This is a genomic window from Brasilonema sp. UFV-L1, from assembly GCF_012912105.1.
Classification (GTDB): Bacteria; Cyanobacteriota; Cyanobacteriia; order Cyanobacteriales; family Nostocaceae; genus Brasilonema.
This window is the reverse complement of the sequence record NZ_QMEA01000005.1, coordinates 57,672-115,342: the sequence shown is the minus strand read 5'-3', so window position 1 is coordinate 115,342 and position 57,671 is coordinate 57,672. Positions and strand designations below refer to the sequence as shown.

General features: G+C 41.0%; 36 protein-coding genes (1 of these 36 only partly in view). 13 read left to right on the top strand and 23 right to left on the bottom strand.

Annotated elements, in window-relative coordinates:
• Window positions 1-100: 100 nt before the first annotated feature.
• Window positions 101-853, top strand: a complete 753-nt coding sequence (locus DP117_RS03005; protein ID WP_169216853.1) for a phycobilisome rod-core linker polypeptide — start codon at window positions 101-103, stop codon at window positions 851-853.
• A 782-nt stretch (window positions 854-1,635) separates the two neighbouring features.
• Window positions 1,636-2,355, top strand: coding sequence for a 4'-phosphopantetheinyl transferase HetI (gene hetI, locus DP117_RS03000; RefSeq protein WP_169216852.1), 720 nt, complete (start codon window positions 1,636-1,638; stop codon window positions 2,353-2,355).
• Window positions 2,356-2,869: 514 nt separating this feature from the next.
• On the opposite strand, the gene DP117_RS02995 is transcribed toward hetI, so the two are convergent.
• The 8 genes from DP117_RS02995 to DP117_RS02960 form a co-directional block, all read right to left on the bottom strand.
• Window positions 2,870-4,387: a thioester reductase domain-containing protein gene (locus DP117_RS02995; RefSeq protein ID WP_169216851.1), complete on the bottom strand. Its 1,518-nt coding sequence runs from the start codon at window positions 4,385-4,387 to the stop codon at window positions 2,870-2,872.
• Between the two features lie 94 nt (window positions 4,388-4,481).
• Complete coding sequence (locus DP117_RS02990) at window positions 4,482-6,149, bottom strand: PfaD family polyunsaturated fatty acid/polyketide biosynthesis protein (protein ID WP_169216850.1); 1,668 nt, start codon at window positions 6,147-6,149, stop codon at window positions 4,482-4,484.
• Window positions 6,150-6,497: 348 nt separating this feature from the next.
• Complete coding sequence (locus DP117_RS02985) at window positions 6,498-11,342, bottom strand: PfaB family protein (RefSeq protein WP_169216849.1); 4,845 nt, start codon at window positions 11,340-11,342, stop codon at window positions 6,498-6,500.
• Window positions 11,343-11,769: 427 nt separating this feature from the next.
• The gene (locus DP117_RS02980) at window positions 11,770-13,521 is read right to left on the bottom strand and encodes an SDR family NAD(P)-dependent oxidoreductase (RefSeq protein WP_169216848.1); all 1,752 of its coding nucleotides are present in this window, start codon (window positions 13,519-13,521) and stop codon (window positions 11,770-11,772) included.
• 54 nt (window positions 13,522-13,575) lie between these two features.
• Window positions 13,576-14,106, bottom strand: coding sequence for a carboxypeptidase-like regulatory domain-containing protein (locus tag DP117_RS02975; protein ID WP_169216847.1), 531 nt, complete (start codon window positions 14,104-14,106; stop codon window positions 13,576-13,578).
• Window positions 14,107-14,221: 115 nt separating this feature from the next.
• On the bottom strand, window positions 14,222-19,756 hold the full coding sequence (locus tag DP117_RS02970; RefSeq protein WP_169216846.1) for a type I polyketide synthase: 5,535 nt from the start codon (window positions 19,754-19,756) through the stop codon (window positions 14,222-14,224).
• Between the two features lie 405 nt (window positions 19,757-20,161).
• Window positions 20,162-20,449, bottom strand: coding sequence for a hypothetical protein (locus DP117_RS02965; protein WP_169216845.1), 288 nt, complete (start codon window positions 20,447-20,449; stop codon window positions 20,162-20,164).
• A gap of 884 nt (window positions 20,450-21,333) precedes the next feature.
• Window positions 21,334-22,695 (bottom strand): ParB N-terminal domain-containing protein, encoded by a 1,362-nt coding sequence (locus DP117_RS02960; RefSeq protein ID WP_169216844.1) that lies wholly within the window; start codon window positions 22,693-22,695, stop codon window positions 21,334-21,336.
• Between the two features lie 1,182 nt (window positions 22,696-23,877).
• Between DP117_RS02960 and DP117_RS02955 the strand changes: the two genes are divergently transcribed.
• From DP117_RS02955 to DP117_RS02925, 7 genes are all read left to right on the top strand, one after another.
• Window positions 23,878-25,083 carry an ABC exporter membrane fusion protein gene (locus DP117_RS02955; RefSeq protein WP_169216843.1) on the top strand — a complete coding sequence of 402 codons (1,206 nt, stop codon included), beginning with the start codon at window positions 23,878-23,880 and terminating at the stop codon, window positions 25,081-25,083.
• Between the two features lie 170 nt (window positions 25,084-25,253).
• Window positions 25,254-26,432 carry an ABC transporter permease DevC gene (devC, locus tag DP117_RS02950; protein WP_169216842.1) on the top strand — a complete coding sequence of 393 codons (1,179 nt, stop codon included), beginning with the start codon at window positions 25,254-25,256 and terminating at the stop codon, window positions 26,430-26,432.
• A gap of 62 nt (window positions 26,433-26,494) precedes the next feature.
• On the top strand, window positions 26,495-27,499 hold the full coding sequence (locus DP117_RS02945) for an NAD(P)-dependent oxidoreductase (RefSeq protein ID WP_169216841.1): 1,005 nt from the start codon (window positions 26,495-26,497) through the stop codon (window positions 27,497-27,499).
• A 364-nt stretch (window positions 27,500-27,863) separates the two neighbouring features.
• Complete coding sequence (locus DP117_RS02940; protein WP_169216840.1) at window positions 27,864-28,847, top strand: glycosyltransferase family 2 protein; 984 nt, start codon at window positions 27,864-27,866, stop codon at window positions 28,845-28,847.
• A 229-nt stretch (window positions 28,848-29,076) separates the two neighbouring features.
• Window positions 29,077-29,484, top strand: a complete 408-nt coding sequence (locus DP117_RS02935) for a DUF2141 domain-containing protein (protein ID WP_248277499.1) — start codon at window positions 29,077-29,079, stop codon at window positions 29,482-29,484.
• Window positions 29,485-29,592: 108 nt separating this feature from the next.
• Entirely contained in the window at window positions 29,593-30,852 is a 1,260-nt protein-coding gene (locus tag DP117_RS02930) for a glycosyltransferase family 2 protein (RefSeq protein ID WP_169216838.1), read from the top strand.
• Window positions 30,853-31,185: 333 nt separating this feature from the next.
• Window positions 31,186-32,451, top strand: coding sequence for a glycosyltransferase (locus DP117_RS02925; RefSeq protein ID WP_169216837.1), 1,266 nt, complete (start codon window positions 31,186-31,188; stop codon window positions 32,449-32,451).
• A gap of 78 nt (window positions 32,452-32,529) precedes the next feature.
• On the opposite strand, the gene DP117_RS02920 is transcribed toward DP117_RS02925, so the two are convergent.
• Complete coding sequence (locus tag DP117_RS02920; protein ID WP_169216894.1) at window positions 32,530-33,765, bottom strand: tetratricopeptide repeat protein; 1,236 nt, start codon at window positions 33,763-33,765, stop codon at window positions 32,530-32,532.
• Between the two features lie 275 nt (window positions 33,766-34,040).
• Here DP117_RS02920 and DP117_RS02915 point away from each other — a divergent pair, with 275 nt between their 5' ends.
• Window positions 34,041-34,634, top strand: a complete 594-nt coding sequence (locus DP117_RS02915; RefSeq protein WP_169216836.1) for a chromophore lyase CpcT/CpeT — start codon at window positions 34,041-34,043, stop codon at window positions 34,632-34,634.
• A gap of 59 nt (window positions 34,635-34,693) precedes the next feature.
• Here DP117_RS02915 and mgtE read toward each other — a convergent pair whose 3' ends face one another.
• The 8 genes from mgtE to DP117_RS36860 form a co-directional block, all read right to left on the bottom strand.
• Window positions 34,694-36,037, bottom strand: a complete 1,344-nt coding sequence (gene mgtE, locus DP117_RS02910) for a magnesium transporter (protein ID WP_169216893.1) — start codon at window positions 36,035-36,037, stop codon at window positions 34,694-34,696.
• Between the two features lie 583 nt (window positions 36,038-36,620).
• The gene (locus DP117_RS02905) at window positions 36,621-37,343 is read right to left on the bottom strand and encodes a SprT family zinc-dependent metalloprotease (protein WP_169216835.1); all 723 of its coding nucleotides are present in this window, start codon (window positions 37,341-37,343) and stop codon (window positions 36,621-36,623) included.
• A gap of 282 nt (window positions 37,344-37,625) precedes the next feature.
• Complete coding sequence (locus DP117_RS02900; RefSeq protein WP_169216834.1) at window positions 37,626-40,349, bottom strand: HsdR family type I site-specific deoxyribonuclease; 2,724 nt, start codon at window positions 40,347-40,349, stop codon at window positions 37,626-37,628.
• Between the two features lie 102 nt (window positions 40,350-40,451).
• Window positions 40,452-41,033 (bottom strand): hypothetical protein, encoded by a 582-nt coding sequence (locus DP117_RS02895; RefSeq protein ID WP_169216833.1) that lies wholly within the window; start codon window positions 41,031-41,033, stop codon window positions 40,452-40,454.
• 259 nt (window positions 41,034-41,292) lie between these two features.
• Window positions 41,293-42,489: a restriction endonuclease subunit S gene (locus DP117_RS02890; RefSeq protein ID WP_169216832.1), complete on the bottom strand. Its 1,197-nt coding sequence runs from the start codon at window positions 42,487-42,489 to the stop codon at window positions 41,293-41,295.
• An 82-nt stretch (window positions 42,490-42,571) separates the two neighbouring features.
• Complete coding sequence (locus tag DP117_RS02885; protein ID WP_169216831.1) at window positions 42,572-43,492, bottom strand: DUF4351 domain-containing protein; 921 nt, start codon at window positions 43,490-43,492, stop codon at window positions 42,572-42,574.
• Window positions 43,485-45,026 carry a type I restriction-modification system subunit M gene (locus tag DP117_RS02880; RefSeq protein ID WP_211175880.1) on the bottom strand — a complete coding sequence of 514 codons (1,542 nt, stop codon included), beginning with the start codon at window positions 45,024-45,026 and terminating at the stop codon, window positions 43,485-43,487. Before DP117_RS02880 ends, DP117_RS02885 begins: the two co-directional genes overlap by 8 nt.
• Window positions 45,027-45,429: 403 nt before the next feature.
• On the bottom strand, window positions 45,430-45,564 hold the full coding sequence (locus DP117_RS36860) for a hypothetical protein (protein WP_282440245.1): 135 nt from the start codon (window positions 45,562-45,564) through the stop codon (window positions 45,430-45,432).
• A gap of 361 nt (window positions 45,565-45,925) precedes the next feature.
• On the opposite strand from DP117_RS36860, the gene DP117_RS02875 reads away from it, so the two are divergent.
• A complete protein-coding gene (locus DP117_RS02875; protein WP_169216830.1) occupies window positions 45,926-49,165 on the top strand; it encodes a glycoside hydrolase family 15 protein in 3,240 nt (1,079 codons plus the stop codon).
• 508 nt (window positions 49,166-49,673) lie between these two features.
• Window positions 49,674-50,219: a phosphate-starvation-inducible PsiE family protein gene (locus DP117_RS02870; protein ID WP_169216829.1), complete on the top strand. Its 546-nt coding sequence runs from the start codon at window positions 49,674-49,676 to the stop codon at window positions 50,217-50,219.
• 187 nt (window positions 50,220-50,406) lie between these two features.
• Here the strand turns inward: DP117_RS02870 and DP117_RS02865 are convergent, their stop codons facing one another.
• Both DP117_RS02865 and DP117_RS02860 read right to left on the bottom strand, forming a co-directional pair.
• The gene (locus DP117_RS02865; RefSeq protein WP_169216828.1) at window positions 50,407-50,775 is read right to left on the bottom strand and encodes a phospholipid-binding protein; all 369 of its coding nucleotides are present in this window, start codon (window positions 50,773-50,775) and stop codon (window positions 50,407-50,409) included.
• 281 nt (window positions 50,776-51,056) lie between these two features.
• Window positions 51,057-51,713 carry a nuclease-related domain-containing protein gene (locus DP117_RS02860; RefSeq protein WP_169216827.1) on the bottom strand — a complete coding sequence of 219 codons (657 nt, stop codon included), beginning with the start codon at window positions 51,711-51,713 and terminating at the stop codon, window positions 51,057-51,059.
• A gap of 306 nt (window positions 51,714-52,019) precedes the next feature.
• Here DP117_RS02860 and DP117_RS02855 point away from each other — a divergent pair, with 306 nt between their 5' ends.
• Complete coding sequence (locus DP117_RS02855; protein ID WP_169216826.1) at window positions 52,020-52,418, top strand: gamma-glutamylcyclotransferase; 399 nt, start codon at window positions 52,020-52,022, stop codon at window positions 52,416-52,418.
• Between the two features lie 70 nt (window positions 52,419-52,488).
• Here DP117_RS02855 and DP117_RS02850 read toward each other — a convergent pair whose 3' ends face one another.
• The 4 genes from DP117_RS02850 to DP117_RS02835 all read right to left on the bottom strand — a co-directional run.
• Window positions 52,489-53,121: a zf-HC2 domain-containing protein gene (locus tag DP117_RS02850; RefSeq protein ID WP_169216891.1), complete on the bottom strand. Its 633-nt coding sequence runs from the start codon at window positions 53,119-53,121 to the stop codon at window positions 52,489-52,491.
• A gap of 160 nt (window positions 53,122-53,281) precedes the next feature.
• On the bottom strand, window positions 53,282-53,938 hold the full coding sequence (locus DP117_RS02845; protein ID WP_169216825.1) for a sigma-70 family RNA polymerase sigma factor: 657 nt from the start codon (window positions 53,936-53,938) through the stop codon (window positions 53,282-53,284).
• A 1,016-nt stretch (window positions 53,939-54,954) separates the two neighbouring features.
• Window positions 54,955-56,862, bottom strand: a complete 1,908-nt coding sequence (locus DP117_RS02840; RefSeq protein WP_211175879.1) for a cyclase family protein — start codon at window positions 56,860-56,862, stop codon at window positions 54,955-54,957.
• Between the two features lie 198 nt (window positions 56,863-57,060).
• On the bottom strand, window positions 57,061-57,671 hold the 3' portion of the coding sequence (locus DP117_RS02835; RefSeq protein ID WP_169216824.1) for a retroviral-like aspartic protease family protein. Its footprint extends 496 nt past the window's final position; 611 of the gene's 1,107 nt are visible here — the last part of the coding sequence; the start codon falls outside the window, past its right edge — the gene reads right to left on this strand; its stop codon occupies window positions 57,061-57,063.

Below are 57,671 nucleotides of genomic sequence, written 5' to 3'. Positions count from 1 at the left end.
GGACTGTAATATTTTATCAGAAAGCTGAGAACTGTAGTCCGTTTTACCCTTATGATCAGGGATATTTGTAAAGTTTCCGTAAGAAGGGAGTTTTTTAAACGTGGCTATTCCGCTGCTAGAGTATGCACCTTTATCTCAAAATAATCGTGTTGCTGGCTACGAAGTTCCGGGTGATGAACAGCCCAGAATTTTCTCAACCGACAACCTGCTTTCTAGTACTGACTTAGATAATTTGATCGAGGCAGCTTACCGTCAAATCTTTTTTCATGCTTTTAAGTCTGATCGCGAACCCTTCTTAGAATCGCAGCTACGTAGTGGACAGATCACCGTCCGTGAATTTATTCGTGGATTGACCCTGTCCAATACCTTCACCAATAGCTTCTATAACCTCAACAGCAACTACCGCTTTGTTGAGCATTGCGTTCAAAAGATTTTGGGACGTGATGTTTACAGCGAACGAGAAAAAATTGCTTGGTCAATTGTGGTAGCAACCAAGGGTCGTGCTGGCTTCGTCAATGACTTGCTTAACAGTGACGAGTACCTAGAGAACTTTGGTGACAGCATCGTTCCTTACCAGCGTCGTCGGGTTCTGCCTTCCGGAAGCAGCGAATTGCCCTTCAATATCAAGTCTCCACGCTACAACGAATACTATCGTGCGAAACTTGGCTTCCCACAAATTATCTGGCAAACGATTGTGCGTCGCTACACTCCACCCGACAAGCAAGCTAAGGCAGGTGATCCAGCGCTGTTTGCGTCGATGGCTCAGAGCGTGAATGCAGCAGGCAATCCTCCGCAACGGATCTCACCTCAAAACATTGATTACATGAACGCAGTGCCTTATCGCCGGCGGTAATTATAGCTGGTCGTTTACTCAGCACGCGACAATTTGACTGCAATACTCGAAAATACTCAAAAATAAAGGAGCCGGAATTTAAGCGCTTGGGTTCAAAAAATGCCTTAATTGAATCTTAAGTTCTTCTGGCTCCTTAATTTTAAAGAAAAATCATATTTTTATTACAAAAAGTAAAGAAGACTTGACGTCAGAATGATAATAGTGTTTTTTCAGGTTCCTTATCAGGAAGGCGTGTTTTCATAGTTCGGGCATATTTCACCACACTTGATCACAAAACAGAAAAACTCTAAAAATAGTTCAGAATCGGTTACCAGAAAACTATTAGGATAAGCTCATAAAGTTGTATAATAACGGGAAAGTCAAAAAACAAAACTGATTTTTGACAATGTACTTTTTCTTCTTATCTCTTGGAAAAAGCGACAAAACCCTTTGAATTTGATTTGAGTGTGAGATTAGGGTTTTCTTTCATCAAAAAACCCAGACGAGGGGAAAACAGGATAAATCCACACATCGTGGCAGCTGCGATCTCCTAAGTCATGCAGGTAGGTGCTTGCGTGAGTCTGTTTGGGACACCCTGCGCGACTGGAGACGTGCTCGTCGCTTTGCGATTAAGCTGTGCGCAATACGCTGTGCTCCTCTACATCTTGTCGCGGGAGTGATAAATTACCGGACAATAGGTGGAGGACGATAGTTTACAGCGGCAAGATACGCTGTGAGCACCAGTCCTCTCGAAATGTAAGTATCTAAATTCAGGCATTAGCTGACTATTACTGCGTGATTCAATGACTGTTAATCATCATTTGTGGCTACCTGCATCGGCAGATTTAACTTTGTTGCAGGATGAAGTTCATGTCTGGCGAATTGACCTTGACAGACCAGAAACACAGTTGCAACATTTGAGTGCAACCCTCTCGGGCGACGAAGTTTGTCGGGCAAAGCGGTTCTATAAAGAACTCCATCGGCAGCGTTTTATTGCAGGTCGGGGTATACTGCGAACGATATTAGGTCGCTATTTGAATGTAGAACCGCAACAGTTGCAGTTCTGTTATGAAGCTTCTGGCAAACCAGTGTTAGCAGATACACTTGCTAATAGTAAACTCTGGTTTAACTTGACTCATTCTCAAGGGTTAGCTCTGTGTGCAGTGAGTTGCGATCGCCTTGTGGGAGTAGACTTAGAGTACATCCGCCCGATTTCGGACGTTCTCGCCCTTGCGAAACGATACTTTTCACCAGGGGAATATGCAGTCATATCTGGGCTTCCTCCCCATCAAATGCAACAGGTGTTTTTTCGCTACTGGACTTGCAAAGAAGCATATTTAAAAGCAACTGGAGTTGGACTTGCTCAGCTAGAGCAAATAGAGGTTTCTCTGACTCTAGGACAACCAGCAAAGCTAAAAACAGAGCAACATTGGAGCCTGTTAGAGCTTGTACCTGATAACAATTCTGTTGCAGCTATTGCGGTAGAAGGTTATGGTTTGAATTTGAAGTGCTGGCAGTATTGATACGCAGCTAATAGACATTGCCATTTCATGAAGATGGCAGTGTTACTAACATTGTTAATAGCAAGATTTGGCAATTTTCAAATAGTTTTTGTGAAACCAGTTATCAGTTATCAATGAACAACAATTTGATAACTGATAACTGTGTACTGTCCACTGTTGACATGCAAAGATGCTCAGAAGAACTTTACGTCTTTGCCTCTTTGTGTAAACAAAAAAAATGTTGGGTTTGGCATCTACCTCAACCCAACTTATTAATTAAATCAGCAATCAGTGATTCAGGTATCAGTTATCAGTTTGAAGAAGAATGGGCTAGCCCCCTTAGGGGGCGCTGCGCAAACGCCCCGCTACGCTAACAGCAATTCTGAATTCAGTATTCACCAAGGAAGAAATAAAGAATTGAGTTTTTCGACTTCCGACTTCTGACCGGAGGCGGAGCTTTCCTTGCTCCGCTCCTGACTCCTGACTCCTGACTCCTGACTCCTTCACTGTGTACTGTTAAATAACTTCTTGACTTTTATGCAACCTTCAAGAAACCGCTCGTAATCAAGTAAGAAGAGTATGTCATAAGCAATTTAGAGTCAATTGGTGGACAGACAATAGAGCTTCCAGCAAGTGCTTTAAGAGTCTCTTGACAGCTGATAGTTGGTCTTTTAGCTTGCAAGTACAAATCTGGAATTGTTAGTCCTTCTTGAGACCACCTTTCAAGCAAGAATGGTCGCAGTGTATATAAAGGATTTTCCTGTGAAGTGACATTTTTGATTAACATTGTTTGCCACTCATCATAAGGAATTAATTGAATTGGAAAACCAAAAGAGCGCATCCAGTCAACTAACATCTTCAAGGAAATAGGTTCAGGATGTTGCAAGTGAAAAGCTTTGCCTATGGATCCTTGCTGTCTTGATAAATAGGCGATCGCCTGACTCACATAGTCCACAGGAGACATATCTAGCATATAATCCACGTCTGGAAAACATCCCATCTCAAGACAACCCTTGATCATTAAGTTGGTAAAATCATGGGTGTTAGATATACCTGTTTGACTGTGCCCTGATATTAATGGTGGCCTGTGGATGGTAATGGGAAGTCCGCGATCGCCAGCAATTTTCACTAACTTTTCAGCAACCCACTTCGTCTGAGAATAACCAAGATAAATCCCTTCCCAATGGTCAAAGCTATCCTGTTCTTTGACGACTTTGCCAGCATAAGCAGGTGATTCAAAAACAGCAACACTGGAGACGTAATGTAGAGGTTTGGCTTTAATTGCACTTGCCAAACGTATCACTTCCTGCGTTCCTAGAACATTAGCAGTTTTGAGTGCTGAGTAAGGATAGACATAATTCAACATAGCAGCACTGTGATACACAGCGTCAAGATTCGCTGCCAACATTTCAAAGCCTTCAGTGCTAATACCTAAGTAAGGCTGAGATAAATCTCCAGGAATAGCGATAATTCTGGGGCTGAACTCTTCTTTCCAAAGTAAATATTGTTGCAAATTTTTCTTCAGCTTCTGCTTACCTTCTTCAGAAGTTGCAGCACGTACTAAACAGTAGATATCTGCAGGAGTCGTCCGTAGTAATTCATCAATTAGGAAAGCCCCTAAAAAGCCTGTTCCTCCAGTTAAGAAGACATTATTTAGTGTACTAGTAAATTTATAACTCGATGAAGGACGGATATTCGAGTCTAAAACAGCTTCTGCACTCAAATCGAGCGTCGTCGTTTTAAAAACAGAAGAATTTTTTCGAGGTGTCACTCTGTCTTCAACTTGTGGCTCTAAATCTTGTGATTCTTCAGCTAAACGCTCTGAAAGTGCTTCAATATTTGGGTAATGCCACAGCAGCATTGGAGAAACTTCAAATCCCAGCATTTTCTCTGCTTTAGTAACCAAAAGCATAGCTTGAGCTGAGTTCAAACCGTAGCTCTCTAATGAATCTTGTACATTAATTTCATCAGGTGCAATATGAAGTGCGTCAGCAAGAATAGATACCAGGCATGCTTGAATTTCTTCTGCTGTATAAGACTGTTTTGAAGCCATGAATTTACACACCTCTAAAATAATAGACTGCGATTTTTTAACAACCCAGTTTCTGATAAAAACTAGGTTGTTTCAACCTCTCAAATTGAGGCTTTTAGAAGATAGTTGAAGAACCTGGATGATACTGACAGTAGTCATCCGAAATTTGCAAACCTTGAAGTTTTAAACTTTGAATGCGGTATAAAAATGCTGCTCCTGTCATGATATGATGAGCAACATCAACCACTCGACGATTTTTTGGCTCAGCTAAATAAGAATTGCGAACCCAGTCATTAAAACTACCCATCACTGGACCACACCAAATTTGATAATCGACTTCTCGACCCTTTTCTCCAGAACTAGACCAGCGAGAAGATAATCCTAAATACCAACGAAAAATGGCTGCCATTTTCATTTTGGGATTGTTGATTGCTTTCCCTAATTTCTCAGGATTTTTCTTGGATAAATAGGTTGCAGTTTCTTCCCATATCTGAGCAAGACTCTTACGAAAAATCTGTTTTTCTAATTTTTCCCTTTCTTCAATAGGAATATCTTCAATCGAGTTATAATTTCTGTATATTTCATACAGTTTCTGTGCTCGCAGAGGGAACATAGTTCCTCTTTTTAAAACTTGAAGTTTAACTCCCATTTCAAACATATCAGCGGCTGGGGCCATCATCATGTCAGCCATTTCTGCTTGTGCTAACAATTGCTTGGTGTATTCACAAGTTCCAGCTTCAACACAAGACTGATTAACAGAACCAGTGACGATATAAGCAGCACCCATCATAAAACCGGCTATTGCTGATTGTGGTGTCCCAATTCCTCCAGCGACTCCAACTCTAATAGGTGTTGAGTAACGATATTTTTCCTGAATTTCATTTTTTAATGCCAAGATAGAAGGCAGAAGACAAACTAAAGGACGATTGTCTGTATGTCCACCAGAATCAGCTTCTACTGTGATATCATCAGCAATGGGAAGTTGAGCCGCAAGATTTGCTTGTAACTCACTAATAAGTCCTTTTTCAACAAGTTCTTTCAGAATTTTTAGAGGCGCTGGTTGGAGAAATTTGCTAGCGACTTCTCGACGAGAAATTTTAGCAATGACTTTGTTTTTGATTTCAATTTGATTGGCTGCGTTTACGCCTAGTCCAGCCGCACGATAATAGACAATATTGGGAGTCAAATCTAAAAATGCTGAGGCTTCTACGGTTCTGACGCCATATTTTAGGTATAAGTCCACAGCACGGCGTTCAATAGCAGGTTCATTAGGACTATGAATGAGATTAAAAGCGTAAGGACCTTGAGGTAAAGCTTGTTGAATACAGTTAATAGCTGCTTCAAGACGGTCTGAACTTAAACCACCAGCACCAAAAGAGCTCAAAATTTTCTCTTTTCCAAGTGCAATGACCATCTTTTCAGATGCTATACCACCAGCCATTGCACCAGTTGCATAAGCGTATTTTACACCATGAGAAGTAAGAAAACTAGGGTCCCCTAAATGATGTGTTGGCATGGGTGGAGTTGCCATTAACAATTCTACTTGTCCTGTTTTCCCATTATCAATAGGACAAGAATAACCCTCGTTGGTGACACCAATTTTTCCTGCTACTCTTATGATGTAACAAGGTTTATTTAAACTTTGCAATTTATCTTTGATGGCTGATTGTTCAAAAGCGACACAATCTAAAGAACCTTTCCAAACTTGATTGTGATTAAAGGAGTTACCAAAAAAGTTAAGACCGTTATTGTATTGACCAAGTGCTGCATCTTCAATTTTCACAGTGGCGATTCCCTTTAATTTTTGATGGAGGATAGAGGAAGGTGAAGGGTAGGAAAAACAGGAAAACAGACTTCTTGATCACGCAAATTCCTGTCCTGTCTGTTCGCCGCGCTTGCGTTTTTGTAGGGTAGATTACTTAATTAAAAAACCGCAGGAGGCAAGAGAGAAAACAGAGGAAAGATAGCAGGAAAACATCACTAATCTTTTAGTGGGAAGAGAGAAAACGCAAAGGTACAAAGAAGAACACCAAGAAAACGAATGAGTGCAAGAAGTCTATTATTTTGTTTTGCAAAAGGGGGCGCATTAGACTCAAATAAGAGTGCAAAATGAACAAGTTTTGCAAGAAATCTACTGATTGAGTAAGTTTTCAGCGCAAGCTATTTGTAATTGAATCATTTCACTGATTTGATGGCTAAATTCTTGGCGGGATTGTAAGAAGCTAGCGTGAGCTTTATGAATTTTAGAATTGTTGGTGCTGAATTTTTCGTACTGAGATTGATTTAAGTTCAGTCTCAGTGTTGAGGTGTTAAGTTTTTGGGTGGTGATGATTGGATGAATAACAGATTGAGAAATGATTTCTTGAGTTTGAGTTAACTCACCAGATTGTAACGGTTCTTTCGGCTCAAAACTGTTATTCACGGTATTTTTCACGTTTTCTTCTTCTTGCATTGGTGTTGTTCGGGTAATATTACGGGAGTGATTGCTACCATCGTGGATACTCGTTGAGTCATTGTAAGAATTTGCGAGTTCAACATTTGTAGAGTGAGGAATGTTCTGAGGTTGATGACTAACAAGATGAACAAGTTTTTTGGTAACTAAATCTTGGAACAGTTTACGATTTTCGTCAGTCAATATGTTGTTCGTAATTCTGTTTTTACCCAATTTGAAAGTTTTGACAGTTGGTTTTCGTTGATTCAATGTTTCTGTTGTCTGAGTGTAAAGTGGTGACAAATCTAAAGAAACTTGATGACTGAAGAGTTTTGCTAATGCTCTGATAATAGAAGTATGGTCATCTATACCTCTTCTATTAAGAGATACAGTCATATGGTCTTTTTTCTCTAGGATTTTATCAATCCATCGAGAGCAGATATTACCAGAACCTGCTTCAATAAAAATTCTTGCCCCATCTTCATAAACTCGGTTTACTAAGCGAGGAAAATCAAGCTGTTGACACAAGTTTTTTGCAAGACTATGAGCGATGACATGACTATCTAGTGTGATGGGTTTATAATCAGCCGCAGAGTAAAATGCAATGTCAGAAATATTGTGAGAAGGTAAGGTATTAATTCTCAGTATTTCCTCATACTCTGAACGCATCGGTTCACAATGGATTGTATGGTTGAAGGGAGCGCGAAAAGCATTGCAACCCAAAGTTTTTATGACTCGCTGACAGGCGGCTGTGTCACCAGCAATTAAAACTTCTTCTGGTGTATTGATTTGAGTTAAATAAACTCGATTTTCATTTTTGAGGCATTCTTGAACTTGGGATGGACTCGCCATCAAAAGATAGGTACTCCAGAAATCATCGTCTGGTGATTGTTGTGCTGATGGTAATTCCCAATATTCGCGTACGGCGTTTTTCGATCCAGATATTCTGTCTCCAAATAAACCAGATGCGTGAAAAGCATTAACTCCTTGGCTAAAGTTACTCCATACTCCCATCGAAGACATCATGCTTGTCTCGCCTAAGCTATAGCCAAACACATATTTTGGCTTGACTTGAAAATCATCTCGAATAATTGTCGTCAGGAGTCTGGCAAGCCCCATGTCAGTTTCAAAAATTGCCAAGGAATTATTCAGAAATTCCTGTTCCAGAGTTTCTATTTGTCTAGTTGATAGTTTATTCAAGCTTCTCGGAAAGACAAGCTTTGCAATGTCAGCGACAACACTAAAAAGACTTTTGATTGCTAAGTCATCGTGAACTCTAGGAAATAAGCGAAAGAGATTGCGACTAATGCCAAGATAAGAATTGACAGCAGCTGGATAAACGTATGCGACACCACCCTTTTTTCCTAAGGGTTTAGCTGTGAAATAACTACCAGTTGGTGTTTGCCAATCTTCCCCCCCTTCAAAGGCATTATTCACACCTTTCAAAGCAGCTTCAATTTCTCTTGCTAATTCGTTTTTGTTGCGTCCCAAAATTGCAAGCGCATAATTTGACTCAACATGTTTTTTAAAAACAGCAAAAGTTTGGCTGGCTGCAACATTTAAAGAAGTACAATTTTCAATGGTTGTTTTGAGAGCGTTAATCTTGTCTAGTAAATCGGAGCGATTCTGACCTGTAATCGGGAACAGATATAATGGTGTTTGTTCCAAATACTTGCTGTGGCGCTGTACTTGCTCTGGTTCTTCTGACAAAATGACGTGAGCATATGTCCCATCTATTGCCATACTATTAATTGCGGCAACTCGCTTTTTAGCTTCTTTGCTTAAAAACCAAGGTCTTGATTCTGGGGCGACATAGAAAGAACTACCCTGCCAAATCTCTTGGTTTTTAACACCAGACCATTTGGGAGTTGCGGGAATATATCTATGATACAGACAAAGAGCCGTTTTAATTAGGCTGGCAATTCCTGATGCGACATATGTGTGACCGATGTTTGCTTTGACACTGCCGATCGCACAGTTGAGACCATTTTTATCTGAAGGATAAGCCTGAACTAAACCTTTGATTTCTGCTTCATCTTCTTGGGGAATACCGCTACCACAAACTTCTAAGTATTCTATGTCTGTGGGTTTGATACCTGCAACTTGAAAAGCTTGTTGACAGACAGAGTTGACGACTGCTGCATCAGGTTTTGTTAGCCGATTGTGCAAGTCATTGGATGTAGAATGCTGTTGTGCGAAACTAATGGCATCGACGACTGCATAAATGCGATCGCCTTCTTTTTTTGCCGTATCTTGGCGCTTCAGAACAACTGCTCCCGCACCCTCACCAACCGTCCAGCCATTCGCCTTTTGGTCGTAACTCAGGGTATTGACTCCTGTATTGATTTGTGCTAAAGAACTTCGCAGCAAGATGTTTTCTATCCCGCCAGCTAAATCAACAGCACCCACAAGCACAGCATCGACTTCCCCAGCAGTTAGTAGCATTTGTGCGATTTCCAACACCTTGAATGTGGAATTCTCTCCAGCTGTAATAGTAAATGTTGGACCTGTGAAATCCCACAACGAAGAAACTCGACTCGCCATGATGTTGGAGATGTAACTCACATATTCGCCGGTTTCCACTGGATGGTGAATTGCATCTTTGACAATGGTTTCTAGTTCAGCAATCTTTTGTTCTGGTAAAGAAATTTCCCCAGCACTCAAGCCTTCTTTAATCTGCCAAGACAGATTCCATCTCTGCTGTAACTGATGAACAGAAAACTCTGTCTCTGCAGCGATGATAACTGCAACATTTGCACCTTCTTTAATCTTCGCATCTTTTAAGGCGCGATCTGCGACTTTCAGAAGTAAGAGTTGTTGCGGATTCAGTTTAGACAGTTCATTCGGAGGTATTTTATAGGATAAGGTATCGATTTCTAAATCCTGAATATATGCTCCTACTGGTGCTTTACCGTTTGGTAAACTGTATTTCTGGAGTAAATCTTGTTGCTCTTCTAAGCCGTGCCATCTATCTGGTGGAAGAGGTATAAAATGCTGCGTTCCATCGTAAATGCTGCGGTCAAAAGCATCTAATTCATGACAAGAACCAAAAAAAGCATCCATACCTACAATGGCAATTTTGGCTGGTTGCAAAGGTTGGGATGAGGGAGTGGAGAAAGTGGAGGAAAATATATAAGTATTTTCTTCCCCTACTCCCCTTACTTCCCCTACTCCCCTATCTTCTCCTACGGTTCCTTGTTCCAAAATCATGTGGGCGTTAGTTCCACCAAAACCAAATGCACTGATAGCAGCCCGTTTGACTGGTGCTTTTTCTGGCCACTGGGTGGTACTTCTAACAATTCTTTGAGGTGAAATAACGTTGTTTTCGCATCCTATGGGGTCAGTTACATGAATTGTCGGTGGAATGACACCTTTGGACATACTTAAAAGTACTTTAATCAAGCTTACTGAACCAGCTGCAACTAGCAAATGACCAACGTTAGCTTTGGCTGAACCGACGAGAGGAGTTGCTTGATACTGACCAAAAAAGGTTTCTATTGAATTAAATTCAGTTGTATCTCCCAGTAATGTGCCAGTTGCATGACACTCCATGTAATCAATATCTTTTGGACTGATTTGTGCTTCTTGATAAGCGCGTTCAAAGGCGAGAATTTGTCCTTTAGAATTGGGACTAAGTAAGTGTTTCCCTCGACCATCGTTGGAGAGTCCAGTACCAGAGATAGTGGCATAAATGCGATCGCCATCTCTAAGTGCATCGCTATATCGTTTCAGCACAACCATCCCAGCACCGTCTGCAGTCATGAGTCCTTTAGAAGACTTATCTAAAGGACGACTAATGTCACCGTCTTCTGGATATCCTTGAATACCAGAAAACAACATTCGTGAAAACAGAGGATCAGAAGAACTAATTCCTCCTGCTAACATCAAATCTGCTTTGTGCGTCCATAAATAATGAGATGCAAGCTTAGTCGCATACAATGGTGAAGAACAGGCTGCATCAATGCATAAATGAATATTAGATAGAGAAAAGGCTTGCGCGATCACAGCAGCTGGCAAACCGGAAACCATTGCGTTGTAAATTGAGGCTTCCACAGATGATTTCAAGGAAGCTAAATCGAATTCCTCACACTGCAAAAGTTCTCTAACCGCAGGTGTTAGTACCTGCTGATAGATGGAGGCGAATAATTGATTGGAGAATTGAGTAGGCCATGAGAGAGTGCCTAATATGACTCCGCATTTTGAGAGAACAGCTTCATTCTCCAAATAACCACTATGTTGCAAAGCTTTTTTGGCAACATCAAGCGACCATTTAAAAGTATTATCTAAACTGTGTAAAAAGTCTGCTGGTAGCTTATATCCATTTGCATCAAACTGAAAGTTGCGAATAAACGCTCCCTTCAAAGAATAGATTTTTTCTGATTTACCTTTTACTTTGTCGTAAAAAAGTTGTGGGTCTACTCCTATTTCTTCAGCAGTGACTGATGAAGTTGAGTCTTTCTGCTGGATAAGATTATGCCAAAAATCATCAGGATTTTTGGCATCAGGAAAGAGGCATGAGAATCCAATGATTGCAATCTTTTCCACGGCTTATTTCCTTATTCTGAATGATGAAAAAATATCTGTTGTCAGCTGTTCCACATTTAATTTGCATATTTTGGATTGTCTCTTAAAAAGCTCAATTCCTCTCCCCACTCGCTGCGCTCAAATTCAAAATCGCGCAGGATCTATCGCGTTAGCTCCGGCCCCCAAAGGGGCTAGCGAAGGATCTAATTCAAAATTCAAAATTAAAGAATCTTTTTTTTGAATTTTGAATTTTGAATTTTGAATTCCCCCGGAGGGGGTCTCCTCATCAGCCAAAACACATGCAAACTAGATGTTTTACAGCTTATATTTTGCACTCTTGTCAAAAACCGGGTTTCTTGAGAATGACGACACTAGTTAAACCTTAATTTTCCGTTTATAAACCCGGTTTTTTAAATCTTGTTGAGAAGAGTACAAGATATCAGACAGTTTACAACTTGGTTCCTAAGACAGATTGACTTGGTATAATAGTCCCCTTAGCTCCCAACATACGTGAATGGACTCGCCCTTGCCTATCGTGTATGATGAGATCGGAAATAATGCTACTTGCTGTCTTCGTTTTCACTTCGCAAGAGACATAAAAAGGTGTATTGCATGGAATTTGCGTGAACTGCTCATATGTTTGAATACTTGCGGGCAAGCAAACTTCTTGATGAAAATGCTGTAGCCAAATCCAGAGGGTATGGGTACTCAAGTCAATTGCATAAGGGTTGACAAACCTGACAGGGAACTGTCCTTGTTGTTTATCTGTGATTTCATTCAAAACGCATTCAGTGGTAATTTTTTCGGGGCTAATGTTTAAAACCCTTCTAAGTTCTTGAAAAGAAGTTCCATGAAATAAGGGAACTATTGATGATTTTTCTGTTTGATAGAAATCATTACCAGTCATAGTAATGATGTTATCTTCTGCGATATTCAAGAATTCATGAGTGGGAGGAACGGCGAGTTCTCGCACGAGTTTCACCTGAGCAATGCTGAAATGATAATTAATTTTCTTGTCAGGATTTATCTTCCAGATTTTTGCTTGGAAGATGATTTCTTGAGCATCATTTTTCGCAATTTCTTGTAGGTCTAGGACATATTCACTTGCTTGATTTTCATTGAAAGTAATTCCCTTGAGAACTTTGAAATCTGTACAACTGAAAAATTTATAACCAGGATAAAGTTCTGCACAAGAATCAACAATCCATGATACTGCACAAGTCGCTGGTAAAACTGGTTTACCAGCAATCACATGGTCGAGTAAAAAGGGATTGGCCTCAAGTGAGAGTTGGCGACGAATACGGTAGGTTTGCAGTTTGGGGTTTAGTGGTGCAGGAGGAGGAAAAAGAGGACTACCAATGACAACTTGTGCTGTTTGCTGATTAGCAGGATGCAGTTCGTTGATGAGCATTTGTGTCCCAACTTCAACAGGGAGAATATCAATACCCCGTCGGGCAAACTCTTTTTTCAATTGTGGTGTCATCATACCGCTATCCCAGCCGCCCCAATTAATAGCTACGACATGACATTCGGGGTAGCGTTGTTTGACCAGATGCGCTGATTTGTTGAGAATTTCGTTGGCGATCGCATAGTCTGTCTGACCAATATTACCGTAAAAGCCTGTGACAGAAGAAAACAAAACCAAATATTCTAGTTGACTGGGTTTAATACAAGATAAAAGATTTTCCAAACCTTTCACTTTGGCAGTATAAACCTTCTCAAAATCCTGTTCTGTTTTCTTTTCAATCAATTTATCTGCTAAATTCCCCGCGCCGTGTATGATGCCATTAATCGGTCCAGTACGCTCAATGACAGCAGCAATTTTCTGTTTTAATTCATCTGTATTAGTGACATCAACGCTCAAATATTCTGCATAACCTCCGACTTGTTGAATTGCTTCTAAAGTCTGTTTGATTTCTCGATGAGAGATGACTTTGTTATACAGTTTTTGTACGTTCATAGGAATGGGCTTCTCTCCCAAGGAGACAAGATATTCCATAATGCGTTTTTTTAAAACTGGTTCGTCAAAACAATCTTTAGCCCAATCTGGTTCTGTGTCTATGAGTTCTGAACGACCTATGAGAATAAATTTGCAAGGATAGTGCTGTGCCAATTTGATAGTACACTTAGCGGTAATTCCTTTTGCACCACCACTAACGAGAAAAACTGATGTGGGACGAATTTTAGTTGTGATTGTCATAAATTCCCCGTCTACTTTGTCTTTTTGTTCATAAATATTGAAGTTCAACCTCTTTTACTCTTCAAACAAAGAGGCTATTTCATGTGCATGCTTTTTAGAAAAAACTGATGAATGTAAAAATTTCAAAACTAACTTGCTGGAGAGATGAAATGGTTTTTGAAGGTTAATGCGATTGTCTGGTGTTTCTAGAGGCGGCGTTTCTTGAGGCGTAGGCAAATTTAGTGCAGCTACAATCAAAGCTAATACTATCACGATAGTTGCTATAATTGTTATTAAATTCTCACTACTTTCCGCCTCTTGATCATGAGAATCTACAAGTCTAATATCACCTATATCTGTGTCATCAGGCAGTAATCTAATGAAAGAACGATATGTTTTATAACCCTTGGCTTCTATCGTTATTTCTCCTTCACGAACACTGTGATCACCAAACGGGACTTCAAAATTATAAATTCCTTCCAAGTCACTATAGACAACACGTGAAGAACCTAACAAATGAATTGAAATTTTAGCTCCACTTATAGGAGCTTGTTTTTCTCTATCAATAACGCGACCAAGATAATGAATTTCTTGATAATTGGGCATAGTTTCAGGTGAAGAGAGAAGGAGAGAGGGAGAGAGGGAGAGAGGGAAGGAGGGAAAAGTTAATGCTTAATAACTCTTTTCCTTCACTCTCACACTCTTTCTTTTTCTTATCTAGTTAAATTTCGGGAGTACTAATCAGAGTGACTCGTCCGTGTGAACCGTAAGCAACTTCAGTAATATAACGATTGGGATCATGTAGCTCAGCAATAATGTGTCGTGCTGACTCTTCTGCATCAATGTGAGGACTTAAATCAATTGCTCGGCAAAAAACTTGTTCCCATTCCCAGTTGAGAGTCTTCGTTAATCCAAATAAACCAGCACTGATAGGACCAAAGTTAACATTTTGTCCTAACCCAAAAGCTCCATCAAGACGAGTAACAGTGGAAAAACAACTACGTCCATAATGTGTGGCTTCATTAAGAAGTTTTTTCAGATGTTTCGCCATCAAAAAGACGTGCTTGACAATTGCTTTTTCCTCTTCAAGATAAGGAATTTTGCCGTTACAAGTAACTTCAAATAACGGATTGAGATGAATGAAAGCACCAATCGGACCATATTGAGTGGAGATGGTGGCTAATTGTTGTTGCAGATGTTCCTCACTTAAGTCAACGAGATTAACACGATTGACTCCTGGGGGTAAAGGTGAGTGTTGTGGAACAAGTGATAGAGGGAAACTGAGAATAACGATTTTCCAACCTTGTTCAGTGAGAAGTTGAGCCAGTTTGGAAGTAGTGAGGGAGCCATCATCAGTGAGTAAACCAATGTGTCCCTCTGGTAAGGTGAAATCTAAGAAATCTGGTTGAGGCAGAGTTTTCAGTTTGACTTGACGACGCAAGATACTGTTGTTTAAGTTACCCGATGGGTTGGAGGACTTGTTCAGAGACTTTTTTTTTTCCGTACCAACTAACTTTTGCAGATACTCTACAATTTGACCGATAGTACGCAGTTCTCCCAGTTCTTCTACATTCGGTTTGGGTAAGTTGGGGTACATTTCTTGCATTGTCCCCAAGATTTCCACACGCTTAATAGAGTCAATCCCTAAATCCGCCTCCATATCCATGCTCAAATCCAACATTTCTACTGGGTAACCTGTCTTTTCACTCGTAATTGCTAACAAGGTTTGACCCAAGTCTGTCAAATCTATATCTGCTGCTTCTGCTTCTTCACTTGCTGGGACATTTTCAGTAACTAGTTCGTTAACTAGGATAGCGGAGGAGATGGGGAGTTGAGGTGTTTGCGTCGTGTCTTCGGTGAAGGTGACAGAAGAATTTTCGATCTTCACTTCCTCCTGTATTCTTGCGTCTTCTTGTATGGAAATCGCAGTTTCTACAGCAATAGATTTCGCAGCAATTGGAGAAGCGCTAGATTGCAGATATTCGACAATTTGACCGATGGTACGTAGTTCTCCCAGTTCTTCCACATTTGGTTTAGGCAAGTCTGGGTACATTTCCTGCATTGTTCCCAAGATTTCCACACGCTTGATGGAGTCAATGCCTAAGTCTGCCTCCATATCCATGTTTACATCTAACATTTCTACTGGGTAACCTGTTTTGTCACTGATGATTGCTAACAGGTTTTTATCCAAATCAGTTAAATCAATGCTTACACCAGAAGACGTTGTAGGAGAATGTGTGGGAGCAGTTTCTTTGCTGACTGTTACAGTTTCAGTGACTACAGGTGAAGAAATGGGGAGGGGGACAACGGATGGGGTAACAGATGTGACGGATAAGTTATTTGTGGAACTGACTGAGAACTCATTCGCACTCACAAAATCTGTTGCTTTAGGTATTTGCGTTTGAGTGCTAACTTCTACAACTGGATGCACAATTGCATCCATGTTGTTGACTATAGGCTGTTCTTCAGTTGTTTGTATTTGGGGACTGGGAGGAACTGGGCTGTCTTGTTTGGTTGTTGTATCTAAAGCAATCAGACGTTCACGTTTTTTATTTGCAGCTGTTGTTTCGTCAAGGGAAACTATCGGTTGAGTTATTGCTAATTTACTACCAACAATCTGTGAGTATTCTTGCTGTATGAGTTGGAAAAAGTTTTTGGTGTATTCTACCTGAGTGTTAAGATACTGCTCGTGAACGCGTAGAGTTTCACCTTGTTGAGCGTGAAACTGGATCATACTACGCTCTAAACTTTCCATGAGAACTGGCTTCAGCTTTGCAGCTTCGTCTGAAGATTTGCTGTTAGCAAACAAAGAATTTTGTTGCTGCATCAGTTGGAAAAAGGTTTTGGCATATTCCATCTGATGGTTAAGATAATGTCCGTGAACTTGTAAACTCTCGCTTTGGTTTTGCTGAAATTGTGTCAGAACGTATTCTAAGCTTGCTAAAACTTGTTGGTGATTTACGGGTGTATCTGGATTTGTTTGCATTGTCGGCTGTGGAATGAGTTGGGGAGATGGGGAGATGGGGAGAACTTCGCTGTGTCCCTGCGTCTTTGTGTCTGTGTTTCCTTTTCCGTTCGTTTGTTTGTCTTCTATCTTCTCGTTAACAACAGGAAGTACAGATTTATTTGTGTGTCCGTTAGTCTCTGCAACTGTTACTGTGGGAGTGGCGGTGATGGTGGTGAGTGTCGCTGAGAGTGACTTGGAATCAATATGAGCGTTATTGTTAGATGTGCTTTCAGGTAATTTCACTTTGTGTCCATCCTGCAAAGCTTGCTCAAATGCCATTTTTGTTTTTTCTGACACGTAGTTGATACCATTTAAACGCACGTTCAATCCCTTGCTTTTCTCTGTTGCGGGTATGGGCTGCGGTAGTTGGTAGGGGTCGAGGTTTTTCAAAGACAAGCCAGCGACACGTAACTGGACAACAGCTTCTCTTAGAGAGCGATCGCTATCTTTTTGGCTGCTAGGGTTTAAGGCGACAGTTAAGTGAGGGCGATCGCCTAAAATTTCTTTCACCAAACCTGTGAGAATTTTCTTCGGACCAAACTCAACAAAGCAAGAACCACCCTCCGCATAAATATTTTCAATTTCCTGCTTAAACAGCACTGCATTAGAGAGGTGAGTTTCCAGAATTCTTTGAATATCTGTAGCTTCTTTGGGGTACTGTTTTCCTGTCACATTGGTGTAGACAGGTATTTTCGGATTTTGAAAACTAATACTCTTAATAGCTTGAGCAAAAGCTTTCTGAGCAAAAGCAATCAATTGTGTATGGAAAGCGGCTGACACAGGTAACAAAACGGCTGTATATCCTTGTTCTTGTAGAGCCTGGCGCACTTTCGCTATTTCCACTGCAGGTCCAGCCAACACCACTTGACGGGGAGAATTGAGGTTCGCAATTGTCACCCGAGGGAAATGCTTGAGAACTGCTTCTACTTTACCGACTTCTTCTTTCACAGCCAGCATAGCTCCTGCATCATAATCAGGATCTTGGGGAGCCGCCATTGCTTGTCCTCTAGCTTTCACCAAGAAGCAGTAATCTTCTTCACTCAAAACACCCGCAGCCCACAAAGCTGTGAGTTCACCAAAACTATGCCCTGCAACAAAATCTGCCTTAAACCCAGCTTGTTGCAATATTTTATATAACCCTGCGCTCAACATCCCAATTGCTGGTTGAGCATATTCTGTGCGCTGTAGTGCAACAATTTGGGCATTTTTTTCCACTTCCTCAAACACAGGATGGGGAAAAACGATTTCTGACAGCGGCTGCAAATTATCTTTGAGCAAAAGGCTATCCATGTAGCCCAAAAGACGCCGTAGGGTGGGGAAATTCATCACCAATTCCCGACCCATATTTAAGTATTGAGAACCTTGTCCAGAAAACAAAGCGACGACTTTCCCACTCAACTCAAGACCAGAACAGCGGTAGTAAATTCCTTGGGGATGTTCCCACGAGGAGTCTGACGCTCTAGTTTTGAGTAACTCAATACTGATTTGCAGCAATTTGCAAGCCGACTCACAAGAAGTTGCAACAAACCCGACTCTAGCAGCGTTCAAAGGAATGTCTTTTGATTTACACTCCTCCACAAGCTCCACATAATTTTTGTTACCTTCCTCAGATTGCAACTTCCCTAAAATCTCTTCACACTTTACCAATAATTGTGCAGGAGTTTGAGCAAACAGCAGCACTTCACTAGGAGTGTTGTGTATACGGTAAGCACGTTCTTGTTCTGCTTCGTATTCTTCCAAGACAACGTGATAGTTAGTACCGCCAAAACCAAAAGAACTGATACCCGCACGTCTTGGCGCTTCCCCTTCAGCACGAATCCAGGGTCTTGTTTCGGTATTTAAGTAAAATGGCGAGTTTTGAATATTGAGTTTGGGGTTGGGTTGAGTAACGTTAATTGTGGGCGGTAGTATTTTGTGGTGTAGCGCTAAAGCAGTTTTGATTAAGCTTGCAGCACCCGCAGCAGCTTTCGTGTGTCCAATTTGAGATTTCACACTACCAAGTGCAATGTACTGCTTGTGTGATTTTTCCCCGAAAAATTCTCTTAAAGATGCAAATTCTGTGGGGTCACCAGCCATTGTACCTGTACCGTGTGCCTCAATTAAGCTAACAGTTTCAGGTGAAAAGCCTGCATCCTCATAAGCACGCTGTAAGGCTTTAACTTGTCCTTCTTGTCGCGGTGCGTAAATGCTTTTATATCGTCCATCGCTGGAGGTTCCAATTCCTTTGATGACTGCGTAAATTTTATCGTTGTCTCGTACAGCGTCTTCTAGGCGCTTAAGGACAACCATACCAACACCTTCACCCAGCATCATCCCGTCTGACTTGGCGTCGAAAGGTTTGACATTATCGCTAGGAGAAACAGCAGGTGTTTTGCTGAAACACATATACGCCATGATGGTGTTGTCAGTATCAACTCCACCAGTTATCATCATGTCGCAGCGATGTTCTACGAGTTCACTAATTGCCATTTTTAGAGCAGCTAATGAACTGGCACAAGCAGCATCAACAACACAGTTTATTCCGCCTAAATTTAAACGGTTAGCAATTCTGCCAGCGACAACGTTACCTAACATTCCAGGGAAAGCATTCTCATCCCAGTTGACGTAAGCGCTTTTGATTTTCTTGATAATTTTTTGTGTATCCTCATCCGATAAACCGCTACTTTTAAGCACCTTTTCCCAAACGGGATATTGTAATCTAGAGGCAAGTGGCAATCCCAATTGGCTTCCTGCTACGCCTAAAATCACCCCAATAGTCTCGCGATTAAACTCGCGGCTTGTGTCATAACCTGCATCTTCCATTGCTTCTTTTGCAATGACTAAACTTAAGAGTTGGGCGACATCTGTCACTTCCAAGATGCTGGGCGGAATTCCAAATTCCATTGGGTTAAAATCAACATATGGAATAAACCCACCTCTTTTGCAGTAAGTTTTTTCCTCTGGTGTTCTAGGATTAGGGTCATAATATTCTTCTATGTTCCAGTGTGTCGAGGGAACATCAGTAATACCGTCAATTTTATGAATAATGTTTTGCCAATACTCTCGTAAATTTCTAGATTTTGCAAAAAGAGAAGCCATACCAATGATGGCTATAGGATTATTTTGTAAAGTTCTATTAATTTGGTTCACTGATAAGGATTTACCAGACATCATTTTCTTCTCCTCAATAAACCTATACACAGACTTTTCAATGTTGTTGATCTGGGCTGACAATTCTGCCAAGGAAGTATCAATTGAATAAGCAGACATAGAATATAGACTCCGCTGTGAGTAGCGTTGAGTGTGGCTGCAGTAATTTATGTGGCGAGTTAAAAAAGGACTATTTCCTATTTGAAGCAGCTATCCTATCTGCAAACAGTAAAAGATTCTGTTCAAACCAACACTGCATAAGAAATTTGCTGCCTGCCTTCGCTGCTAACACATTCGCTTGTTCAAAGTATGCCCTATGCCTGTAGCACGAGTACGCTGCATGTACCTGACGGGGCGCTTTGCGCTGACAAAATGAATCAAGAAAATCAGTGTTAGCAATTGGTTTAGCCCCTAGCTGTATGCATTCTTATATGCGTGATAGCTTAAGAGATACAACCTGATGAGTTAATGCCCTCAGCGTTTTAGGAGATTCTGGCAATGTCACAGCAATTTTTGCTAAACAGACTATACAATGCCTGATTCCTCATGTTGTGGTAGTAGATCGATGACATTATTGAAACTTGTAAAATAATCCTGCAGCGCGTTAGCTGCTGGACCAGTAAATTCCATCCATTCAGAAGACAAGTGATTCTGAGGATTTTGAGAAATTGTTTCCCATTGAGACAATGAGAACTGGGGAGTCGCTATGAGCACAGAAACGCTTTTTTCTCCAGAGCTAGTTTGATGATTGAGTTTAACTGCGGCAACGTAGCTGGTGTTAATGACAACGTTCTGTATCTTGATAAATGCCATGATCTATTTCAACATTCAAGATAATATATTCTATGAACTTTGACAAACCAAGTTTGACAAATCCGTTACCGAAAAAACACCCCTCTCAACCTGAAATAATGAAAAAAATAAACCAATAATTGGTAAGAATTCAAAAGTCAACATTCAGGAATCAGAATAGTTAAAGAATCAGGAGAACATTTGATGATTGAATATACAAATCATGCTCAAATCCTTACAAATTAAGGCTTCTGACTACTGAGTGCAGCAATTCTTACAAGAATTAATTATCATCAAGTGATAGCAAGCAAATTAATTTTAGTTTTTTTACTTTCAATTCACTCAATAATATGCTTAGCTACCTGGAAAGTATGATAATTAATAAAAACATTAGCATAAACGATGGAAATTAAATGGTTCGTTTTTAGCACTTTTAGAAAAAAATAGATTCTTGGCAGATATAAACTTTTTAAAAAAATAAAAAAGTATAAGTGTTTACTATTGTTTAGTGACTTGTTAAGTTATTGATTAAGGTTATCAGATAAAATTTGTGAGCATCAAAAAATAAGTATATTTCTTTGTCAATTCACACTTATTTGACAAATATAGCAATCCTAAATCATTTGTAAAATTCTCTCTTCTCTCTTTTCTTGGCGTTCTTGGCACGCCAGGTGCTTCAAGTCGGCGGAGCCGCCCAACGCACTGGCTTGTCTTGGCGGTTCGATATTTTTACAACTCAAATAGGATTGCTATACATACATTAACTGAATAAATATCAGTGTTTTTTCTAAAAACATGGTAATTACAGTAGTTTTCACTTGGATAGAACACAGGTGGGTTGTTGTAGAGTGCCCACCCTAGGTTTGTTGAGAAGAGTGCAAAATCTGAGCAAATTAATTTTATAGTTAAGATGATCCTATTTTTTCTGCTTGCTTTCCACTCCACTCTTGCCACCGTATGATTCCGCGACTGACCAATTCTAGATTTTCACCTCCAATAAAACAAGTACGTCCCATCTTTTCACAAGCAATCAGGATTTCACCGTGTCCCATAAATGGAGCAATGACAAAATTATTTGGATTTGTATACATGTTTAGTAAGTAAACGACTATTCCCTCAACTCCTTCTATATGAATTGGTATTTGTGGCTTGGATATGGATTGGCGGGAAAAAATACCTACATACAAATTACCAAGTACTAATTCGTATTGAAATGGCATGCGAGTGCGACTACAAAAGTTATAAATGTTGCCTTCGGAGCGTACTACGGCGACAACTCGAGCTTCATCTACTAAGTAATCATGATTCCAAGTTGGGGAAAGAGTGGCGATCGCCAGAGCCGCATTACCAGGAAGCAAGTTCATGAATTGTTGACTATCAGTATCTCCACAATAGACAAGATGTTGTTGATTGAGCATCCATTCGTCACCAACGTTAACCCAAGGCTTCTTGCCTTGCACAACTGTTGATTTCCTTGCTTGATGCTGCTCAACCAGAGGCTGAGCTTTCTTTGCAGCCAACTTAGCTTCTCTTTTTGCCATAGCAATTTTAAAGGCTTGCAACTGAGCTTCTTGTTGTCTCAGCCGCCATTGCTCGGCAATTTTAGCTTGCTGTTGGGCAAGTTGTTTGTCTGTTTGAGCTTGAGCTAACTCCAGAGCCTGTTCCGCCTGTTCTGCTAAGGCGCGTTCTTTACTCCCTGCTCTAGCTATCCTGAGCAATTCCGTTTTGACATCGGCGATGGGCGTACCTTTAATTTTTTGTTTGACTTCTGGGTGAATATCTTTGGCTATCTGCTTATCGTGCTGCAAGCTACGCTCACTGTATCCAACTTCTTTGGCAAACTCTAAATTCGTCTTGGGAGGTGGTGAAATCGTTTCACGACCTGTTTTCAGGGTATGCTGGTTATCTCCTGCTTTCGCCATGAGTCCGAGTCTGTCCAAAATTTTCTGGCGTTCCAATAGCATTTCTGCTCGCTCTAGAGGTTTTAACTCATTGCGGATAAAATTCTCGTCAATCTCCGCCAGACGAGCTTGATCAGCATCCTCGTAATCAACAACATGACACTGGATTTTTTCTAAACCAAGTAGCCGACAAGCTGTCAGACGGTGTAGTCCAGCAATCAAGTTCAGTTTTCGGTCTACTGTGATCGGGTTCAATAGACCGTTAGCCTGAATTGATTCTTTCAACTCTTCAACCTTGTCGCCGTTGATTGAACGGCGGTTAGGACCAATTTTAATTTGGTCTATGGATACTGACTTTATAGGCATAATTGCTGCTCTTTAGTGTTGTCAGCGAGAACACTAACAATAAGATATCGCTAGTTTATTTCATAAGTACTATCAAAAACAGAAATTTCATAATAATTCTGATGAAAATATTTTATGTCTCCTGACTCTGCTACGAGCCATCTAAAGAATGAAGTATAAATTATTCGGTGAGTCATGAACTTCACTGATTCCTCCAAAACGTGAAATAAGGCGCTTTGATTTATTTTTTTGGATCTGCCTATAACTGTAAGTCCCAACGCTGATAGCCGCGTGTCCATTAAATGAGTGATTTAATCGTAATGGTGCAAGTTCTGAGTTATGAAATCTTTATCCTTTTGATGATTCTACTGACTGACTTAAAATTACGGAAGTAAATCACCGTCAGAAAGTTCCCTGTTTAGTCTTTGAATTATTTGTCTGAGGGCGAACCAGATCAGAAAGTTCCCTGTTTAGTCTTTGAATTATCTGTCTGAGGGCGAATCAGAGAAGTTAAAAAACAAAAAGTCAACGCCGTCGCAAAAAGACAAATTAAGTTTTTATTTATTTGTAGTTTCTGCAACAACATTTTTTCTAACTTTTGTTCTTTCAAATTGAAAATAAGTCACGCATTTGTCCCCTAAAAAATTGGCAGTACGCCACATGCGGGACTGCCGGGGAACTAAGCGTCGAGCAGTGGCTCCTTTGTTTGATTGATCGGTGGGACAAGACGGGTACTCGTAGTAGTAAGGCTGCCAATTTTCGGCGAGTAAGACCTCGTCAAAAAATCATATGAAATATATGCTTTTCTGGTTGACAAAAATAAAGTTATTTGACACTATGGAAGACAAGTTTTCGCAAATTATATCTGACGTAGCTTCGTGAAACTTGAGACTGAAGTTTCTTAGAAGCGTTTCTAGGTTTTGAAACTAATTGCTCCAAGGTTATTTATGTTGGAATAGAAATGAGTAGATTTTTGTGTTACGAGACAACTTGTCTTTTCTCAGTGACATAGTTATCCTTGGTAGTTTTTTTTCTAAAGCAATTGCGTACAAAAGTTTCTAAAACTCACAAAACTTTTCCAGTCAGAAATATCAGATTCACACAGGAAAAGTTCTCTGGATGAATTTCCAGATGTGTCCACAACAATCAACTGGTATACCCAATTCAAGCTACCCTTCGGTATAACACAATTGAGATGAAAATATGGCATCAGAAAAAGAAAGCCAGTTATACACAAAACCCTCGAATCGGTGGCAAATTATATTAGCAGCTCTTATTGCTTCAGCAACCGGACTGCTCTTTTTTCATAATTTTTCACGAAGATCCAACGTTCATACTCAAGCAGTAAAAGCTCCAGAAGTCCCTCCAACAAAAGTTACGAAAGTTGCTGTGACTGCCTTGGGACGTTTGCAGCCTCAAGGTGAAGTGACGAGGTTGGTTGCTCCTAGTTCACTCTCTGGCGTCCGAGTTGAAAAAATGTTTCCTAAAGAAGGAGATAAAGTTCGTGCTGGACAGGTTGTGGCTTTGTTGGAAGGTTATGCTCGTAGTCGGGCAGCTTTACAACAAGCTTTAGACAAAGTTCAAGTTGCTCAAGCTCAACTCGCGCAAGTCAAAGCTGGAGCTAAATCAGGAGATATAGAAGCTCAACTCGCGGCGATCGCCCGCTTAAAATCACAATCAACAACAGAAGTAGCAGCTAAGCAAGCGACAGTCAGACGCTTGGAGGCTGAGTTAGAAAATGCTCAAACCGAAAACAATCGATACCAGCAACTTTATAAAGAAGGTGCTATTTCTGCTTCTGTTGCAGATAGCAAGCGTTTGCAACAACAGACAGTGCAACAGCAACTAACAGAAGCCAAAGCAAACCTTGACACTACTGTCAACAGTATAAACGAACAGCTCAAAGAGGCAAAAGCTAAACTAGGGAGTATCAAAGAAGTACGTGTTGTTGATGTTAAGTTAGCAGAAACTGAAGTTCAGAGTGCTATAAGTGCTGTTCAACAAGCAAAAGCAGACTATGATTTAACGTACCTCAAATCTCCCATAGATGGAAGAATTTTAAAAATTCACGCCAAAACAGGAGAAGTGAACAGTAATGAAGGGATTGTTGAGATAGGTAAAACATCTCAAATGAATGTGATAGCAGAAGTTTATCAAACTGATATTGGCAAAGTCCGTATCGGTCAAAAAGCAACAATCACCAGCACTGCATTTCCCCAAAAAATAAAAGGAACCGTCAGTGAAATTGGTTTGCAAGTTGACAGACAAAATATTCTCAGTGTTAATCCAGCCGCAGACACAGATCGTAGAGTTATTCAGGTAAAAATCCGTATTGATGATCCAGCAGATAGTCAAAAGGTGGCAAATTTAACCAACTTACAAGTTGATGCCGCCATTCACATTCAGTGAACAGTGAACAGTGAAGGAGTCAGGAGTCAGAAGTCAGAAGTCGGAATTCTTTATTTCTTCCTTCTGAATACTGAATTCTGTATTCTGAATTCTTCTTCAAACTGATAACTGGTAACTGATAACTGATAACTGATAACTGATAACTGATAACTGTATTAAAGGCTGGAATCATGGTTTTTAAAATTCCTTTGGCATGGCTGCAACTCATCCGAAACAAAGTTCGTTCTCTTGTCGCTGTCGCTGGTATTGCTTTTATTGTGATTTTGATGTTTATACAACTTGGTTTTCAAGATGCTCTTTATTCCAGCGCAACCCAAGTGCATCGACATCTCCAAGGTGATTTATTTTTAGTGAGCTCTCAATATAAAGCATTAACAGCAAATCAAAGTTTTTTCCGGACTCGATTGTATCAAGCCTTGGGGTTTAATGGTGTTGAGTCTGTCAGTCCGATGTATATAGGATTTGCTAAATTTAAAAATCCTGTTAATGGTCAGAAATACTCAATATATGTGATTGGGTTTGAACCAGGTAAGCCTGTTATAAATATACCAGAAATTGAAGAAAATGTAGATAAAATTAAAATTCCGGATGTTGTGCTTTTTGACCGTAATTCTCGACCAGAGTTTGGAGATATTGCATATAAATTTGAAAAGGAACAGACTGAACAGATTATTGAAATTTTTCCCTTTAATTCATTAGCTGGTTATCGAGTGAGAGTTGGTGGGTTATTCAGTTTAGGTCCTTCATTTGGAGTAGATGGAAACTTAATTGTCAGTGACTCTACTTTCCTTAGAATATTTCCAAACAGTCGCCCAGCAGAAATGATAGATGTGGGAGCAATAACTCTTAAGCCTAATGTTAATCCGCTAAATGTTCAGCGAGAGTTACAAGCTAATTTACCTAACGATATCATAGTCTTTACCCGTCAAGGATTTATTGATTTTGAAAAAGAATATTGGGCTAACAGAACACCAATTGGTTTTATACTAAATCTCATGTTATCTATGGCTTCTGTAGTTGGTATAGTCATTGTTTATCAAATTCTTTACAGTAATATTTCTAATCAATTAATAGCTTATGCGACTTTAAAAGCTATAGGTTATGCAAATAATTATCTCTTTCATGTTGTGTTTCAGCAAGCTTTTATATTAGCAGTTTTCGGTTACATACCTGGATTTGCTGTTTCTTTAGGTTTATATGATTTTGCGATGCAAGTCACTAAATTACCGATCATGATGTCTGTAAACAATGCAGTCATCGTCTTCATCTCAACAATATTGATGTGTATGATTTCTGGAGCATTAGCTATTAATAAACTCCGGTCTACAGACCCAGCAGATATTTTCTAGCATTCTGAATTCTGGATTCTTTTCAATCAATCTCAATTTTTCATTACAATCTTCTATCCTCTATGAACTTGAACAACAAAACTCTCCTGATCACTGGAACTAGCGGATTTATTGGCTTGCGTGCGACAGAACGAGCTCTGTCACAAGGGATGAAGGTTTGTGGATTACAAGATTCTTCAGATAAGAACAAGAAAGCACAAAATTTAGGTGCTAAAGTCATTTATGGCAGTATCACGGATCCAACTGTTGCTCAAAAAGCGTGTCTTGGAGTAGACATAGTTTTACACACAGATGAACTGGCAAAAGAAGGTGGTTCACTAGACCAATTTCGCAAAATAAATGTTGAGGGAACAATTAACATAGTGAAAGCTGCCAAGAATGCTGGTGTCAAAACTTTTGTTCATCTCTCAAGTGTTCTTGTTTACGGTTTTAACTATCCTGAGCACATCACAGAAGATGGACCATTATGTGGTGAAAATAATCCCTACTGTCAGACAAAAATAGAAGCTGAAAAAGCACTTTTAGAACTGAATGAGCCTGACAATTTTGGCATCATTATCATTAGACCAGGAGATGTTTACGGACCTGGAAGTATTCCCTGGACGATTCGACCGCTTATGATGATGAGGCAAAGATTATTTGCCTATGCTAATGATGGGCGAGGAGTGATTAATCATGTGTACATTGATAACCTCATTGATGCCATTTTTCTTGCTATTGAAAAAGAAGCATATGGAGAAATTTTTAATGTGACTGATGGACAAGAAACAACTTGGAAAGAATATTTTACAAAGTTAGCAGAGGTAGCAGGTTTTGCCGCACCTTTTTCTTTACCAAAAGATGAACTGAAATTATTTCTCCAGTTGCGTTATCAAGGGCAAAAACTCTTTCGCAAACAAGCCGATATTCTACCAGAAGCTGTAGATTTTATGTCTCGCCCTTACGCTTATTCAATTGCTAAAGCACAAAAGTTGTTAAGTTATCAACCAACAGTTGATTTAAAAGAGGGAATGCGTCTGACACAGGAATGGCTGAAAAAAGTAGACATTCAAAAATTGATGCAATAGAGTTCTCACTGAGACCCCATCCTTAAGTCGTAGAAGTCGTAGTGCTTAAGCACTTAAGCACTACTTACTTTGCTTTTCATCCCAGACTCCAAACAACAAAAAGTTCCTGCTTCAAATTTTTACCGAAGAAGAATAGAGGCGTCAGTCGCCAGAATACAGAATGTATTCTGTGCGACTGGCGGATGAATCATGGTTTAAAGCCCCCGGATTTATCCGTGGAAAAAAGAAAAGCGAATTGCATCATTGCTAAAGCCCCCGGATTTATCCGTGGGGATCTTCTGACTTCTGACGACTGACGTCACGACTCCTTTTTACAACGTCACAAATCTCATATTTCACGGAATCTCTGCACAATGTTTTTCTTATGAGCAATAACCAGCCAAGATTGAGCATTGGACTACCTGTATACAATGGCGAAAAATTTATCAAAGAAGCCATAGATTCACTTTTGGCTCAGACCTTTGAAGATTTCGAGTTAATTATCTCAGATAATGCATCTACAGACAAAACTGAGGAAATTTGTAGAGCATACGCTGTTAAAGATAAACGCATTCGTTACTACCGCAATGAAAAGAATATCGGTTGTGCTCGTAACTTCAATCGCGTCTTTGAATTGTCTTCAGGTGAGTACTTTAAATGGGCAGCTCATGATGATCTGCATGCTCCAGATTTTCTCATGAAGTGCATTGAGGTACTTGACAAAGACAATACCATTATCTTGTGTCACTCCAAGACCTATTTCATTGACGAACACAATAAATTTCTACAAAACTACGATATTCAACTCCAAACTGATTCACCAAAATCACATAAGCGTTTTCATGAGCTTCTTGCTAAACACCTGTGCTACCAAATTTATGGAGTGATACGCGCCAGCGCCCTCAGAATGATACCACCTATGGGCAGTTACGGTCATGCAGACGGAATTTTCTTATTAAGACTTGGTTTAGTCGGTCGGTTTTATGAAATTTCCGAATATCTGTTTTTTGCTAGAAGCCATCCGCAACAATCAATGAGTATGTTCTTTCCAAATTACTTGTTGCTTGCTAACAAGAATCCACAATACTCGTTGAGTATGCTGCCTGATTACTATTCATATACAGTGTGGTTTGATTCGTCAAAGAAGGGTAAAATTTTGGTTCCACATTGGAGAATATTTTGGGAGTATTTGTTCTCCATATGGTATTCACCACTGAATTACTACGAGCGAATTTGTTGCCATGTCAGTTTGCTAAAACAGCTAAAAGGAACAGAATATCTTTTGATAAAAGACCTGCTTCTAGCTGCTCAAATGTTCTCTAAACGTTTGCAAAGAAAACCAATACAACAACAGGCAAGCGTTTTTTAAATTAACTCAGTTACATTCTAACATCAAGCCTGTAGGCGATCGCCTACAGGATTAATAGAACAGACTGAAGCTATTTATAGTTCCTTGCCACTCAAGTAGAAAAAGCTCAAAAACACTTTTCTACTTCTTAAAACCAAAGTAAAAGAACTTGTTGATAACTGCATAGATTATGTTTAGAATATTTCAAGCCAACACTTTTTTTCTCGCTATCATAGCAATCATCAGTTTAATGAGAACAGTGAATGCAGAGTCACCTGCAACACTCACCGTTGTCGTCAATGGGCTACATCATAAAAAAGGTCAAGTTTGCCTAAGAGTATACTCCAGTGAAAAAGGATTTCCTGATAGTAATACTAGTGAAATACAAAGTGGTTGCACTCAGATAACAGGAAGTTCTGTGAAGAAGCAGTTCTCAGGCTTGAAGCCAGGAACTTATGCTGTCGCCGTAGTTGATGACCAAAATGGAGACCACAAACTAAACAAAGACTTTTTCGGTATTCCAAAAGAAGGTTTTGGTATTTCCAAAAATCCAACTGTATCAATATCAACGGGCACACCAAAGTTTCGCGATGCGAGTTTTCTGCTCAAAAAAAATACAACTATCAATATAGACATGAAATATTCACTCGACCCATAAAACATCAAACAGTAAAGAGTGAAAAGTGAACAGTTATCTGTAGCTAACACTGTTAACTGTTCACTGTTTAGTGATAATTGCTCACTTCATAAAAGACGACACTGAATTATGAAAGAGTTGGCGATATTCCTGTCTAAGTCTTTGCTGGGCTGGTTGGCTATTCAAATGTGTATAACGGTTGTTTTTTTGTTGTACCTGCGCTCATCCCAGAAAAACTCATTACCAGACGACGAGTTGCCTAAAACTGCAGTTATTCTCTGTTTACGCGGGGCTGATCCGTTTTTGACTAACTGCTTGCGATCGCTGTTGAATCAGAACTACCCACGGTATGATTTAAAGCTGATTGTTGATAGTCAGGAAGATCCCGCTTGGAAAATTGCCACTGATACGATCCGGGAGCAAACAGCGACTAACGTCCAAATTAGCCCTTTGAAGATAGCGCGCCAAAATTGTAGTCTTAAATGCAGTTCCCTAGTGCAAGCTGTCTCGGATTTAGACGATTCCTACAAAGTCGTTGCCCTAGTAGATGCTGATACAGTCGTCCATCCCAATTGGTTACGTGAATTAGTCAGCCCTCTAGCCCATCCCAAAGTCGGAGCGACCACAGGTAACCGTTGGTACCTGCCGACAGGTAGATATTGGGGGTCTTTGGTGCGGTACGTAGGTAACGTATCTACAGTGGTGCAAATGTATGTGTTCCGAATTCCTTGGGGTGGGACTTTGGCTGTGAAAACAGAACTACTTCGCCAAACAGAACTGCTAGATAAGTGGGGACAAGCCTTCAACGAAGATACCATGATCCGCAAGGTCTTGGAAAAATATGGGATGCGGGTCAAGTTTGTGCCTTCTCTAATCATGCTCAATCGGGAAGAGTGCGAATTACCTACCTTAAGATACTGGATAATGCGCCAACTACTCTGTACTCGGCTTTATCACCCATTATGGCCGGCTGTAGTGAGTGATGCGATTTCCAGCATACTGATGCCTACTCTTGTCATGATGTTGTCTCTAGTAGCGTTATTGAGCGGAGAATGGAATGTTGCGGCTTTGTCGTTTAGCTGCTTTAGCATTTATACACTGGGATTACTTTTTCTGATGCTGGCATTGGAGCAAGCAGTACAGCAAGTCATTCGCAAACATGGTGAGCCGATGACAAAATTGTCAGCTCTAACAATAGTGAAAATGCTAATAGCAATTCCCTTAACACAGTGGGTTTACGGATTAGCGATGATATTATCCCTGAGGATGCGAAGAGTTAACTGGCGCGGAGTCACCTATCAAATCAAAGGTCCTTGGGGCATCCGTTTAGTTGAATACCGTCCTTATCGGTTATTAGATCAACCTAATAATAATAAGGTTTCTATATAGTTGGTAATTCGTAATTATTAACTACATTTCTTGTTCCCACCCAGAGTGTGGGAACGAGTAGACGACCTGATACTTCAAAAATCCGTAATCTAGAGTAGCGAATTGGTAGACGTAGTTTCTTAAAATAATTGGCAAAATAGATTCATATTCACTAATTATATCTCGACTTAAAAATACCATAAATATGGTAACTAAAGACAGAGAAATTATCCAGTTTATTAAGAATATTTAGCAATGCGTAAATCCTAAATTCATCTGAGCTATTGCTGACAATTTTACTTTTATTGGACAGCAGTTTTTAGCTCTATTAAAATACAAAAATACACAGAAATTATGAACAAGCAACCTCTTCGTATTGCGATTTTTACAAGTTTGTATGCTCCTTTCTTAGCGGGAGTTTCTGTAGCAGTACACCAGCGAGTTTGCTGGCTGTTAGAACAAGGGCATGAAGTCTTTCTTGTTCACCCTCAACTCAACGACAAATTTCCCAAATCTGTTAGCAACCGTCCCATGCCAGGGATAGAAGAGTTAAACCCTTTTCCTAATTTTTCTGCCTACGCATTTCCAACACAACCGCTGATATTTTACAAGTCTCTTCCACAACCATTACACTATCGGCATTGGAGTGATACTAAGTTATTAGAGAAGTTCCAACCTGATATTATAGTCGTTGAAGAAGCGGCGCAAATCAGAGGATTTTACTCACTTTATTTACAAGGTTACGGTCGTCCGATTGGGGCTGAATACGCAAAGCAAACAGGTACCCCGATAATATCTCTCTTTCATACAGATATTGTTGCCTATATCGAATATTACTTAGGAAATCAGTTTTTCAGCCTGATTCGTCCCATCATCCCCTTTTTGATTAAGCAGTTCAGCGAAGTTTATGATGTCAATCTCTTTCCTTCTCGAAAACAGCTTGCTAAGTACGAACAGATGAAATGCCAACGCAGTGAATATCTCCCCTTTCAAGGAGTTAATTGTCAAAAATTCAATCCAGAAAACATCTGTTATAACCCTATCCCTAACGATAACCGACCAACTCTGCTTTTTGTCGGACGCATTACCGCAGAAAAGAATGTTACTCAACTTATAGACGCATATCCACTCATCGCTGCCAAAATTCCTGATGTCCATTTGGTCATCATTGGAAGTGGTCCTTATGATACGGAAATCCGTAAGCGTGCTGAAGAGTTTAAATCCGGTGTGACTGTATGGGGCGAGTCCCACGGAACAGAACTTTTAGGTTGGTATGCTCGTGCAGATGTTTTTGTCAATCCCTCACTGACTGAAAACTTCTGCACATCAAATAACGAAGCTTTGGCTTCTGGTACCCCTGTTGTAGCTGCTGTTGCACCCTCAACTTTGGAGCAAATCAAACCCGGTTTCAATGGCTTGTTAGCTCAAGCAAATAACCCAACTGATTTTGCTGACAAGGTGATTGCAATTCTTCAAAATCCTGAACTGAAAAAAGAAATGTCTCAACAAGCCCGCCTCTCCATACTTGAATTTGATTGGTCAGCATGTATGGAAAAGTTTGAAGATAAACTTTATGAGCTTGTTCAAACACGTAAACAGCTAGAAGCAAAGGTCGTGTAAACAACGTGAACCGCAGATGAAATAGAGAGTGAGTGTGGGAAAATGTATCCTCCTTCCCTCTCTCCCTCCTCATCCTCTTTACCGAGAAGTTTGCCCAGAGATTTTTTGAATTTGCTGGGTGAAATATGCTTCGTTATGGTTCAATTGTTGTGCTAGCTGTAGCCCTTTTTGAAAAGCTGTTAATGCTTGTGGATAGTCTTTACGTTCCAAATGAATTTGCCCAATTTGGTCATAAGCATTCATTAAACCGTAAAAGTTGACCGCTTGCTCTTGTGCCTGCAAGAGAACTTGGCTGGCTTGTAAAGCCTCTTCCATTTGTCCTTGAGAACGATACAACGCAATTAACTTTTGCAAAGCTTCACTAGCAGGAACGTATTGCTGTAATTGCCAAGCTATGGTATAGGCTTCTTTATAATTTTTGAAAGCTTCTTGTAGTAAGCTGGGGTTTTCTCGTGCTAAAGATTCATAATCTGAGGCAATCTCCTGCTTCAATGCTGGTAATTGGATAAAGTTGTTTTGGCTTTGGTAGATTTGTGCTAGCTGATTACGTATCTTTATTGATTTCTCTAGTTGTTTTTCTTGCTTGTAAATATAAGCGAGTTGTTGTAGATATGCTACTTCGTTAGCAGACTCGCCTCTTGAGGAAGTGAAAGTGAGCAATTTCTCGTAAGTCACCGCTGCTGATGCATAATCAAACCAAGCTAGATATAATTCTCCAAGGGTCTTTAGTATATCTACTTCTGCTGTAGTATCTCCTTGTTGTCGCACTGCTGCTAGAACTTGCTCATAAACCTGTAGCGCCTGTTTAGGCGATCGCACTTGTTGGTAAGCTTGACCGATGGCTCGCAACAATTGTAAATCTATCGTTTTTTTGGATTTCGTCGCTTGTTTTTGGATAGCTTGCAACCGTTGTGTGATATACTGCACCTCCTGGCGCTCGTTTTCTCTCCAGGCAATTTCACCCACCCGTGACAGTGCTTGCACCTCTGGTAATGGACCTAAAAAGCGACGCAAGCGCAGTTCTCGGTTCCAAATATCGAATGCTGTTACCTTGTCTCCTGCTTGTAGTGTAGCTGTAGCTTGTTGATTGAGCTGCTCTAACGCTGGTTCTAAATTTTGACTCTCTTCGGGAGTCAGCGGCTTTTTATCTTTTGGTGAACGTGGTAGCAGTGGATCTGGTGCGGTAATTTCTAGCGGATTCGGAGGAAATTTATCTGGCTGTTGAGGCTTTTTGCTCGCTGCTAGTGTTAGCGAACTGCAAACGAGACAGACTGTAACAGTGGCAGTCATGGTAACACTTAAGCGCCGTAGGATAGACATTTTACCTTTTTGTTGCATCACAAAGACAAATTAATTCACGCATCCGACACTTCGCTCAAGTCGGGGAACCCTTTCTGTGCGAGTGTCCTTTCAAAATTTAGAATCTTTCCCTACTTGACGATAGTCCGCAAAAAATTCTCCTGAGAGCCAACTACAAGCTATACAATACTTCCTAATACAATTTATTTTATCCAGCTACACCTTGGTAGTTTTTAATACCAAGTAGCTTGGTTAACCCAATCCAAAATTCAGAATCTAAGATTGGAAAAATGACTCATTCTACTGATATTGCCACGTTAGCTCGTTGGATGGCAGCAGATTTCAGCAATCAAGAACAAGCTTTTGAAAACCCACCTTTTTTTGCCCACATTCGCGTTTGTATACGTCCTTTACCTTTGGAATTATTATCTGGGGTAAGTTTATTTCTTGAACAAGCTTACGACTATCAACTTAATTTCCCTTATCGTTTAAGGGTACTAAAATTGATAAATGCAGAAAGCCACATACTCATTGAGCACTACAGCGTCAAGGAAGAACAAAAGTTCTACGGTGCATCCCGTAATCTCGAACGCTTGAAAACTTTAACTGTAGAAGATCTAGAAAAACTACCAGGCTGCAGCATGATTGTAGAGTGGACAGGTCACAACTTTAAAGGCACGGTAGAGCCAGGTAAGGGCTGCATTGTCGTTCGCGATGGGCAAAAGACCTACCTTGATAATGAATTTGAGATTGATGAACACAAACTTATGAGTACTGATCGCGGACGTGACTTCCAAACCGATGAGCATATCTGGGGTTCTGTTGCTGGGGCATTTCACTTTGTTCGCTGGGCGAGTTTTGCAGACGAAGTGAAACTCCAGTGAAGCGCCTTGTATTTTGGGGCAGGCGGTACACCTGCCCGATGATAAACATTGGACAACACCTATCTAAAGACTTGCAGCGCCACTGAAATCATCGAAAGGAAAGTAAAAAATCCAATCGCGTCTAAAGTTGTAGTCAATAAAGGACCACTAATTAAGGCTGGATCGAGATTTAACCGCTTCAAAGTCATCGGTAGTACTGTTCCCAGAGAGGCAGCTAGTAGTACATTCACAACCATCACTAGCCCTGCAACTATCGATACCCAACGTTCGTGTGGAGGCGACCAAATGAGCGATAGTCCACCAAGAGCCATACCTAATGCTATTGCTGTACCTACACCCGCTAAAATCTCTTTTCGGAGAAGTGGTATGGTGTCATTAGGTGTCACTTCTCCGACACCAAGACCACGTACTGTCACTGATACTACCTGGAAGGCAACATTTCCACTACTGTTAGCCAAAATAGGCATGATGATTGCCAGAACTGGCACTTGTGCAATAACTCTTTGAAACGGAGAGATCGCACTAGCTGCACCAATGTACAAAGCAATGTTTCCCAGTAACCAAGGCAATCGCTTGCGAAGAGTGACTTGAGGAGAAGACAAGGCTGCTTCATCGCCACTCACACCCGCGAGTTTTTGAATATCTTCTGTGGCTTCTTCTTCCAAAATATCAACCACATCATCAATCGTGACAATACCCACTAGTCTCTCTTCTCGATCAACCACAGGGACAGCGATTAAGTCATATCGCTTCATGATTCGGGCAACTTCTTCCTGGGGCGTTTCTGTTCTTACCTTAATGACGCGATCGCTTGCGATATCTCTGATCAGAACATCAGGAAAGGTAAATAACAACTGTCGTAATGAAACAACACTGACTAGTTTGCGGTTATCGTCTGTGACGTAGGCGTAGTAAATCGTCTCTTTATCTTCATCCTGACGGCGGATTTTACTCAAGGCTTCTCCGACAGTCAATCCATCTCGCAACAGCACGTATTCTGTTGTCATCACACGTCCTGCAGTGCCTTCAGCATAGCCAAGAATCGTTGCTGTTGCTTGTCGTTGTTCTGGACTCAGTTCTTGCAACAGGCGTTTGACAACTCCAGCTGGTAACTCGTCAAATAATTCTGCACGTTCATCCGGACTCATCGCCTCGACAATTTGTGCAACTTGAACATCGTGCAGGGAATTTATGATTTCTTCCTGGACTTCTGACGGTAGATATTCAAAAACATCAATTGCTTGATGTTTATTGAGTAAACGGAATGCGATCGCCCGCTGTTGCTTGGGCAATTGTGTAATGTACTCCCCCACATCCACGGGTTGTGTGCCATTCAAATCCAACTTAAGTTGGTTTAAGTCGGCAATGTCAATCGGCGAATTGCGAACATCTTGTATGAGCATCATAATACCTCCAAATGCCTCCCCCGCGCTGGGAGACAAACTCGCCAGATCAGAGGAGGTTAGTACTGCCGTCTTGTGGACTTCGGTCCATAAAATCTCAGAAATTCAACATCGATGACCATTACAAAATGGCATCGCTAATTCATAATACTAACCCGGAACAGCGTAATCCGGTAGATGTCCAAAGTCAGAAAAATCAGAAGATGAAAGTTTAATTCCATTTCACGAAATCTTTCATCACCCTGAAGCCTGTTGATTTGAGTAGCATTCTACTACTGTTTTCGTTTATGTCAACAGTATAAATTGATTTCAAAAGATACTTTCTTACCTTGTGATCGGTTACGCAAAACATTGGCAATGCCTCTAACCCACGATCACGCTCAAAACCCTTTCATTTTTTTTAAAGTGTAAATTGTAATTTCTTTGGTAATGTACCGTTAGTGTCAAATCACTTACCAATTAAATCCACACAATAAGTCAAAAAATGAACAACAATTATCAAAACAACAATTTCGGCAAAAATAACGGGCTAAACAAATTCTTCAAATTTGGAGAAGTACCCCCAGGGTTGAATGAACCCCAGCTACAACGGCAGCAAGCCAGCTTCCCAAGATTCTAAACTAGCTTTGCGCTCTCTCCAGTCGGGCATCACACTACTTAGCGTTTCCCAAAAGGCATCCCCGTGATGACGATGTAATAAGTGGACAACTTCATGAGCGACAACGTATTCTAGAACTGCTAAAGGTGCATGGATTAAATGCCAATTAATACGGATTATCCCGTCTTTTGAGCAGGTTCCCCAAACTCGTTTCTGCTCGAAAAGCTTGATATCTGGTGATTTGACACCTAACTTACGTGCATAGACTCGGGCGTTGTATTGGATATCCTGCAAAGCGCGATCGCGTTTCCAAGCCATAAATGCCTGCTCAATAGCGTCCTGTTTTTCATCCTCCGTTAGGTGACGTGGCACTTGGATGTGAAAGCGGCTTTTACAAGTAATAATAACTTGTTCTACATCAGCTTCCTCTACCTGCAACATTAAGCGACGACCTCGGTATAAGACCTTTGCCCCACTGACGTAGTGTTGGGTATTTTTAGTAGAGTGTTTCGGGCGGCAATCTTCAACAGCATTGAATAGCCAGCGGCGTTTGCTGTCGAGAAAAGCAGCAATTTGTTCGTGGGGCGTATCGGCTGGTGCAACGACTTCTACAGTTTCAGGAGTCACGACGATGCGTTGGCGTTTGGTGCGGTTACTGTAGCGCACGGTGTAGGGAATGCTGGTTTGACCGATTTGCAGGACAGGCATAATACCAATTCAAAATTCAAAATTCAAAATTCAAAATTCAATCCGGAAGAAAGCCGAAACGAAACTTGGGTTTGGGAATGTGTATCTGTCGCATTCTTTTTTCAAATTGGTATAAGTCATAGCAATTTTTGTAGGGTGGGCACTGCTTACCGTTTGCTCAAACCCTTATTTTTAGGTTGTGGGCAGTGCCCACCTTACTACTTAAATTTTGTTAGCGCAGCGGTGCGCAGCACCGGATTGAATTTTGAATTGTTAATCTGTCCCCTTTTATAGCTTTTTTCCCTATGTCTTGAGATAGTTTTTGATAGCATATTCATCAATTTTACTAGGAATTTCTTTCCAATTTTCTAGTCCCAGGTTAAACACCAAAGCGCGAACTTTTTGGCGCAGTTCTTTGCGTAATTGTTCCTTGAAATGCCAGCCAGAAGGTGCAGTTTCATCGCTGGAATAAAGTTCGTCAATGGCAAGGGAGGCTTGTTCTAAGGGATTAAGCTTGTCAGGATTGGTATTATCTGAATCGCTGGAAGTGCTGTTTGCTTGAGTTTGATTTGTTGGCAGAAATGCCTCTAGAATTTTGAGAACTCCGTAAGCTTTTTGATTTAAAGAAGTTGAAGAATGAGCTTGTTCAGCCGTTTGCAAGTCGCGTACAATTTGTTCATACCGCTTGAGAGTTTCAGCAGCTGCAATTTGACCTTGTTCAAACTGGCGCAGAACTTCTAAAACTCGTTCCGAAAAGAGTCCGTAGAAAAGGGGATTTTCATCTTCTTTTTGCTGCATGATTTTGCGGAGTTCCGCGCTTTTGCGTACCGCAGCAGTTTGAATTTCCGGTTCAGTATTCTCGCTACTGAAATCTTGCCAAAATGCCGGGTCTGTGATGTCATGCAGCTTACATAGAGTGTTAATCCCCGTGATGCTGAGGTGTGCGTCTAGCATCTCACGGATTTTGGCGCTGACATCGCGTCCGAGTGTGGATTCTCGTTTCTCGAAGGTGAGGGTTCCCAAAGGTAAGAATCCGGCAACCCATTTTAAATCATTTCTGTAATCGAGAATCAAGGGGTCGGGACTGAGGGCGTCGTAAGCTTTGATAAATTCTTTGGCTTGACGGTGAAAGGCGTACCAATTATCCTCTGTGCCTAAATGCTGGATGAGAACGTCGTATTCTTGGCGGATGTTTCCCGTGTTGCGGGAGATGGGTTTGAGGAATTTTAGTACTTCAGCGTGGGCGGTTTTGAGGTGGTTGCGTTCTACCTCTAAGTCTTGCATGGCGTTTATCACGTCGGCTTGGCGGTAGGTTGCTAGGGCTGAGGTGAGGTTTTCGGTGACGCCTATGTAGTCTACAATAAGTCCGAATTCTTTGTGAGAATTATATAAAATAATTGCTTCTCGGTCAATGGCGACGATTTGCGCTTTAAATCCTTCTGGGGCAGCATGGAGGGAGAAGTGCGTCCAAATGTCGTAAGCTAGCAGTTCGATGCGATCGCGGTGTTTGACTAAATCTTCAATTTTGACGCCTCGCGCTTTTATCTTGTTTACGACGGCTTCCGGTTCATTGGCAAACCAATTGTCAAACAAGATATCGAGTTTTTTTTCATCCACCTGCCATTGGGCTTTGCGACTGGTATAGCGGATGGGGACAGTCGCGCCATCTTCTACGGCGTCATCTATGCTGTAGCGATCAAGATAATCTTCACCGGGGAGACTAAAATTTTCATAGGTGTCTTTGTCTGTCGTTTGGATGGGCGTACCAGTAAAGCCGATAAAGCAGGCGTGAGGTAAAGTTTTTTCTAAATATGCCCCCAGGTCTTTCTCTTGAGTGCGGTGGCATTCGTCAACTAAAATAATCCAGTTGTGGCTGTTGGCTGCTTGTTTGGCTGAACCTTCAAATTTAAAAATGGTCGAGAGTAAAGTTAAACCCACAGGATTGTTATGAATGGCTGTCTGGAGGTTTTCACCTGAGTGTATGCGGGTGGGGTTGGGAAGTCCGCAAGCTTGGAAGGTTTTGGCTATTTGGTTGTCCAAGTCGATGCGGTCCGTGAGGACTAAGATGTTAGGGTTCTCCAGAGTGGGAGAGTTGATAGTGCGGTGGGTTTTGAGTTTGAGGGTGGCAAAGACCATTGTTAAACTTTTACCTGACCCTTGGGTATGCCAAATGAGTCCTTTGCGATATTTCCGGTCTGGGCGTTTGGCGTCGGGTTGGAGGGGGGCGAGTACTCGGTCTACAATTTTGTTGACAGCGCGAAATTGTTGATAGCGACAGATTTTTTTGATGACTTTCTGTTCTCGTTTCTCGAAGACGATGAAGTGCGCCAGGATGTCGAGAAGTCGGGAAGGTTCCAGGAGATACCAGAGTTGTTTTTCTAACTCATTGTGAAACTCCTTTCCCCCCATCTCCCCCTCGTCTTTCCAAGTTCCCCAATAAGCAGAAGATGCGCCTGTTGCACCGTAAAGGACATTTGCACCATCTGTGATCTGGTTGAAGGCGTTGGAGTAGAACAGGCGGGGAATATCGCGTTCGTATTGTTTAATTTGCTCGAATGCTTCTCCGGTTTTGTCTTTGGCGGTAAAGGGTTTTTTGGCTTCTAGGACAACAAGGGGAATGCCGTTGATGAAGATGACAATATCAGGTTTGCGGGGGTTTTGGGATTTGACGTAAAATTGGTTGGTGACGGTGAAGGTGTTTTTCTCTGGTTCTTTGAAGTTAATCAGGCGGATAGTTTTTTTAGTGGTTTCGCCGGGAACGTTGCGGCTATAATTGCCCCGCAGCAGATTTGTCCATTGTTCATTATCCGTGACAATGAGCATATCTTGATAAGTAGCACGGGCGACTTCTTGGGGGACATCGTTGATGCGTTGAATGGCGGTGATGAAGATGTCACGCAGGATGACTTGGTTAAGGGTGTCTCTTGCGGTTTGATTTTGTGCAGGTGGTAGCCAGGTGTAGCCGAAGGAAACTAAGGCATCGATGCAGGGTTTTTCAACTATAGTGTATTCTGTGGCAGAGGTCATGCGGTAGCTTTAGATACAAGCAGGGGTTATATATAGTTATAACCGCGCTTCAGTATTAATGCTTTACCATAAGACTTTTGCATCAGAAGGTCATGTGCGATTTTACTTAAATATACTTCTTCTTATTTCAGAGTAATGATTGCTTATGCTGATATATCTATTTTGAAAATCCATTACTATTTCATCTAAGGCAGTAATCGCATTTTTTTTGTCATATATTCCTTGCTGCAATATTTCTCTTAGGCTAGCATCCACCATTGCAAAATACACATTTGATGTTGTATCTACCATACTTGAAAAGCCATCCCGTCTAAAGTTATTATGAAAATTAGACTCTAAACCTGTAAGGTAGTTGTAAATTTCATAAAAAAACAGAAAAACAGAATCATTCGCCCCTTGAGAAAATTTATTTGATAAATTTCGTAGGCTACTGCGTTCTCCTTCACTAAATAGATAATCTTTCCAAATTTCATCAAATATTTTGTGTTTGAGGCTAAGTTCCTCATTTGAGGAGTTTATCAAATCACGATACCTTTGGAAAGCTTGCAAATAATAATTGTGCATAAACTTAAAATCAGAATATGCCGGGTCTATAATCTCTGTGAAAAAATTCTGTTTTTTTTCATTGTAGCCATCCCGACGATTGAAATAGAGGTCAACTAGAGAAATAATTTCGCCAATCATTTATTTGTTTTGAAGATAGAGAATCGAGCAAAATACAAGTTATTCTATTGCAAGCAAACACCAATAGTCTATTATATCTCGGCGGGTATTGCTTACCCTGTTATATTAACTTACGTGAATAAATCTAGCTGCACTATTCCAATTAGCTTGTTTTGACACGGACGCGACCTGTTAGGAGGTCTTGCATTAGACCGCGTTTGAGTTGTTCCAACTGCTGTAAATTTGCCTGTGATTTTTTTTCTGACTGCAAGACATTTTTCTAACAAGAAACTATCTTGTCTTGTTCATCCAATAATGGCAAAGGAAGCAGTAACTTTTTGAGATTAGTGCCTGATAAATTTTTCTGTACTCCACCAGCAGCCATTGTTGCCATACTAGATTGAGCAGTAGGTGCCATCATTGCCAGTCTTACAAACTCAGAGTTTGCATAGTTTTTGAGTCTAAAACGAATTAAAAATGCTCCTGGAATCATAGGAATTGTCTGTTCTCTAAAAACACAAACAATTCCACATGAACCAGAGCGAGTTACTAATAAATCTCCATCAATGAGACGATGGTTCTCGCATTGAGCTTCGGGAAGCATTGCTCTAGGAACTGTTTCGTAGTTAATCTCCCAGTTCTCATTGATGTCAGTGGTTCTAACACTGCCATAGTTTCCATTCGGGTCGTAAAGGTCACCAGAAAAACGAGGATCAAAAGCACTGTCTGTAGTGATGCCACCTAACTCAACAACTTGCCAACTCTCTGGAATCTTGCCGATCGCACTATGTTTAAACTTAGTATGACCGATACCGCGAGTGAGGAGTTGCTGGAGTAGTCCCTGCTTGACTTTGCGGGTTTGGTCGATGACTGCCTGGGTGGATGCGATCGCCTCATCCACACTACTCAAAATCTCAGCAATTTCCTTTTGTTCGTGAATGGGAGGGAGGGGAACCAAAACCTGCTTGACAATACTTGCATTCAGATTCTTTTGAGTAGTTTCGTTACCTATATCTCGCAGGTTTTGGTACTCACGAGTTAAACAGTAATAGAGGAATTGGTTATAGATTTTTTCACCTTGTAGAATTGCTAGACAAGCTTGATTTAAGGCGGCATCAATACCTAGCATTGCAACCTTACCTCGTGTTACTCCTTGCCCATACATAGCCATTAAAAGAGTTCCACGCGGTACCAATTTAGCTGATGAATTAGATAAGCCTTCCTGGGTAATCTTTTCCTCTGTATCTCTAATTTCAGAGTAATTAATTTCGCCAGTCTTCACCCAAGGTATATTTCCATTCCAAAATTCTGGCTTGTTTCGACTTGGAGTACCGCCTGATGTGACATCACATACCTGACCAATACTCACAATTTCCCAGTCCTGTGGAATCTCCCCAATTTCGGTTTGTTTGAAGTAGGTATTACTCTCTTGGGATGCCTCATTAGTCACAATTTTGGAAAACTTCTCTAGAACCATACTCAAGTTCCTCCAAAAACTCCAGCATTTTTGCCTCTACCGCATCCCGTTCTTACCACCAACTCCCTCAACACACTCAACCTTACTCTCCTCCTTCCAAATTCCTCAACCAATCCGTTAAATCCTCCACATCCTCAAAATCTAACAGCGCCTCACTCAACTCTTCCAACTGTGCCAGTTCTAACGAGCGAACTTGCGCCTCAACCTCCGGGTTAAGTTCCCCAACCTTACGCCTGAGTTGACGCATCACGATAGAGACTTCTCCCTCGCGTCTCCCTTGTTCAATCCCCGTCCGCATCCAACTGGTAACAATCTGCATAACCTGCTCCCGTTCCTCTGATTCAATCCTACCAACTTCCTCAGCAAACGCTTGCTCTTCCGACTCTGTAAGATTTAAATACGTATCCACAAAACCCGAAATCAACTGCATTCTCGCGGGGTCTAACCGCAACGTCACCAACAACCGCAGACATTGAGCCTTCACTTTGGGACGGTCTTCTCGCGCAATCTGCATCTTTGCCATCAGCGCACTCGCCACCGGATTCGCCTGATCCAAATAGTCCCGCCAATTGAGACGATTTAGTTGAATCACGCGGTAGTTAAATTGCAACACCCGAAAATCGGGAAACTCAACTCGAAACTCACTCGCGGCTGCTTGTTTTGGTTGGTCATAAGAAAATACCACAACCGGATAAATCGGCAAATCGTACTTTTCGGACAACCGTGCAAAATAGCGGAACATTCGCTTACCAAAATTCGCTTGCGCTTTTGCTTGGTTCTCCACATGGATGAGGAAACAAGACGGTTCACCCCGAAACTGCGCCTGCACGAGTAAATCAGCTTCATAACGTTCTCCCGCCGTGACATCTGTAAACACTTCTTTGTCCAGAAACATGATTAAATCTGGTTCTAAATAAGTCATCACATCCGGCAGAAATAGCTCAAGAAACTCCACAAAAAAAGTAGACAGGAGTTCTTTGAACAAGCGGTCATGGTCAATCATCACCATACCCCAACTCGTCCAAAAATTCCAACATCTTCTTTTCAGCTTTATCCCGCTTTTCCAACAACTCCTTTAAAACCATCACCTCCGCTGCCACATCAATCTGCTCTTCCTCCTCAGCCGTTTGCACATATCGGGCAATATTGAGATTAAAATCATTCTTTTTAATCTCCTCTAACTCTACCACCCGCGCAAACCGTTGCTCATCCTGAAACGTCAAAAATGCTTGAGCCAACCGCTTAATATTCGCCTCAGAGAGAGTATTTTGGTTTTTCCCTTCCACCATCTCCTCAGCACCATTGACAAACAGTACTTTTCTCTGGCGCTTCGCTTCTTTCTCTTTATTAATAATCAACACGCAAGCCGGTATTCCCGTGCCATAAAATAGATTCGGTGCTAACCCAATCACCGCCTCAATCAAATCATCTTGCAGCATTCCCTCACGAATTTTCGCCTCAGCACCTCCGCGAAACAGAATCCCGTGCGGTAACACCACCCCCAACTTGCCTGTTTCGTTCAAACTGGCAATCATGTGCTGCACAAATGCCAAATCTCCATAAGATTTCGGCGGACAACCATAACTATCTCGGCTAAACTTATCCCCATTTTTCCAAGTTTCATCTCCCCAATTCTTGAGAGAAAACGGAGGATTTGCTAACACTCGGTCAAATGTCTTTAATACTTTACTCCCCTCCGCCACCAAATGCTTGGGTTCTCGCAACGTATCCCCCCGGACAACAAACGCATCATCAATATCGTGGAGAAACAAATTCATCTGACAAATTGCCCAAGTGTTGAGATTCATCTCCTGTCCGTACAACTGCAACGACTTGGGATTTTTCTCCTGACGCTTGAGATAGTTCACCATCTCCAGTAACATACCACCAGATCCACAGGTGGGGTCATAAATACTCATCCCTTCTTCTGGTTGCAAGCACATTACAATTAGGCGAGTGACCATTTTCGGGGTATAAAACTCGCCTCCCTTCTTCCCTGCATCATCAGCAAATTTAGCAATCAAATATTCGTAAGCCGCACCCAGAATATCCGCTTCAACATCACAATTCCGCAGCCGATGCTTGCTAAAATGCTGCAACAATAATTCTAACGTCGCATCCGGGAAGCGCTCTTTATTGTTAAAATCCACATCTTGAAACACCCCGCGCAGGCGTGTATTCGCATCTTCAATCGCCCGGAAGGCGATGTTCAGCTTCTCCCCTATATTGGTAGAATGTTTCCGTACGTCATCCCAAAACGCTCCTGGTGGGATGTGAAAGCGGTGTTCCTCTGGATCTGCTGCTAATTCCGCATCTTTATAGAGTTTCAGCCGTTCCTCGTATTCTTCTTGCCAGACATCGCACAGGCGCTTGAAGAACAGCAGCCCAAAAATATAGTGTTTGAAGTCCGCTGAATCAATCTTCCCCCGCAAAATATCCGCCGCATCCCAGAGGTGTTTCTCTAGCTGCTGAGTCGTCATTTTGCCCACAAAAGTCAGGGGTAAGGTAGCAGAGGTAACGGTTTCGACCTTCAACACTTTTCGGTTCACTCTTTACGATTTCTCCAAAACTTCAAGCACGTACACTTGTTTTAGGGACAATTTCTCTCATCCTTTATACCGCGAATCAAACGCTTGTGTTGCAAAAAATGACGCCAGTTACAAAAATATAAACAGTATAAATGATACAAACTATGAGCAAGCCTTGCTTGCAAAAAATATAAGTAACCCCCCTAAACCTTCGGTTTAGGGGGGATAATGCGAGGAGGAAAATGAAAATTCGTGATTTTTTATTTAGTCTTTAGATAACGCGATTTTGATGATAAACTCATTATTCACTTGTTTTTATAACATGAGAAGAAGTCAGAAGCAGAGCCGGAAGCGCTCCGCCTCCAGTCAGAATTCAGAAGCCACGCTTATGCTCCTGAGTGCTAAATTCTTACTATACAACAATCCTCTGAAGTGAACCATCGGCATATAACTCCATTGGAACTAGTTCAGTTTTACCGTTGATTTTGACTTGAGAGTAAACAACTTTTACAAATGGAGAATGATTTCGATTATAACGTTTAGACATAATAAATTAACTCCTTTTTGAAAATTAGTAATTTTCTTTATATGTCTGGTGTTTTTAAAAACTAGAATTTCTCGAATGAATTCCTAAATCTCTTGAAAATCGTGTATAAAACTTTTCCTGACTTATAATTAACAAAACTAATTTAAAGATAAAGATAAAATAATCGACTTGCTGATAAAGATTTTAAAAAATTGACATTTCGAGTATTTTTCTCTAAAAATGGAAAAGTTATCTTGTCTGTTGACAGGAGATGACAAATTCATTTTTCAGTGCCTACTACTAAAGATAGTTTTGGCTTGACTGACATAATTAACTTCACTGTGTTAGGGTTGCATTCCGCAAACAGCGTAAAAAATCAAGTATGAACACAACCACTCAACTGCAAGCTCGTCTTGAGTGTTATTATCAGCAAATTAAAACAATCATCCTTGCCCGTCAGAACCCGATTACAGGTTTGCTACCAGCAAGTACAGCAATAAGTGCCCACGGAGATTACACCGATGCTTGGGTACGTGATAACGTTTACAGCATTCTTGCAGTTTGGGGATTGGCGATTGCCTACGGCAGAGCTTCGCTTAACGCCTACCGTAAAGTTGACGAAGACAAGGGACGCACTTATGAGTTAGAACACAGCGTCGTTAAGCTGATGCGGGGCTTGTTGTTTGCCATGATGCGCCAAAGTCCTAAAGTAGAGAAATTTAAGCACACTCAGTCTCCCTTGGATGCTTTACACGCCAAGTACAACACTGCTACGGGTGATATTGTTGTAGGTGATGATGAGTGGGGACATTTACAATTAGATGCCACGTCAATATTTCTGCTGATGTTGGCACAAATGACAGCTTCAGGGTTGCAAATCATTTACACATTTGACGAAGTGAATTTCGTCCAAAATTTAGTTTACTACATTGGACGAGCTTACCGGACTCCAGATTTCGGTGTTTGGGAACGAGGTAATAAAATTAATCATGGCAATGCAGAATTGAATGCTAGTTCCATAGGTATGGCAAAAGCTGCATTGGAAGCAATTAATGGCTTAGATTTATTTGGCGTACATGGTTGTCAAGCATCGGTGATTCACGCATTACCAGATGAAATCGCTCGTGCCAGAATTACGCTAGAATCTCTATTACCCAGAGAATCCTCATCAAAAGAAATTGATGCTGCGCTGTTAAGTGTGATTAGTTTTCCAGCATTTGCAGTAGAAGATGTGCAGCTGCGCGAACGCACTCGCAACGATATCATCAACAAACTTGAAGGAAAATACGGTTGCAAGCGCTTTCTACGCGATGGACACCAGACAGTATTAGAAGACACAAACCGCTTGCATTACGAACCATTAGAACTCAAACAATTTGAAAATATTGAGTGTGAATGGCCTTTATTTTTTACCTATTTATTTTTAGATGGTTTGTTTCGCGGCGAACAAGAGCAAGTGAAACATTACCAAGAACGTTTAGAATTTTCATTAATTGAGCGTGATGGTTTACGTCTGCTTCCAGAACTTTATTATGTTCCAGAAGAATCTGTAGAAGCAGAAAAGTTAGCACCTCAAAGTCAGTCACGTTTACCCAACGACAATATTCCTCTGGTGTGGGCACAGAGTTTATATTTTCTTGGTCAAATGTTAAGTGAAGGGTTAATAGCAGTTGGAGATATTGACCCTTTGGGAAGGCATTTACGCATAGGGAAAAATCAGCAAGCTGTCGTACAAATTGCCTTACTTGCAGAAGATGAAGATTTACAAGGAAAACTGGCAGTTTATGGAATTGAGACACAAACACCCAAACAAGTCGAACCAATTCAAGTTCGACAAGCAGATGACCTTTCAGACATTTATACTCAAGTTGGACGCAATGATAAACTTGGTTTAACAGGACGTCCAATGCGACGTTTGAGAAGTTTAACTACATCTAAGATTTTTCGCATTCTTGGGGAGAGAGTTGTCTTCCTGCCTTCGTTTTTGGATGCTCAAGTGTTCTACTTAACTCTTGATTACCACTTTTTGGTGTATCAAATCAAAAGTGAACTTGCTTACATTCAAAAATATTGGATTGATTTAGGACGTCCGATCCTTACTTTAATGTTGACTCACACCATGTTGGAAACGGGAAGTGAGGCATTACTTGCTCTCATGCAAGAACTCAATAACGGTGTTTGTAACGGTGTACAAGTAAAATTGGGGCGTCTTAATCAGTTGATGTTGACGGCTGGAACACAACGGCTTGATTTTCTTCAAGAAGATTTTAAATATTCTCTGTCTTCCATTAAAGATACTCCACCTCGCTGCTCTTATCTTATTTACAACCCAGACAAAAATGGATCCCTCCAGCACACTCAAGAATTTCAAATGGAGTGTGAAACGAACTTAGGATTGTTGCTTTCCTTTTTGCGTTCATCAGAAAATCTCTACGAACAAATAGAGTTGTTACAGACTTTGGTTCGTTTGAAAGGATTAGAATTTGATACAGGCTTTGGTGGACCAGGACGTCCCGTCACTGTAGCAGATTTGCTCGATGAAGTTTACACTAAAGCAGGTGATTGCGGCATTTGGGCAGTTGTGCGTCGTGCTGCAGGGTTGCGACAAATGAGTGATATTGGTTTGTCGGATGTGGTGACAAGTATTGTGGTGCGCGGTAAGCAAATTGCTGTGGGTAGGGCTTACAGCGAAGATTCACTCATCACTCTTCCTTTGTCGCACAACGAAATTGTGGAGAAAATTAATCACTTTTGTCGAGAGGATATAAGCGATCGCGTTCTGACTCAAGAAGTTCTGATTTATCTGAGTACCCTGATTAAGACAGAACCAGAACTGTTTAAAGGACTACTCACCCTGAGAGTTGGCTATATGATTCTGTTGATTACCAGCGAATTGGTACGTGAGTTAAACGTCACTCAGGATGAAGCTTATGAACATCTCATGCAACTCTCGCCTTTTGAAGTGAAAACACGGCTACGTCAGGTATTATTTGAATACGTTAGCATGAGTCAATTGTTACGCCAGCAAGAATCTCTGCACGTCAAACAAAAAGAAAGTGACATTGACTGGGCGGTACTACCAGCCTTAGGAGATGAAATAGATGTACAACCAGGCGGTTGGCGACGCTTCCGCCAAGCCGAGGGAGCAACAGGACGTGTTCCAAAAGACTTTTTCAAGCAAGTTTGGCTAGTGATGGAACATTGCAAAGGCTTGGTGATTGGCGATAAACTAGAGCGTCGCAATCGATTGGATAGTGAGTTAATGCTGTCGGAAATGACACCGGGAGAGAAGAATTTTGCTCTACAGATTGAGCATTTGCTAAATAAAATTGAGGCTCCCGAATACCGACAAGTTAATATTGAGGCGTTGATAGAATTAGCAGCAATTGTATCCAACAACCCCAACTTACAAATCGAAGAATATATTGTATTGGATGTGTTAATCGGTCACGCCGTACGATTAGCATGGTTAGAAAGTCATCCAAAAAGAAGCGATAGCTATGATGAAGATAAAGCCAGTGCGTGGCGATCGTTCTACAACACTTCTCCCAGAGAATGTACTAATTATATTGTCAAGGCGTTCAGGTTCTTAACAGAGTTTGGGCAAGATATCGCAGCTTAATAAGACGTAGGGTGCGTTGCCGTTGCGTTAACGCACCTTCTCAAAGCAAAATCTGTGAATTCAAGACTTTCCCAGAAAAAGTGGGGCAGATTTTTGCATTGCAGAGCCTTGAGTTCAGAATGCTTGATGTCTTGCAGGGAAGTTGTGAAACATACTTCCTCAGCTACACTGACCAAGCCCGCTTACATGGACTATAACATTAAAAGAGATTATTAAACCCAAGTTTTGGTATTAAATACTCTCTTATAAAAGAGAAAAAGCGTTCATTCCACGACACTTTTTTCGGAAATAGTACCAGCTATTTTTTTTTAGCGTTTCGTTATTTTATTGCCTAGATAGAATTACGAAAATACTCCTTAGAGGAGATTTTGTTAGCAATGGCAAACGACTTTTGCCTGATAAAGCTTATAGTTTAGATGATTCTCAAAAAACTCTAAGTCTTGTTAATAGCATTAGGTAGACTGACTGATTTGCTCTTGTAGTTGTGTCGATAAGAATGAAAATGCAAATGAAAAAGCGCCAGAAGGGTCAATATTTATTTCGCAATCGCTGGATTGACAGACATCGAATTGTTCGCAACATGGAGGCTTTCCAAGACTTAATTGTGATTGTCCTGTGTTTGGGTTTATTTGTTTACATGGTGATGGAGTTGTGGGAGATATTTAGCCAACTTAAACTACCATTAGATCATCAACAAGTGACTGCAAAAATACTATTTTTGTTGATTTTGGTCGAGTTATTCCGACTCCTAATGGTGTATTTACAGGAGCATAGCATAGCTGTAGGAGTCGCAGTGGAGGTCTCAATAGTCTCTGTACTGCGAGAAGTCATTGTTCACGGAGCGCTGGAAATCTCTTGGGTTCAGGCTGCATCAATTTGTGGCTTACTGTTTATTCTGGGTGCGCTACTGCTAGTGTGTGCCAAGACGCCACACATGGATTATATCACTGGTCATATTAAACATAGCGCTTTGAATCACAGTGAGCAAGAACAACCGGAAAACGAAGGTAAATTGCTACATTCAACTCAATATGAGGAGATTACTAAAGGGTAAAAGCTATTTTTCTTTCATTTTTTAGAAGTAGGTGGGTATAACCCACCTTATCTTTTATCTTGCACTCTTGTCAAACTAACGGGTTTGTTGAGAATGACAGCATTAGCCAAACCTTAATTTTTCACCTCAGTTACCCGGTTTTTTAGCTCTTGTTGAGAATCGTGCAAGATATAAGTTATGAAAATCTTTAACCAACTGTAACTTGATGACTGTCAACAGCAGTCGCACCATTAACTGAACGCGCGACAGAAACCATTTTGTTGAGAATGTCTTGGCTGGGAACTTTGCCTTTGAGCACTACAGTGCTACCTGTTTGAGCAACCCAGAGAGTGTCTATATCATCCAATTGTTGATCTTGGTCAAATGCGAGTGCTACCCGCTTTGCCAAACCACTCTGATCATATTCTCCATTCAATCCCACGCGCTCTGGGGGAATTTGTTGAGTTGCAGTAGGAGGAGCGGCAGTTTGCTGCGCTTGTTGCACTGGCTGTGGCTCTGGATTGACTTGTGCATTTTGAGGTTTTTCTAGTCCAAAAAGTCTTTTTAACCAACCCATAATACTATTGTGACCTCCTATGAGGGTTTCATTAGATTTAAGTCTAAAAGCCTGGGTAAATAGCGACATCTGCCCAGAAAAATATATGTTGTATTATTGGTTACTGCTTTGGTAGTAAATTCATAATCTCTCTGTCGCAGGGATGGTTTTGAGGAGGGTTTAATCTGAACTTGTCCGTACTGATGTACTATAAATGCTTGAACGCCTTGCTACACAACATAACAAAAGCTCTATTTGTGACCGCGCACAGTATATTATATAAATTATTATATAAATATATATTACATTGACTTCAATAATCTCAGTAAGTTTACTGTATCTACTACGTATACACCATTAATTTGATTATTTTGATCGATTTCCTTAAGGTTTGCTTGCGTAAAGCAAATAATAGGTTGTACAAGCCTGACTTTCTTCATATCTTTTAAAACGCTTGCCTGACCCTTAACTGCTTGTAACAAGTCTTTTCCATTGTTAAAATCATGAACCTGCTTGCCGTAACGTCGCTTCAGCATCGCACCATCAAAAAATACTCTGCCTTTGTTACTTTTGACATCTACTACAAAATAATTGCTTTTAGGAGAACGCAAAAATACATCTGCATCACCCCAGCGCTTAAGCGGAACATTGTATTCAATCTTCCAGTCTTGGCATTCCAAAGGTTTTAACAGTCGCTCTACCTCTTCTTCTCCCTGAGCACCTTTATCTGCTTGATTGGCTTTGATCCACAACTGTTGCCCTTGTTGACAAAGCAACGCTGCACCAACCCAGCAGCTAACTACAATCAATATTTTCAATCCCGATGTTATTGGTATCAGTAACAAAATCAAAAAGGGAGAGACGGCTAAACTAAACACTCCTCCGAAGAGTGCTAAAGCTCCACTTCTACGTTTGCGAGCTAATTGTCTGATTCTCCTGCCAGCTTTTCGCACATCCATTCCCTTTGTTTAAATCTTTACTAGAGTATTGGGAGAATTAGCAAAATTTTACAGCTTGTGCAGAATTATAGATATGCTACACTACATTTTCTACATTGTTTTTCAAGCATAATATGAGTAAAAGACTTACATTCAAATAGTTTTCAGCTTGATTACCAGAAAAGTTTCCCAAATCAATTCATGTGGTGAGGATAAAAAAATTTCTGCAAAAAAATTTCTGCTCAAGGTTTCAGCCTCAATCGTTGCCTTGCTCTTGAAACAGGCATTTTTGTAACTAGAAACTTCAGTAGTTATTAAGGATTCTTTGTGCTAAAAGTTTTTGTCTACGGTACTCTTAAACCAGGTGAAAAAAATTATTCCAGGTACTGTGCTGGTAAAGTGGTCAATACGGTTAGAGCAGTTGCACAAGGTAACTTGTTTGCTCTACCAATGGGTTATCCAGCGATGACACTGGGAGAACGTGCTGTACACGGATATTTACTCTCATTTACTAACCCAGAAATATTGACGGCTTTGGACGAATTGGAAGATTATGCTCCTAACAGAGCGGCTTCAGAAAACCTTTACAATAGAACGCAAATTCAGATTTCTGATCTACAAGAGCGTTCGCTTAGTTCGGCTTGGGTCTACATAATGACAGAAACGCTAGCAGTTCAACTAAAAGGCATCTACCAACCTGACGGTTGGTGGAGTGGATCTAAATAATTAGAAACTCTAATAATTACAAACGATGAATAATAAATTAAAAAAATTATCACTCACCGTTTACAATTCTTTAGTTTATATCGTATTCAAGATTTAATTCGTGCTCAAGATCCTGTGATTGAGGCTCTACTTTATCAACTGAATTTTCCAAAGAGGCTTCTGCTGTTTTTGGTATTGGGATCACCGTGTAATTTATGGCAACGCTCAGCGGTGAAGCGACAACAGGAATAGATATCGCTGAGTGTGTCCGCTGGATTGGTTGGTTTTGAGCCAATTGAGGTATCCTAGACTCACCTGTCAGTAGACCAGTAATGGTGCCAATAACGCAAGCAGCAACAGCTGCACCTCCAGCCATCCACACTAGCCTGGGACGACGGTGCAAACGTGTCATCACTTGCTCGACGGTTTCTTCTAGTGACTGCTGAGGTTCCGGTACTGGAAGAGCCCGTACACCTTGCCGCAGCTTTAATAGTCGAGCATACAAACGCTGAACTGTCGCATCCTCTGCAAGCCATTCCTCGACTTGCTTGCGTTCAGCAGCCGTCACCTCACCATCAAGGTAAGCACTCAATAACTCGAAGCGATCACGCTTCACCATATCCATAGCACCCGTTGATTCATTGTTATAGTCAGCCTTCTCCTGTTGCAAATCTTTGTGAGTTTGCAAGGGAGAATGGTCATCAAACTGAGAATCAGTAGTCATCTTAACATTATTACCAATTCTTACACCACGGGTAAACACAGCGGATAAACATGAGAAACTAATCAATTCTTCTCCTGTTGACAGAAGCACTCTGTAATCTCTTTAATATTCTTAACGAATTATCATAATCTGCCATTAACCAAAGGACGGAAACTGTACATTACGCATCTAGATAGTTTTGTAACTGAAATTGCAACCTCGCTCTTGCTCTGGCAATTCTCGACTTAACTGTTCCCAGAGAAACACCAGTGATTTCGGCAATTTCTTCATAAGCCAATCCTTCGATTTCTCTAAGAACAATTGTTGTACGGAACACCTCTGGCAAATCGGCGATCGCCTCACGTAGTTGCTCGTAAAACTCTCTAGTCGTCAGTTCTTCCTCTGGTCCTGGAGTATCTCCAGCAATTTCCCAATCCATCTCACCATCGTCTACTGAACGGGGAGCATCTAGTGACAAAGGACTCACAACCCGCTTGCGCTTACGCAACTCATCGTAAAACAAGTTGGTGGCAATACGGCTTAACCAGCCCCGGAATTTGGATGGCTCTTGTAAGCGGTTAATATTCCGATACACGCGAATCCAAACTTCTTGAGCCAAATCTGCTCTGTCAGGCCAATCAGGAGCTAGATGGTATAATACTCTATCAACCTGGGATTGATATCTACGTAACAACTCAGCAAATGCAGCACGATCTGGACGTAGTCCTGCTTGACAACGCAAAATAAGGTCATGATTTGAGAGTTTGTCAACTTGCACTGATACTTCTGGAAGCCTTGTATCAACCGTTGACCAGGATACAGTAATTGATTGACTCATAGATCGCACTGGGTTTAAATCATCCCTATCTATTAGACCTGCTTATTAGCAGGAAGTTCCTTAATTGAGTGACGGATTTATGACTGGAACACTAGGGTATAGTAAACTGGTCAGATACATATCAAGTTCAGGAACTAAATACTAGCCTTTTTCACATAGATCTCGTCTTCTGCACCTTTTTGTTATCAGGTTCCAACAGTGTGGCAATGTTACTTATATTTGTGCAATATAGGGAACTGACCACCTACGCTTGACAATTTTGAATGACAGAATATTAAGACAAGGACAAAGGGATGACACTTCCATGCCAAGAGTTGTCCGTTTGTTCGTAATGATTGATATTTGTATTACTTTGTTCAGGTATTTGAACTTGCAAAAATAGATTTAAGGAAAAAGTAACTGTAGCTGCAAGCAATAATTTTTCCAACATAGTTTTTCTTTCACCCACACCAATAGTGATTGCTACATTCAGTCAAGAGTTCCAGGTCACAAAGTTCCTGAACTGGACTTTTTTGTGTGAAAGCAGTAGCGCAATCTCCATAGACCTAGTTTGCCTGCGACTATTGACAAATTCATGAGGGAACTGATAAGTGTTGATGAATTTTCGGTAAGTACCTAGGAAGAATGCAGAACGAGAAGCATTTTTTGCCTGTTCTTTGAGAAATATCAGCACTTCGGGGTCACGCATTATTTCAACAGTTCCGATTGCGTCACTCGGAACACAAATGACATCTATACTAAAAACACCTTAGAACTGTCATTTGATTACAGTTTCAGCTTTTGTTGTGTCTAAATCAACCCATCGAACTCACGTTAAGTAAGGACATCTGATATCTTGCACCAAGAAGATTTTATGTTTTTTTACACTCAGTACTAAAACTAAAGCCCTTATTTTACCGACAAAAGCCAATAAAAATGATGTAATTTTATTTCTCTGCTTTTTCCTAATCTCCATATTTATACTCATATGTGCAGGATCTGAGACACGGTGCAATACTCACGTAGTCTAGGGAATGTCAAGGGATCAATGCCAACACCCCAGCCGGAGAACCCGAACCATAACGCAACCTCAACACACCAATCGCCAGAGTAGCCCCTATCGGCGGTAACTGATCCAGATTCGTCAAATTCTCCAACACAATACACGGTTTCTCCAACACCAAGCGATTCGTCGTAAAAGCGGAATCTTGCCCTGAATCTACCCCATGAGTATCAATTCCGACTCCTGCAATCTGACGTTCCTCCAGTAAGAACCGTATCGCATCAACACCAAATCCAGGAAAATGAATATTTCCTAGAACATCCTGGTTAAAAAAAGCATTTTTATCCAACCATTTCTTTTGCCAACCCGTATAGAGTAACACCACCGAACCAGGCGGAATTTCACCATATCTTTTCTCCCAAGCCAGAATATCATCAACACAAAGAACGTAATCTGAATTCACCAGTGCTTGTTCTCGAATATCAATAACAACCGCTGGCACAACCAATGACTCAGCAGAATACTCGTGAATTCCGATACCATCAGAATGAAAACTGTTGGCAGCATTCATATGAGTTGCGCTGTGTTCCCCAAGAGAAAAACGCCGCAGATAATAACCATCCTTGTGCAGTTCTGCCACAGTCTCAAATTCCACTGGAGGATCACCTTGCCATTGAGGAATATCTGGGTCAATGATATGACTCAAATGTACCACCCGCGAGTAAGTGATATTTTTCTCCTCTTCTGTTTTTTCTCTGTGTTCTCTGTCTTGAAAAGATCTGATTCTCCTTCGGAGATGCTGCGCTAACGGAGGAAACCTCCGCTCAGACTTTTCGCTGCGCCTCTGCGGTTTATTATAAAAACCTAGTCGCGTCAATCTCCCCAACGTTGCTTCCATAACATCACGAGTTTGCCCCGTCACAGTAAATACCAGCGCCTCGCGGTACACCCGCTGTGCATTATGATGACTATATATAGAAGCACCACTAGAAACAGTCACAGCTGCATGAGCTATGCGTCCAGCCAGATCAATCGCCCAAGCCCGTAATTGCAGCCGTTCAGTTAATTCCAAACCAGAATTCTTTTGCGCTTCCTGAATGTCGTTGCGACAGTGATTTAACTCCTGTTGAAGAGAATCAAAAGCTTTTTGGATAAAAGGTAGAGATTTTGTGCTTGCAACGGACTCCAAAATATCTAAACTAGCAAGGGCGCATCCCGTTGCTAGAAAAGTAGCACCAAGAACATTCTTTTTATCATTTTCGTGGATCCAACCAGCAGGTTTAATGAAAATGACATCTTCTGTGGGTAAAAACCAGTTTTTCAGGGTAGCGGTTACAGTGTTTGTTGATGTCATAGCCGCCAGTTGTGCAGGGGTTGAAAGTGTCAGCGTACCTCCTGACTCTTGATGTGTTTCCAGTAAAGGTACAACACCAAAAACAGCACGACCATCAGGTAATGTAGCGGCGATAATAAACTCGTTAAAAAATTTCCATCCTGTCACCCAAGGAACAACCCCATTGAGTTGATATCCTCCAGGAACTACTGTGGCTACAGTCAAGGACTCACCTGAACGTCGCAACTGGGAAAAGCCAACACCTAGTAAAACTTGAGCGTTACTCATACGAGGGAGATATTTTTCCTGTAGCGAGGAGTTGCTACTAGCAACTAGCATACTAGCAGCACTTTGGTGTTGGGTTTGTAAAAAGGCTAAAGCACCAGAATACCTTGCTACCAGTTCTTGAAAGCGGCCATACGTTTGTTCAATGACTTCTTTTCCACCCCAGTAACGCGGAACCCTCAGCGCCATGAGGTTCAGCTCGCCAAGACCTCGAAGTGCATGGAATAAGGCATTTGGGTTGTGGTCTATCTCGTTAGCTTGAGGTGCAATTTCTTTGAGCAAGTAGGACTTGGCTGTCTCTAGGAGAGAGTGATTATCCTTCAAAGTCTTTTCTAAAATTGCTTCGATAGTGACACAAATAACCCCCCCAACCTCTGTAAATATCAGATTTTGGAGGGTTTAAATGTTGCAGCAAAAAGTGAATTAGTTTTAAGTAAACAATATCAAGATTAACATGAGGTTAATTTTTGGTTAAATAACAAGAAAAGATTTTATGTTAAGAAATTTTTTAGAATTGTTCAACTAAGGATCTGCTATGGAAGGAGGTGTCTTGGGCACAGTTGGAGCAGTAAATTCAGTTTCTTGCGTAGAATTCATTTGCGGGTGCGATTGGGGACGAAATTCTACAATGTCACGTTTAATGGTAATATCATAGCCACCGAAAAAGTCATGTCCAAGAAGCCCTGTTTCTAAATCCGCGCCAGCGATCGCCACGGCTGTGCGATTCACTTTAGCTCCGTCAACTTCCATCGAATCTACATAGCCGATAGGAAATTCCACTGCTTTTGAATTTGCTGTGTTTGCTTTGGCAGAGCCAACTTGCACCACTCCCAAAGCATTTGCCATCTTTTGGGTAATCACTGTACCACTAGCCCCTGTATCCAAAATCATTTCAAACGGTTGAGTACCATTGAAAGTGACTTCAATAATTGGTGTACCACCAATGCGCCGTTTAATGGGTGCTGTATACACTTGTTGTTCGTTTTGTTTGGTTGTCAATCCAAAAGCCTCTGGTTGTTGAGGTGGAATGACAGGAGTCAGGTTTGGCGATAGTGGTTGTGGTTTTTGTGCAGGTGCGGTAGGTGTTGGGGTGATAGTGGGTTTAGTAATACGTGGTGTGACAGAAGCCTGAG

What these genes read in the sequence shown, in the direction of transcription:
- DP117_RS02995 (WP_169216851.1), bottom strand. Translation starts at nt 4,387, where the DNA reads ATGGCTTCAAAACAGTCTTATACAGCAGAAGAAATTCAAGCATGCCTG.
- DP117_RS02905 (WP_169216835.1), bottom strand. Translation starts at nt 37,343, where the DNA reads ATGCCTGTCCTGCAAATCGGTCAAACCAGCATTCCCTACACCGTGCGC.
- DP117_RS02860 (WP_169216827.1), bottom strand. Translation starts at nt 51,713, where the DNA reads ATGGATGTGCGAAAAGCTGGCAGGAGAATCAGACAATTAGCTCGCAAA.
- DP117_RS02940 (WP_169216840.1), top strand. Translation starts at nt 27,864, where the DNA reads ATGAGCAATAACCAGCCAAGATTGAGCATTGGACTACCTGTATACAAT.
- DP117_RS36860 (WP_282440245.1), bottom strand. Translation starts at nt 45,564, where the DNA reads ATGTCTAAACGTTATAATCGAAATCATTCTCCATTTGTAAAAGTTGTT.
- DP117_RS02890 (WP_169216832.1), bottom strand. Translation starts at nt 42,489, where the DNA reads ATGGTTCTAGAGAAGTTTTCCAAAATTGTGACTAATGAGGCATCCCAA.
- DP117_RS02915 (WP_169216836.1), top strand. Translation starts at nt 34,041, where the DNA reads ATGACTCATTCTACTGATATTGCCACGTTAGCTCGTTGGATGGCAGCA.
- DP117_RS02930 (WP_169216838.1), top strand. Translation starts at nt 29,593, where the DNA reads ATGAAAGAGTTGGCGATATTCCTGTCTAAGTCTTTGCTGGGCTGGTTG.
- DP117_RS02970 (WP_169216846.1), bottom strand. Translation starts at nt 19,756, where the DNA reads ATGTCTGCTTATTCAATTGATACTTCCTTGGCAGAATTGTCAGCCCAG.
- DP117_RS02870 (WP_169216829.1), top strand. Translation starts at nt 49,674, where the DNA reads ATGAAAAAGCGCCAGAAGGGTCAATATTTATTTCGCAATCGCTGGATT.
- devC (WP_169216842.1), top strand. Translation starts at nt 25,254, where the DNA reads ATGGTTTTTAAAATTCCTTTGGCATGGCTGCAACTCATCCGAAACAAA.
- DP117_RS02875 (WP_169216830.1), top strand. Translation starts at nt 45,926, where the DNA reads ATGAACACAACCACTCAACTGCAAGCTCGTCTTGAGTGTTATTATCAG.
- DP117_RS02975 (WP_169216847.1), bottom strand. Translation starts at nt 14,106, where the DNA reads ATGCCCAATTATCAAGAAATTCATTATCTTGGTCGCGTTATTGATAGA.
- DP117_RS02980 (WP_169216848.1), bottom strand. Translation starts at nt 13,521, where the DNA reads ATGACAATCACAACTAAAATTCGTCCCACATCAGTTTTTCTCGTTAGT.
- DP117_RS02865 (WP_169216828.1), bottom strand. Translation starts at nt 50,775, where the DNA reads ATGGGTTGGTTAAAAAGACTTTTTGGACTAGAAAAACCTCAAAATGCA.
- DP117_RS02935 (WP_248277499.1), top strand. Translation starts at nt 29,077, where the DNA reads ATGAGAACAGTGAATGCAGAGTCACCTGCAACACTCACCGTTGTCGTC.
- DP117_RS02900 (WP_169216834.1), bottom strand. Translation starts at nt 40,349, where the DNA reads ATGACCTCTGCCACAGAATACACTATAGTTGAAAAACCCTGCATCGAT.
- mgtE (WP_169216893.1), bottom strand. Translation starts at nt 36,037, where the DNA reads ATGCTCATACAAGATGTTCGCAATTCGCCGATTGACATTGCCGACTTA.
- DP117_RS02955 (WP_169216843.1), top strand. Translation starts at nt 23,878, where the DNA reads ATGGCATCAGAAAAAGAAAGCCAGTTATACACAAAACCCTCGAATCGG.
- DP117_RS02965 (WP_169216845.1), bottom strand. Translation starts at nt 20,449, where the DNA reads ATGGCATTTATCAAGATACAGAACGTTGTCATTAACACCAGCTACGTT.
- DP117_RS02925 (WP_169216837.1), top strand. Translation starts at nt 31,186, where the DNA reads ATGAACAAGCAACCTCTTCGTATTGCGATTTTTACAAGTTTGTATGCT.
- DP117_RS02885 (WP_169216831.1), bottom strand. Translation starts at nt 43,492, where the DNA reads ATGATTGACCATGACCGCTTGTTCAAAGAACTCCTGTCTACTTTTTTT.
- DP117_RS02945 (WP_169216841.1), top strand. Translation starts at nt 26,495, where the DNA reads ATGAACTTGAACAACAAAACTCTCCTGATCACTGGAACTAGCGGATTT.
- DP117_RS02960 (WP_169216844.1), bottom strand. Translation starts at nt 22,695, where the DNA reads ATGCCTATAAAGTCAGTATCCATAGACCAAATTAAAATTGGTCCTAAC.
- DP117_RS02895 (WP_169216833.1), bottom strand. Translation starts at nt 41,033, where the DNA reads ATGATTGGCGAAATTATTTCTCTAGTTGACCTCTATTTCAATCGTCGG.
- DP117_RS02845 (WP_169216825.1), bottom strand. Translation starts at nt 53,938, where the DNA reads ATGAGTCAATCAATTACTGTATCCTGGTCAACGGTTGATACAAGGCTT.
- hetI (WP_169216852.1), top strand. Translation starts at nt 1,636, where the DNA reads ATGACTGTTAATCATCATTTGTGGCTACCTGCATCGGCAGATTTAACT.
- DP117_RS02850 (WP_169216891.1), bottom strand. Translation starts at nt 53,121, where the DNA reads ATGACTACTGATTCTCAGTTTGATGACCATTCTCCCTTGCAAACTCAC.